General features: G+C 60.9%; 62 protein-coding genes and 2 pseudogenes (1 of these 64 running past the window's edge). 27 read left to right on the plus strand and 37 right to left on the minus strand.

Features of this window, described 5'->3' with window-relative positions:
- Nucleotides 1-461: pseudogene (locus tag AC6H34_RS33440) on the plus strand (Rossmann-fold NAD(P)-binding domain-containing protein); the annotation flags it as partial.
- A gap of 889 nt (nt 462-1,350) precedes the next feature.
- Here the strand turns inward: AC6H34_RS33440 and AC6H34_RS33445 are convergent.
- On the minus strand, nt 1,351-1,683 hold the full coding sequence (locus AC6H34_RS33445) for a type II toxin-antitoxin system PemK/MazF family toxin (protein WP_497541961.1): 333 nt from the start codon (nt 1,681-1,683) through the stop codon (nt 1,351-1,353).
- Entirely contained in the window at nt 1,683-1,940 is a 258-nt protein-coding gene (locus AC6H34_RS33450; protein WP_497541962.1) for an AbrB/MazE/SpoVT family DNA-binding domain-containing protein, read from the minus strand. Before AC6H34_RS33450 ends, AC6H34_RS33445 begins: the two co-directional genes overlap by 1 nt.
- A gap of 482 nt (nt 1,941-2,422) precedes the next feature.
- Here AC6H34_RS33450 and AC6H34_RS33455 point away from each other — a divergent pair, with 482 nt between their 5' ends.
- The 5 genes from AC6H34_RS33455 (at nt 2,423) to AC6H34_RS33475 (ending at nt 6,846) form a co-directional block, all read left to right on the plus strand.
- On the plus strand, nt 2,423-3,241 hold the full coding sequence (locus AC6H34_RS33455; RefSeq protein WP_497541963.1) for a chromate resistance protein ChrB domain-containing protein: 819 nt from the start codon (nt 2,423-2,425) through the stop codon (nt 3,239-3,241).
- An 11-nt stretch (nt 3,242-3,252) separates the two neighbouring features.
- Nucleotides 3,253-4,653 carry a chromate efflux transporter gene (gene chrA, locus AC6H34_RS33460; protein ID WP_497541964.1) on the plus strand — a complete coding sequence of 467 codons (1,401 nt, stop codon included), beginning with the start codon at nt 3,253-3,255 and terminating at the stop codon, nt 4,651-4,653.
- A gap of 41 nt (nt 4,654-4,694) precedes the next feature.
- The gene (locus AC6H34_RS33465) at nt 4,695-4,961 is read left to right on the plus strand and encodes a metal-sensing transcriptional repressor (protein ID WP_497541965.1); all 267 of its coding nucleotides are present in this window, start codon (nt 4,695-4,697) and stop codon (nt 4,959-4,961) included.
- 8 nt (nt 4,962-4,969) lie between these two features.
- Nucleotides 4,970-6,328 (plus strand): cation diffusion facilitator family transporter, encoded by a 1,359-nt coding sequence (locus AC6H34_RS33470; protein ID WP_497541966.1) that lies wholly within the window; start codon nt 4,970-4,972, stop codon nt 6,326-6,328.
- A 74-nt stretch (nt 6,329-6,402) separates the two neighbouring features.
- Nucleotides 6,403-6,846, plus strand: coding sequence for a hypothetical protein (locus tag AC6H34_RS33475; RefSeq protein WP_497541967.1), 444 nt, complete (start codon nt 6,403-6,405; stop codon nt 6,844-6,846).
- A 56-nt stretch (nt 6,847-6,902) separates the two neighbouring features.
- Here AC6H34_RS33475 and AC6H34_RS33480 read toward each other — a convergent pair whose 3' ends face one another.
- Nucleotides 6,903-7,478, minus strand: coding sequence for a peroxidase-related enzyme (locus AC6H34_RS33480; RefSeq protein WP_497541968.1), 576 nt, complete (start codon nt 7,476-7,478; stop codon nt 6,903-6,905).
- Nucleotides 7,475-7,957, minus strand: coding sequence for a CMD domain-containing protein (locus AC6H34_RS33485; protein ID WP_497541969.1), 483 nt, complete (start codon nt 7,955-7,957; stop codon nt 7,475-7,477). Before AC6H34_RS33485 ends, AC6H34_RS33480 begins: the two co-directional genes overlap by 4 nt.
- A gap of 161 nt (nt 7,958-8,118) precedes the next feature.
- Between AC6H34_RS33485 and AC6H34_RS33490 the strand changes: the two genes are divergently transcribed.
- The 6 genes from AC6H34_RS33490 (at nt 8,119) to AC6H34_RS33515 (ending at nt 13,694) form a co-directional block, all read left to right on the plus strand.
- Nucleotides 8,119-9,117, plus strand: coding sequence for a LysR family transcriptional regulator (locus AC6H34_RS33490; RefSeq protein WP_497541970.1), 999 nt, complete (start codon nt 8,119-8,121; stop codon nt 9,115-9,117).
- The gene (locus AC6H34_RS33495; protein WP_497541971.1) at nt 9,114-10,643 is read left to right on the plus strand and encodes an NAD(P)-binding domain-containing protein; all 1,530 of its coding nucleotides are present in this window, start codon (nt 9,114-9,116) and stop codon (nt 10,641-10,643) included. Before AC6H34_RS33490 ends, AC6H34_RS33495 begins: the two co-directional genes overlap by 4 nt.
- Nucleotides 10,622-11,362, plus strand: coding sequence for an amino acid ABC transporter ATP-binding protein (locus AC6H34_RS33500; RefSeq protein WP_497541972.1), 741 nt, complete (start codon nt 10,622-10,624; stop codon nt 11,360-11,362). Before AC6H34_RS33495 ends, AC6H34_RS33500 begins: the two co-directional genes overlap by 22 nt.
- Before the next feature lie 14 nt (nt 11,363-11,376).
- Nucleotides 11,377-12,207 carry a transporter substrate-binding domain-containing protein gene (locus AC6H34_RS33505; protein ID WP_497541973.1) on the plus strand — a complete coding sequence of 277 codons (831 nt, stop codon included), beginning with the start codon at nt 11,377-11,379 and terminating at the stop codon, nt 12,205-12,207.
- Nucleotides 12,208-12,272: 65 nt separating this feature from the next.
- The gene (locus AC6H34_RS33510) at nt 12,273-12,980 is read left to right on the plus strand and encodes an amino acid ABC transporter permease (protein WP_497541974.1); all 708 of its coding nucleotides are present in this window, start codon (nt 12,273-12,275) and stop codon (nt 12,978-12,980) included.
- 21 nt (nt 12,981-13,001) lie between these two features.
- Nucleotides 13,002-13,694 (plus strand): amino acid ABC transporter permease, encoded by a 693-nt coding sequence (locus AC6H34_RS33515; protein WP_497541975.1) that lies wholly within the window; start codon nt 13,002-13,004, stop codon nt 13,692-13,694.
- 165 nt (nt 13,695-13,859) lie between these two features.
- Here the strand turns inward: AC6H34_RS33515 and AC6H34_RS33520 are convergent, their stop codons facing one another.
- The 18 genes from AC6H34_RS33520 to AC6H34_RS33605 all read right to left on the minus strand — a co-directional run bounded on the left by AC6H34_RS33520 (nt 13,860) and on the right by AC6H34_RS33605 (nt 32,749).
- On the minus strand, nt 13,860-14,318 hold the full coding sequence (locus AC6H34_RS33520) for a thermonuclease family protein (protein WP_497541976.1): 459 nt from the start codon (nt 14,316-14,318) through the stop codon (nt 13,860-13,862).
- Between the two features lie 25 nt (nt 14,319-14,343).
- Nucleotides 14,344-15,051 carry a hypothetical protein gene (locus tag AC6H34_RS33525; protein ID WP_497541977.1) on the minus strand — a complete coding sequence of 236 codons (708 nt, stop codon included), beginning with the start codon at nt 15,049-15,051 and terminating at the stop codon, nt 14,344-14,346.
- A gap of 29 nt (nt 15,052-15,080) precedes the next feature.
- A complete protein-coding gene (locus AC6H34_RS33530; RefSeq protein ID WP_497541978.1) occupies nt 15,081-15,833 on the minus strand; it encodes an invasion associated locus B family protein in 753 nt (250 codons plus the stop codon).
- A gap of 91 nt (nt 15,834-15,924) precedes the next feature.
- The gene (locus tag AC6H34_RS33535) at nt 15,925-18,594 is read right to left on the minus strand and encodes a YadA family autotransporter adhesin (RefSeq protein ID WP_497541979.1); all 2,670 of its coding nucleotides are present in this window, start codon (nt 18,592-18,594) and stop codon (nt 15,925-15,927) included.
- Between the two features lie 203 nt (nt 18,595-18,797).
- The gene (locus tag AC6H34_RS33540; protein WP_497541980.1) at nt 18,798-19,094 is read right to left on the minus strand and encodes an AprI/Inh family metalloprotease inhibitor; all 297 of its coding nucleotides are present in this window, start codon (nt 19,092-19,094) and stop codon (nt 18,798-18,800) included.
- 224 nt (nt 19,095-19,318) lie between these two features.
- Nucleotides 19,319-19,567 carry a hypothetical protein gene (locus AC6H34_RS33545; protein WP_497541981.1) on the minus strand — a complete coding sequence of 83 codons (249 nt, stop codon included), beginning with the start codon at nt 19,565-19,567 and terminating at the stop codon, nt 19,319-19,321.
- Complete coding sequence (locus AC6H34_RS33550; RefSeq protein WP_497541982.1) at nt 19,564-22,200, minus strand: type IV secretory system conjugative DNA transfer family protein; 2,637 nt, start codon at nt 22,198-22,200, stop codon at nt 19,564-19,566. Before AC6H34_RS33550 ends, AC6H34_RS33545 begins: the two co-directional genes overlap by 4 nt.
- Nucleotides 22,200-23,255 (minus strand): P-type DNA transfer ATPase VirB11, encoded by a 1,056-nt coding sequence (virB11, locus tag AC6H34_RS33555; protein ID WP_497542195.1) that lies wholly within the window; start codon nt 23,253-23,255, stop codon nt 22,200-22,202. The genes AC6H34_RS33550 and virB11 overlap by 1 nt, the downstream gene beginning before the upstream one ends.
- Complete coding sequence (gene virB10 / locus AC6H34_RS33560) at nt 23,158-24,525, minus strand: type IV secretion system protein VirB10 (RefSeq protein ID WP_497541983.1); 1,368 nt, start codon at nt 24,523-24,525, stop codon at nt 23,158-23,160. The genes virB11 and virB10 overlap by 98 nt, the downstream gene beginning before the upstream one ends.
- A 13-nt stretch (nt 24,526-24,538) precedes the next feature.
- A complete protein-coding gene (gene virB9 / locus AC6H34_RS33565; RefSeq protein ID WP_497541984.1) occupies nt 24,539-25,306 on the minus strand; it encodes a P-type conjugative transfer protein VirB9 in 768 nt (255 codons plus the stop codon).
- Entirely contained in the window at nt 25,303-26,028 is a 726-nt protein-coding gene (locus tag AC6H34_RS33570) for a VirB8 family type IV secretion system protein (RefSeq protein WP_497541985.1), read from the minus strand. The genes virB9 and AC6H34_RS33570 overlap by 4 nt, the downstream gene beginning before the upstream one ends.
- A 24-nt stretch (nt 26,029-26,052) precedes the next feature.
- Entirely contained in the window at nt 26,053-27,057 is a 1,005-nt protein-coding gene (locus tag AC6H34_RS33575) for a TrbL/VirB6 family protein (RefSeq protein ID WP_497541986.1), read from the minus strand.
- A gap of 225 nt (nt 27,058-27,282) precedes the next feature.
- The gene (locus AC6H34_RS33580; protein WP_497541987.1) at nt 27,283-28,014 is read right to left on the minus strand and encodes a type IV secretion system protein; all 732 of its coding nucleotides are present in this window, start codon (nt 28,012-28,014) and stop codon (nt 27,283-27,285) included.
- A 10-nt stretch (nt 28,015-28,024) separates the two neighbouring features.
- A complete protein-coding gene (locus AC6H34_RS33585) occupies nt 28,025-28,813 on the minus strand; it encodes a hypothetical protein (RefSeq protein ID WP_497541988.1) in 789 nt (262 codons plus the stop codon).
- Nucleotides 28,810-31,227, minus strand: a complete 2,418-nt coding sequence (locus AC6H34_RS33590) for a VirB4 family type IV secretion/conjugal transfer ATPase (protein WP_497541989.1) — start codon at nt 31,225-31,227, stop codon at nt 28,810-28,812. The genes AC6H34_RS33585 and AC6H34_RS33590 overlap by 4 nt, the downstream gene beginning before the upstream one ends.
- An 8-nt stretch (nt 31,228-31,235) precedes the next feature.
- Nucleotides 31,236-31,541 (minus strand): VirB3 family type IV secretion system protein, encoded by a 306-nt coding sequence (locus AC6H34_RS33595; protein WP_497541990.1) that lies wholly within the window; start codon nt 31,539-31,541, stop codon nt 31,236-31,238.
- A gap of 57 nt (nt 31,542-31,598) precedes the next feature.
- On the minus strand, nt 31,599-31,934 hold the full coding sequence (locus AC6H34_RS33600; protein WP_497541991.1) for a TrbC/VirB2 family protein: 336 nt from the start codon (nt 31,932-31,934) through the stop codon (nt 31,599-31,601).
- Complete coding sequence (locus AC6H34_RS33605; protein ID WP_497541992.1) at nt 31,931-32,749, minus strand: lytic transglycosylase domain-containing protein; 819 nt, start codon at nt 32,747-32,749, stop codon at nt 31,931-31,933. Before AC6H34_RS33605 ends, AC6H34_RS33600 begins: the two co-directional genes overlap by 4 nt.
- Nucleotides 32,750-32,934: 185 nt before the next feature.
- Between AC6H34_RS33605 and AC6H34_RS33610 the strand changes: the two genes are divergently transcribed.
- The 6 genes from AC6H34_RS33610 (at nt 32,935) to AC6H34_RS33635 (ending at nt 36,395) form a co-directional block, all read left to right on the plus strand.
- On the plus strand, nt 32,935-33,429 hold the full coding sequence (locus tag AC6H34_RS33610; RefSeq protein ID WP_497541993.1) for a hypothetical protein: 495 nt from the start codon (nt 32,935-32,937) through the stop codon (nt 33,427-33,429).
- A 118-nt stretch (nt 33,430-33,547) separates the two neighbouring features.
- Nucleotides 33,548-33,829 carry a hypothetical protein gene (locus tag AC6H34_RS33615; RefSeq protein ID WP_497541994.1) on the plus strand — a complete coding sequence of 94 codons (282 nt, stop codon included), beginning with the start codon at nt 33,548-33,550 and terminating at the stop codon, nt 33,827-33,829.
- A 4-nt stretch (nt 33,830-33,833) separates the two neighbouring features.
- Nucleotides 33,834-34,283 (plus strand): hypothetical protein, encoded by a 450-nt coding sequence (locus AC6H34_RS33620; protein ID WP_497541995.1) that lies wholly within the window; start codon nt 33,834-33,836, stop codon nt 34,281-34,283.
- A complete protein-coding gene (locus AC6H34_RS33625; protein WP_497541996.1) occupies nt 34,283-34,954 on the plus strand; it encodes an acyltransferase in 672 nt (223 codons plus the stop codon). Before AC6H34_RS33620 ends, AC6H34_RS33625 begins: the two co-directional genes overlap by 1 nt.
- A 9-nt stretch (nt 34,955-34,963) precedes the next feature.
- A complete protein-coding gene (locus AC6H34_RS33630; RefSeq protein WP_497541997.1) occupies nt 34,964-35,218 on the plus strand; it encodes a hypothetical protein in 255 nt (84 codons plus the stop codon).
- 508 nt (nt 35,219-35,726) lie between these two features.
- Nucleotides 35,727-36,395 (plus strand): hypothetical protein, encoded by a 669-nt coding sequence (locus AC6H34_RS33635; protein ID WP_497541998.1) that lies wholly within the window; start codon nt 35,727-35,729, stop codon nt 36,393-36,395.
- Between the two features lie 71 nt (nt 36,396-36,466).
- On the opposite strand, the gene AC6H34_RS33640 is transcribed toward AC6H34_RS33635, so the two are convergent.
- Nucleotides 36,467-36,856, minus strand: a complete 390-nt coding sequence (locus AC6H34_RS33640; protein WP_497541999.1) for a DUF6678 family protein — start codon at nt 36,854-36,856, stop codon at nt 36,467-36,469.
- Between the two features lie 1,139 nt (nt 36,857-37,995).
- Here AC6H34_RS33640 and AC6H34_RS33645 point away from each other — a divergent pair.
- Both AC6H34_RS33645 and AC6H34_RS33650 read left to right on the plus strand, forming a co-directional pair.
- On the plus strand, nt 37,996-38,325 hold the full coding sequence (locus AC6H34_RS33645) for a single-stranded DNA-binding protein (protein WP_497542000.1): 330 nt from the start codon (nt 37,996-37,998) through the stop codon (nt 38,323-38,325).
- A 121-nt stretch (nt 38,326-38,446) separates the two neighbouring features.
- Nucleotides 38,447-38,659 (plus strand): hypothetical protein, encoded by a 213-nt coding sequence (locus AC6H34_RS33650; RefSeq protein ID WP_497542001.1) that lies wholly within the window; start codon nt 38,447-38,449, stop codon nt 38,657-38,659.
- An 11-nt stretch (nt 38,660-38,670) separates the two neighbouring features.
- Here AC6H34_RS33650 and AC6H34_RS33655 read toward each other — a convergent pair whose 3' ends face one another.
- Together AC6H34_RS33655 and AC6H34_RS33660 are read right to left on the minus strand one after the other, a co-directional pair.
- Nucleotides 38,671-39,063 carry a hypothetical protein gene (locus tag AC6H34_RS33655; protein WP_497542002.1) on the minus strand — a complete coding sequence of 131 codons (393 nt, stop codon included), beginning with the start codon at nt 39,061-39,063 and terminating at the stop codon, nt 38,671-38,673.
- 165 nt (nt 39,064-39,228) lie between these two features.
- On the minus strand, nt 39,229-39,756 hold the full coding sequence (locus tag AC6H34_RS33660) for a hypothetical protein (RefSeq protein WP_497542003.1): 528 nt from the start codon (nt 39,754-39,756) through the stop codon (nt 39,229-39,231).
- Between the two features lie 773 nt (nt 39,757-40,529).
- On the opposite strand from AC6H34_RS33660, the gene AC6H34_RS33665 reads away from it, so the two are divergent.
- Entirely contained in the window at nt 40,530-41,009 is a 480-nt protein-coding gene (locus AC6H34_RS33665; protein ID WP_497542004.1) for a DUF932 domain-containing protein, read from the plus strand.
- Between the two features lie 57 nt (nt 41,010-41,066).
- Entirely contained in the window at nt 41,067-41,264 is a 198-nt protein-coding gene (locus AC6H34_RS33670) for a hypothetical protein (protein WP_497542005.1), read from the plus strand.
- Nucleotides 41,265-41,569: 305 nt separating this feature from the next.
- Here the strand turns inward: AC6H34_RS33670 and AC6H34_RS33675 are convergent, their stop codons facing one another.
- The 6 genes and pseudogenes from AC6H34_RS33675 to AC6H34_RS33700 form a co-directional block, all read right to left on the minus strand.
- Nucleotides 41,570-41,827 carry a hypothetical protein gene (locus AC6H34_RS33675; protein WP_497542006.1) on the minus strand — a complete coding sequence of 86 codons (258 nt, stop codon included), beginning with the start codon at nt 41,825-41,827 and terminating at the stop codon, nt 41,570-41,572.
- Nucleotides 41,828-41,847: 20 nt separating this feature from the next.
- A complete protein-coding gene (locus AC6H34_RS33680; RefSeq protein ID WP_497542007.1) occupies nt 41,848-42,264 on the minus strand; it encodes a DUF2442 domain-containing protein in 417 nt (138 codons plus the stop codon).
- Nucleotides 42,251-42,631: a DUF4160 domain-containing protein gene (locus tag AC6H34_RS33685; protein WP_497542008.1), complete on the minus strand. Its 381-nt coding sequence runs from the start codon at nt 42,629-42,631 to the stop codon at nt 42,251-42,253. The genes AC6H34_RS33680 and AC6H34_RS33685 overlap by 14 nt, the downstream gene beginning before the upstream one ends.
- Nucleotides 42,632-43,144: 513 nt before the next feature.
- Entirely contained in the window at nt 43,145-44,434 is a 1,290-nt protein-coding gene (gene dnaG, locus AC6H34_RS33690; RefSeq protein ID WP_497542009.1) for a DNA primase, read from the minus strand.
- A pseudogene (locus AC6H34_RS33695) lies at nt 44,431-46,410 on the minus strand (type IA DNA topoisomerase). The gene dnaG and the pseudogene AC6H34_RS33695 overlap by 4 nt, the downstream one beginning before the upstream one ends.
- A complete protein-coding gene (locus AC6H34_RS33700; protein WP_497542010.1) occupies nt 46,407-46,781 on the minus strand; it encodes a hypothetical protein in 375 nt (124 codons plus the stop codon). Before AC6H34_RS33700 ends, AC6H34_RS33695 begins: the two are co-directional and overlap by 4 nt.
- Nucleotides 46,782-46,825: 44 nt before the next feature.
- Here AC6H34_RS33700 and AC6H34_RS33705 point away from each other — a divergent pair, with 44 nt between their 5' ends.
- The 3 genes from AC6H34_RS33705 to AC6H34_RS33715 all read left to right on the plus strand — a co-directional run bounded on the left by AC6H34_RS33705 (nt 46,826) and on the right by AC6H34_RS33715 (nt 49,766).
- Entirely contained in the window at nt 46,826-47,191 is a 366-nt protein-coding gene (locus AC6H34_RS33705) for a hypothetical protein (RefSeq protein ID WP_497542011.1), read from the plus strand.
- 388 nt (nt 47,192-47,579) lie between these two features.
- A complete protein-coding gene (repC, locus tag AC6H34_RS33710; RefSeq protein WP_497542012.1) occupies nt 47,580-48,845 on the plus strand; it encodes a plasmid replication protein RepC in 1,266 nt (421 codons plus the stop codon).
- Nucleotides 48,846-49,448: 603 nt separating this feature from the next.
- Nucleotides 49,449-49,766 (plus strand): single-stranded DNA-binding protein, encoded by a 318-nt coding sequence (locus AC6H34_RS33715; protein WP_497542013.1) that lies wholly within the window; start codon nt 49,449-49,451, stop codon nt 49,764-49,766.
- Nucleotides 49,767-49,826: 60 nt separating this feature from the next.
- Here AC6H34_RS33715 and AC6H34_RS33720 read toward each other — a convergent pair whose 3' ends face one another.
- Nucleotides 49,827-50,444: a hypothetical protein gene (locus AC6H34_RS33720; protein WP_497542014.1), complete on the minus strand. Its 618-nt coding sequence runs from the start codon at nt 50,442-50,444 to the stop codon at nt 49,827-49,829.
- Nucleotides 50,445-50,590: 146 nt separating this feature from the next.
- On the opposite strand from AC6H34_RS33720, the gene AC6H34_RS33725 reads away from it, so the two are divergent.
- A complete protein-coding gene (locus tag AC6H34_RS33725) occupies nt 50,591-50,902 on the plus strand; it encodes a hypothetical protein (protein WP_497542015.1) in 312 nt (103 codons plus the stop codon).
- Nucleotides 50,903-51,057: 155 nt separating this feature from the next.
- On the opposite strand, the gene AC6H34_RS33730 is transcribed toward AC6H34_RS33725, so the two are convergent.
- The 5 genes from AC6H34_RS33730 to AC6H34_RS33750 all read right to left on the minus strand — a co-directional run bounded on the left by AC6H34_RS33730 (nt 51,058) and on the right by AC6H34_RS33750 (nt 53,581).
- The gene (locus AC6H34_RS33730) at nt 51,058-51,498 is read right to left on the minus strand and encodes a hypothetical protein (protein ID WP_497542016.1); all 441 of its coding nucleotides are present in this window, start codon (nt 51,496-51,498) and stop codon (nt 51,058-51,060) included.
- Nucleotides 51,499-51,610: 112 nt separating this feature from the next.
- Complete coding sequence (locus tag AC6H34_RS33735) at nt 51,611-51,841, minus strand: hypothetical protein (protein WP_497542017.1); 231 nt, start codon at nt 51,839-51,841, stop codon at nt 51,611-51,613.
- A gap of 9 nt (nt 51,842-51,850) precedes the next feature.
- Nucleotides 51,851-52,459 (minus strand): DUF982 domain-containing protein, encoded by a 609-nt coding sequence (locus AC6H34_RS33740; protein WP_497542018.1) that lies wholly within the window; start codon nt 52,457-52,459, stop codon nt 51,851-51,853.
- Nucleotides 52,460-52,501: 42 nt separating this feature from the next.
- The gene (locus AC6H34_RS33745) at nt 52,502-53,011 is read right to left on the minus strand and encodes an Hsp20/alpha crystallin family protein (RefSeq protein ID WP_497542196.1); all 510 of its coding nucleotides are present in this window, start codon (nt 53,009-53,011) and stop codon (nt 52,502-52,504) included.
- Nucleotides 53,012-53,104: 93 nt separating this feature from the next.
- Nucleotides 53,105-53,581 carry an Hsp20 family protein gene (locus tag AC6H34_RS33750; protein ID WP_497542019.1) on the minus strand — a complete coding sequence of 159 codons (477 nt, stop codon included), beginning with the start codon at nt 53,579-53,581 and terminating at the stop codon, nt 53,105-53,107.
- 424 nt (nt 53,582-54,005) lie between these two features.
- Between AC6H34_RS33750 and groES the strand changes: the two genes are divergently transcribed.
- Nucleotides 54,006-54,089, plus strand: partial view of a co-chaperone GroES gene (gene groES / locus AC6H34_RS33755; RefSeq protein WP_497542020.1) — the start only. 231 nt of this gene lie beyond the right edge of the window; only the first 84 of its 315 coding nucleotides appear in the window; the start codon lies at nt 54,006-54,008; the stop codon falls past the right edge of the window.

Raw genomic sequence — 54,089 nt, forward strand, 5'->3', positions numbered from 1 at the left:
TTCCCCACACCTTGCTGCGCAACGGCTGGTGCACCGAGAACTATGCTGCCTCCATTCCCGCCGCCCTCCAACATGGCGCTTTCGTCGGCAGCGCTCGCGACGGTCGGATCGCCAGCGCCGCGCGCGCCGACTACGCCGAAGCCGCTGCTGTATCGCTGATCGGCGATACTGCCTCGCGCGTCGTCCATGAACTGGCCGGCGATGCCGCCTATACGCTTGGCGACTTCGCAGCCGAACTGTCGCGCCAGTCGGGCAAGACTATCCCCTATGTCGATCTGCCCGAGGCGGAGTATCGCGGCGCGCTGTTGGGTGCGGGCCTGCCCGAGCCACTGGCCGCTCTTTATGCCAACTCCGATGCGGCGGCGGCAGGTGGCGCCCTGTTCGATGACGGACGGGCGCTGTCCCGCCTCATCGGCAGGCCGACGACGGCATTCGCGTCGACGATCGCGATGGCACTCGCGTCGGCAAGGCCCGCTGCGCCCATCCAGGCGAGCCGCCCGGAAGACGTGCTCCCGGACGATGTGGACCGCACGACGTTCGCGGGCGTGACCATCCGCAAGGGAACAATTGCTGCCTTCCTGCAAAACGCCTCCGCACGGCGCACGGAGACCGCGCTATGGAGTTCCCTGAAAGAGGCCGCCGACGCTCAGCGGGCAAAGCCGGGCGGCGAGGCGGCGCCGGCCGAGCAGCAGAAGTCTCGGAGCCAGGCGCCGGTTTCCGCGCCGGTTCGCACGGAAGCCGAGCGCAACCGGGCCTATGCCAGCATCGCCGATCGCACCAAGGCCGAGGCGGCGCGCGAGGCCGTCCAGGCACGTGTCGCCTCCGCGCTGCACGAGACGCCGAGCGACCCTGGATTCCGCTCCCAAGTCGAGGCCACAGCTGCGAGGCAGGCTGAAGTCGCCGTCGAGAGCAATCCCAGGCAGCCGATGCAGACCAGCCTCGCCAGTTCGCCCGAAATCCAGCGGCTCGCTGACGAGCAGGCTGCGCTCAATCGTGAAACCGTCAAGGCTGAGCAGCAGAAGACAAAGCAGACGCAGACGCCGCCCAAGGATCGTCCCCGCGGGCAGAGAATGTGAGCGGGCCGGCGTCCATGATCAGCGCCGACGAAATTGCAGCCAGCTACCTCAACTCGGCTGGCGGGGATCCAGAACGGGCGCTGATAGCTCTCGCTCATCGCGCCCTTTGGTTCGCTGGACACGCGTCCGGCGGCCTCATCCGACGGCCGATCGCGGAAGTTTTCCAGGGCGACTGCGAGGAGCTGCAGCGAGAAACGGATTTCCTAGCAGCGCCATTGCCGCCACTAGAAGAGAGTTGAGGCGGATCGTCCGTATAGTGGATCCCCGCAAACCACTATTCGAGGATCGTTGAGAGCTTCGCCAACACTTCATCCATGATTGTGTCAGGCACACTTTCCAACTTGCGCCCACTCCGTGACCCAATATCCAGTGCGCGCGGCTGATCACAGCGAACCACGCCTGTCGTCCGGGTTCCCGCTCCCATGAGCGAGACAGTGAAGCCGGCTGTGCGGGCAAAATTGCCGCCGCTTGTGATAGGCAGAACCACGGGGGTTTTCGTAAGTCGATTGAACGCGCCCGGCGATATGATGAGCACCGGGCGGGTGCCTTGTTGCTCGTGGCCGGATGTCGGATCGAGCGAAACGAGATAGATGTCGCCACGCTCCATTACAGCAGTTCACTGCCGACCGGCTTCGCATCGAGCCATTCCCGGTCTTCGGCGGCCAGCTCGGCCGAAGAATCACATTGGGCCAGCAGCTCATCGAGCGTATAGCGCGGCCGTGCGTTCGGCTCGACCACAAGACGGCCGTTGTCGACAGCGATGCCCACTTTAGCCCCGGCCGAGAGATGCAAAATGTCGAGCAGTGCCGGTGGGACGGCCAGCATGACCGAGCCGCCGACCTTGCGGAGATTGGTTGTGTGCATACGTGCCTCCATGAGTTATATCTACATATAACTTTTTTGGTGATTGTTCAAGATGCTGAGTCCCCATTGTTCGTCGGGGAACTCGTGAATGCACGTCTGCCGTTGCCCTATACGGTCGCGGAGCGATCATACTTGCGCAGGTCACCTCGAGCGCTCTGGGCAGGTTGTGCTCGGCTTGGCCGAGGCAATAGCGCTCCAGAGTTGCCGGGCAATCGGCATCGATTGAAGGGCTCATTAGGCGTCAATATTATTAGCCGGCTAATAGAATATTCCATAAGATAGGTTCTGCGAATCGCATCTGTAACTTGCAATAACATCATCATCACGGCCAAGCACGGAGGGAGCCTGTTTGCGAGTGGTGCGCTTGGGCTTGAAAATGGCACAGCGCGCGCTAGAATTACCTCAAGGGGTTATCCGCGATTACCCCGTGAGGCGGCAGCCCAAAGATCGCGTCCATACACCCTTTCAAGGGATGGACGATCATGCCGTCAAACACCGAAATCACTGTTTCCCAGCTTTCCCGCCTCGTCTGTTTGCCCGGCGCACCTGTTATTGTCGATGTGCGTACCGATGAAGACGTCGCGGCGGACCCGCGCTTATTGCCCTGCGCCGTCAGAAGGCCCCACCGTGACGTCTCGGGCTGGGCCGGCGAGCTCACCGGGCGCGACACGGTCGTCGTCTGTCAACGAGGCCAAAAGCTAAGCCAAGGCGTTGCAGCGTGGCTTCGTCACATCGGCGTCCACGCTGAAACGCTGGAGGGCGGCTTCGAGGGCTGGCGCGATGCCGGCGCGCTCCTTGTCAATACTGACAGGCTCCCGCCGCGTGACCAGGCAGGCCGGACGATCTGGGTGACCCGCGCACGTCCCAAGGTCGATCGCATTGCTTGCCCCTGGCTTATTCGCCGTTTCGTCGATGCCACCGCAGTTTTTCTTTTTGTTGCTCCCGCAGAGGTCACGGCGGTAGCCGAGCGTTTCGGGGCCGCGCCCTTCGACATCGACGGCGTATTCTGGAGCCATCGCGGTGAGCGCTGCACCTTCGACACGATGATCGAGGAGTTCGATCTCTCCAGCGAACCCCTCTCGCGCCTGGCGGCGATCGTCCGGGGCGCGGACACGGCAAAACTGGACCTTGCCCCGCAAGCTGCGGGGTTCCTGGCCGCTTCGCTTGGCCTATCGCGCATGTACCGCGATGACCTCGAGCAGCTTGAAGCCGGCATGCTGCTTTATGACGCTTTTTATCGCTGGAGCCTCGATGCCAGCGAAGAGACCCACAACTGGCCTTCCACCGGCAAGCCGGTCTGAGGGAGGCGCACATGTCACTCAGTATCTCCGTGAAGGACGCGGAATCGCCACGCGTGCCTACTCTTGCCGAGGCCACTCTCGTCTGGGCTCGCATCGGGTTTCTTAGCTTCGGTGGACCGGCCGGACAGATCGCGCTGATGCACAAGGAACTGGTCGAGCAGCGCCGCTGGATAGGCGAGCAGCGTTTCCTGCATGCCCTCAACTATTGCATGCTGCTGCCCGGCCCGGAGGCGCAGCAGCTCGCCACCTATATCGGCTGGCTGATGCACCGGACCTTCGGCGGACTTATCGCCGGCCTGCTGTTCGTACTGCCCGGTGCCGGGGTGATGCTCGGCCTCAGCCTCCTCTATGTGCTCTATCATGACCTGCCGCTGATCGGTGCCGTGTTCTTTGGCGTCAAGGCGGCGGTGCTTGCTGTGGTCGTCGAGGCGGTCATGCGGATCGGGCGTCGCGCCTTGAAGAACCGTGCGATGGTGGGCATTGCCGTCGCCGCCTTCATCGGCATCTATCTCTTCCGGCTGCCGTTCCCCTTGATCATCCTGGCGGCGGCCGCGATCGGCTGGCTTGGCAGCCGTTGGGCAGCACCGTTCTTCTCCGGCAGCGGCCATAGCGGCAAGGCAGGCACTGCTGACTTCAAGGGCGTGATAGACTTGATGTTCGAGCGCGGTGAACTCGCCCATGCCGCCCCCTCGTCGCAACGGGCGGCAAGGGTGTTGGCCGTCTGGCTCCCAGTCTGGCTGGGCCCAGTACTTGTGCTCTGGCTGAGCACCGGCAGACATAGTGTCTGGACACAGCTTGGCACCTTCTTCAGTGGCATGGCCGTCGTCACTTTCGGCGGCGCCTACGCCGTGCTCGCCTATGTTGCGCAGGCCGCCGTCGGTACATTCGGTTGGCTGGCGCCCGGCGAGATGGTCGACGGACTCGGTCTCGCCGAAACGACGCCAGGTCCTCTGATCATGGTGCTGCAGTTCGTCGGCTTTCTCGCCGCTCATCGGGCCGGAAGTGGCCTCGATCCGCTGCTCGCCGGTTGTCTCGGCGCCTTGCTCGTCACCTGGGTCACGTTCGCACCCTGCTTCCTATGGATCTTCCTCGGCGCCCCCTATGTCGAGGCGTTGCGTGGCAACAAGTCGATCGCTGCCGCTCTCTCGGCCGTCACTGCGGCCGTCGTCGGTGTGGTGATGAACCTGGCGCTATGGTTCGCGCTGCATGTGGTGTTTCGGGAGGTTCACGAAACGCCCTTTCTTGGCCTGGCCCCGGACTTGCCCGTCCTCACATCGATCGATTTGCTCGCCGCATCGTTAGCGGCGGGAGCCATGCTGGCGATGGTGCGTTTTAAAGTCGGCATGATCCCCACTCTGGTCGTCAGCGCCTTGGCCGGGCTGGCCTTCCACCTGATCGGGATCAGAGCGTGAAAAGAGTTGCACCCCTCCCCCCTAGGGGGTAGGGGTATGCAATGAAGCACGCATCGCACCCTGAAATCATCGCCCGGCTGAAGCAGGCCCATGGCCATATTGGCTCCATCCTCACCATGTTCGCCGAAGGGCGCTCCTGTGTGGAACTCGCCCAGCAGTTGCAGTCTGTGGAAAGTGTCATCCACACCGTCAAGCGCACGCTGATCCAGGATCACATGGAACATTGCATCGGTGATGCAGTGAGTGAAGGCGGCATGCCGGCCGAGCAAGCGCTGCGCGAATTCAAGGCCCTGTCCAAATATCTGTGAGGCTTGCCATGTTTTCCAAGATACTCACCTGGCTTGGCTTCGGTAGCCAGGCAACGGCCCACGGCCATTCGCATGGGGGTCATGGCCATTCCCACGACGAAGCTGGCCACGGCCACACTCATGGCGTGATCGATCCCTCCATCGCCACCACAGATCGTGGCATCTGGGCGATCAAATGGTCCTTCGTCATTCTGGCGATCACCGCAGTCCTGCAGTTGATCGTGGTATTTGTATCGGGTTCTGTCGCGCTACTCGCCGATACGATTCACAATGTCGGCGACGCCACCACCGCCATCCCGCTATGGATCGCCTTCGTGTTGGTACGTCGGGCGCCCACCAAGGTGTTCAATTACGGTCTCGGTCGGGTCGAGGATCTCGCTGGCATGCTGATCGTGCTTATCATCCTGTTCAGCGCCATCGTTGCCGGCTATGAGGCAATCGACAGGCTGATCCATCCCCAGCCCGTTACGCTTCTCGGTTGGGTAGCAGTTGCCGGCATCATCGGCTTCCTTGGAAACGAGATCGTCGCCATCTTCCGTATACGTGTCGGCCGCCAGATCGACAGCGCGGCATTAATTGCAGACGGCTATCATGCCCGAACCGATGGTCTCACCAGCCTTGCTGTGGTCCTCGGTGCCCTCGGCGTTTGGGCCGGTTTCCCCCTGGCTGATCCTATCATCGGGTTGCTTATTACCATCGCCATCTTCGGAATCGTCTGGCAATCGGCACGGGCGGTGATCACTCGCGCGCTTGACGGTGTCGAGCCTGGTGTAACGGAAGAGATCCGTCATGCTGGCGAGCATGTGCTAGGCTTGAAGATCGTCGAAGCCCGTGCCCGTTGGCTTGGTCATCGCCTTCACGGCGACGTTGCGGTCGCGGTCGATGACAAACTGCCGGTCGCCGATGCCAAGGTCCTCATGGACAGGCTGCGCGGAGAGCTGATGGAGCATATGCCGTCGCTGAAGACCGCAACCATAACGCTCGCAACATCAAATCAGAGCGGTATATTCGACATCAAGGACGTGACGCATGGCCGAGGTGACCATCCCCACGCGCCGGACCCATTCGTCGTCAACAATGTGCTTGCGCAGGGTGTTCTTGCCATCGTCGATACGCTTGACGGCGAGCGTTTCCGCTTCACCGTTAAAAACCATGCCACGAACCTGCAAGTGACCGTCGTGATTGCTCGCCCTCACGGTCCGGAGATACTGCCGCTGATACCCAGCAAGGACGATCATCACAGATATGAGAGCGCGGTAGCTCCAGCAGAACCTCATGAGTTTTCCGCCGAACTGCGGCTCGAAGGCTGGGGTCGGGTGGAAACGCTGCCCTTCGAGATGAAAGAGCCTGAAGGCCATTTCCATTGAAGCCAGCGCGCGTTCTCGATCGTCTTCTTTTGCAATAAGATCAGTTCGCGAGGTAGGGATTCGGAGCGGCAACAATGAGACGAGCGGCATGCCTGCTGTTGGCGTTAGGGGCAATTGTGTTTGCCGCTCCGGCCTCGAGCACCACCGATCTGACAATGGTCACCACCCAGGGTAGTTGCGCCGAGTTGGTTTTCGCCGGGCAAAGCCTGAAATGCTCGTCGATCACATCGATCCACATCGACCATTCCGGACGTAGCAGCTTCACGCTGGAGGCCGGTTATCGTTCGATCCGCTTTGAAGGCGGAAAAGACATGTATCTGCCTCCCGATGGCTATCTGCTATTCGTCGACACGATCTATGACGGAACAAAACCGATGCCGGCGACCGGGCAATGCCGCGCCCGAACAGGGTCGTCGAGGGAAAGAGTGCTCGCGGTCACTTGCGAGGTGAGCTTTGAGGGAGGCAAGGCCAAGGCCGTCTTCAAATCCAAAGGTGCGATGAGCCGAGGTGAGTTGTAAGGGAAAAGTCCCCTCGCCTGCCGTGCAGGGCCATGGATCCTAATGCTTGCCCCATCCTAATCCTTTACCGGTTCGCCAAGCGTATGCATCAACCGGTTCGCCCACCCGAAAATTGCTGCAGAAAAGATGAGGTCGAGAGACTCCAAAGTGTCGAGCCCGACATCGGCCAGCGCCTGCGCGTCGGCGGTTGTCGCCGACGACGGCGTGGTCGATAATAGTGCGGAGAAGTCAAAGATCGCCTGGAGGTGCTCATCGAGCGTTGCCTCCAGACCGTCGGCGAACACGGCCTCAATGACGTCCGTGCGCTTCGTCAGGCCGTTGAAGCGCGAGGCATGGACGGCAGCGCAGTATATGCAGCGGTTCACGACCGATGCGGCGACAGCGCCCAACTCGCGCTCGCTCGATGCCAAACCGTCGCGTCCGTACATGATCAGATTGAACAGGGGAGAGCGGACCGCAAGTGACTCGGGATCATGCGCCAGAGTCAGCACATAGGGCGAGATGCCCTTGTTGGACGGCGTGATTTGCATCGCCTCGCGCTGCTCTTCGCTCGCAGTCGCCGGATCGACAGGAGTGACGTAGGGTTGCCAGCGCGGAATGGTGGTTGTGAAAGTGTCGACGACCTCGCTCATTTCACTCCTCCGAGCAATTTGATGCCCGCTATGACGCGCACCTGATAGTTGACGAAGGCCGCTAGCTCGGCGAGCCGAACGATGTCGGCATCGGCGACATCGGCCTGTTGCAACGCCTCCACGTCGGCCCGTGTAGCCTCCCGCGGTGCGAGCGTCAGTCGGTCGGCATGACGGACGATCGATGCGGTGCGCTCATCGGTTGCGTTCGTGCCAGGTTCGGCAAGCGGGGCGGTCGTCGGCTCCCCGGCGCGGGCGACGAGACTGTCGTAATGGCTGGCGAGAGCAAGATCGCCGTTAAGGCGCGCCATCCTGGCAGCAAGCGCGGCCCTGAGGCCGTGTGACAGGCCACCAGGCTCGCGGGGAACAAGCACCGCGTCGTGGGCCGCCTGACTTAGGCGCAGGATTTCGGCACGTTTGGCCAGGGCGTCGGCAAGCGCCGAACCCGGCCTGACAGCGGCAAGAGTCTCGATCAGGGTCAAGGCGGATTCCTCAATGCGGCGACGGACTGGCACTCACGCACGACGCTTCTCATCATGTCAATTTATAATTATGATCACTCCATTATGCAAAACAAAAAATATACTAACTTTATGGCTTTTATCGATATTTCATGCTTTACAAACATAAAGAAGGGTGTTTGATGTCATTCATGCATTCTAATTCGCTCGATATCAGACAGCTTGAGGCGTTTGCGGCCGTGATGTCCGCCGGCAGCATGACCGGCGCTGCACGGTTGCTCGGCCGTTCACAGCCGGCAGTCACCAGGCTCATCCAGGACTTGGAGGCTGACATCGGGTATGCGCTGCTGCATCGAGGCGGACCGCGCCTAACCCCGACCTCCCGAGGTGTCCTTTTCCATGCCGAGGTGGAGCGGCACCTCGCTAGCCTGCGGCACATCCGCAAGCGAGCGGATGCCATCGGGCTCGACGAGCCGCCGACCTTGACGGTCGCGGCGACGCCATCCCTCGCGGCCGGTGTGCTGCCGCAGGCGCTTGCGTCCATCGAGCCCGCCTTGCTTCCCCGCCATCTGCACGTGCAGGCGCTCGTACCCGAAGACGTCGTGCAGGCTGTCCTCGCCCGCTCGGCCGATTTCGGGCTGGTGAGCTTGCCCGTGGAACACCCGGGTCTTGATGTCCACTGGGTCGCTGAGGCGCCATGCGTCGTGGCCCTCAGCGAGAGCGACCCGCTTGCTAGCCGCGAGATGGTGCATCTGGCCGATCTTGCCGATCGCCGCATCGCCACGATGGCGAACCCCTATCGGTTGCGACATCGCGTGAACGAAGCCTTGTCAAAGGCGGGAGTCGCGCCGCAGCGGATCATCGAGACCAATGCTTCTATGACAGCGCTGACATTGGTCCGGGCCGGTCTCGGGGTCGCAATCGTCGAGCCGGCGACCATGTACGGCGTTCCTCTTGACGGTGTTGTAGCGCGCCAGCTCGATCACACCATTCTCTTCTTATTCGGGGCCGTCTCGGCCGCTGCCAAGCCACTCACTCCCACCGTCGCCGCCGCGATCGAAGCTTCGCGGCAGGTGGGACTGGCAATGCCTGGTGGTCGCTTGCTTGACTCGAGCCGAACAATTGCGCTGGCCGACACCGTCTACGGTCCGGCGGCGCGACCCAAGGGAGCGCGGCCATGAACCCCTTGTCCTCTTTCCCCAACGGACTTGACGCGCTTGAAGCACGACTGGCGCAGGATCTGGCCTGGCTGGAACTGCCGGCCAAGCCCTGGGTCGTGCCACATGAGGTCCAGGGCCAACGAGTGCGCGATGTCGTGATCGTTGGCGCCGGTATGGCCGGCCTTGTCGCCTCCGCAATGCTCAAGCGGCTCGGCGTCAGCAATCAGATCCTGTTCGATCGCGCGCCGGCCGGGTCGGAAGGTCCTTGGGTCACTTATGCGCGGATGCAGACTTTGCGCTCGCCCAAGCAGCTCACGGGACCGGCGATGGGCCTGCCGTCGTTGACTTTCCGCGCATATTACGAGGCACGTTTCGGCCGCGAGGCCTGGGAAGCGCTCGACCGAGCCCCGCGCACACTATGGATGGACTATCTCATCTGGTACCGGAAGGTGCTGGCACTACCCGTTGAGAACGGCGTCGAGGTTGAGGCGATCGAGCCGCGCCAGGACGGCCTGCTGGCACTTCGGATCACGCAGGCAGGGAGGCAGGGCACCGTCCTTGCGCGCCATGTCGTGTTGGCGACCGGGCGCGACGGCCTCGGTGGACCCTATGTGCCGCCGATCGCGCAAACGATCAATCGCCGGTTCTGGGCGCATACTGCCGACGCCATTGATTTCGAGGCCTTGCGCGGCAAGCGTGTCGCAGTGATCGGAGCAGGTGCTTCCTCGATGGACAATGCCGCGGTAGCGCTGGAGACAGGCTGCTCGCGGCTCGATCTTTTCATCCGTCGGGCAGACATACCCCGTATCAACAAGTTCACCGGCATTGGCAGCCAGGGCGTCGTGCATGGCTTCGCGGGCCTGCCCGACGAGTGGAAGTGGCGGTTTCTCGATTACGCCATGCGCGCGCAGACGCCGCCGCCGCGGCCGAGTACGTTGCGTGTCTCACAGCACGCCAACGCCCATTTTCATCTGAGCAGCCCCCTGCTCGACCTGACGCAGGATGGCGATCACGTCGTCATCACCACCCCCAAGGGGCGTTACCCGGCTGACTTCATCATCTTCGGGACCGGTTTCCAGGTCGATCTCGCGTCGCGACCGGAGCTCGCTGCCTTTGCGCCGCATATCAGGCTTTGGCGCGACCGGTTTCCCGTGCCCACGGATCGGCGCAATCTCGAGCTCGAGTACTCGCCCGACCTTGGCGAGAGCTTCGAGTTCCTGGAGAAGACGCCCGGCTCCTGTCCAGCACTCCATCAGCTTCATTGCTTCAACTTTCCGGCGACGCTCAGCCACGGCAAGCTCTCCGGCGACATCCCGGCGATCAGCGAAGGCGCCGACCGGCTGGCGCGTGGCATCGTGAGGGCCCTGTTTGTCGCCGACCGTGAGCAACATTTCGCCGAACTTGAAGCATTCGCCACGCCCGAGCTTCTCGGGGATGAATGGGCGGACGACGACCCCGCGACGGCCGAAGTGAGCGAAAGCCTGGCGCTTTCCGTGCCGTCTTCCGAAGAGGACACTGACCAGAAATGCTCGAACTCAAAGATTTGAAGCTATCCTACGGGAAGGCGCAGATCCTGAACGGCGTCGATCTCGCGGTGAAACGCGGCGATGTCGTCTCGATCATCGGCCCCAGTGGTACCGGCAAGACCACTCTCCTCAAATGCATCAACTACCTGGTCAAGCCGACCTCCGGAACCATCGCATTCGACCAGATTCGGATGGACTATCGGCATGTGGACAAGGCCACTGTGCAGGCCATTCGTCTTCGCACGGCCATGGTTTTCCAGCAGTTCAACGTCTTCAAGAACATGACGGTCATCCAGAACGTCATGGATCCGCTCGTGGTGGTGCAACGCAAAACCAAGGACGAGGCGCGCGAAATTGCCATTCAGGAGCTCGAGCGCGTCGGGCTTTCCGACAAGCGGGACAGCTATCCCTCCCAGCTTTCCGGGGGGCAGCTCCAGCGGACCGGTATCGCACGGGCCCTGGCGGTTCGGCCGGATGTGATGCTCTTCGACGAGCCCACCTCCTCGCTCGATCCAGAACTCGTCAATGAAGTCTTGAAGGTGATCAAGGACGTCACATCATCAGGCATCACTTCGCTCCTGGTGACGCACGAGATGCAGTTCGCAAAGAACATCTCGAACCGGATCGTCTTCATGGACCAGGGTGTGGTGGCGGCAGAAGGCAGTCCCTCTGAGATCTTCGATTCACCCGCCAACCCACGCCTTGCCCAATTCCTCAATTCCGAGCGCGTCTTCCAATAAGAAGGGATTCCGAAATGTCTGCAGTGAAAGCAATGTCTCGCCGTCGGTTCAGCCTGGCTTTAGTTGGTGGCATGGCGATCGCCTTTGCGGCCGCCGGCGCTGGCCACAGTGAGAACTCCGTTCGTACGATCAAGATTGCGACGTCGGCAGAATCCAAGCCACTCGCCTGGGGCGCGATCGGCGTCGAGCCGCAAGGATATGAGCCGGAACTGCTTAAGGCGATCAATGCCAAGCTGCCGCAGTACAAGTTCGAGATGGAAGGCGTCTCGGATATTGCGCAGGAGACCGGGCTCGCCACCGGCAAGTACGACATTGCGGTCGGCGGGTACTTCAAGTCGCCAAACCGCAGCAAGCAGTTTCTCATCCCGGAAAACCCCGAAGGCGCTAGTCTGATCAAGATCTACACCCGCAAGGACAGCACCATCGCAGGCATGAAGGATCTGGTCGGCAAGCAGATCGTGCCGGTCACGGCCGGTGGCGGCATTTACAAGTTCGTCACCCAGTGGCAGCAGGAAAACCCTGGCTACAAGATCGACATCACGGCATCGAGTGCCGGCGTGCCCTACCCGGATCGCCTGAAGGAGGTCCAGAGCGGCAAGTACGATGCTCTGATCCTGCCGTCCAATCTCGGCGAGCAGACCGTCATTGACGAGCAAAAGCTCGAGATCAAGGCAAGCGAGCCCGTTTCGATCAACAACACTTATGTCTTGATCCACAAGTCGGCTGAAAACCAGCAGCTCGCCGATGACGTGAACAAGGTGCTCAAGGAGCTGAGGGACGACGGTACGATCAGCAAGCTATCGCAGAAGTGGTTCGGTGAGGACGTCGCCACCTACATCAAGTAGCGAAAGCTCGGGCCTCGCGACACGTCGCAGACGGACAAGGCCTAGCTTGAAAGGAGCGTTTCAAAGTGAACCTCTCTACCATGATCCCCGAGCTCCTTTCGGCTTTGCCGTTGACGCTCGCGATCACGTTCACGGCCCTCATCGTTGGCTTCTGCCTGGCCCTGCTCGCAACGACATTCCGGGTTCGAAGGATACCGGTGATCAGCCAGCTGGCGGATCTCTACGTGTCCTATGCCCGGAGTGTCCCGGTCGTCCTCCAGTTGTTCGTCGCCTTCTACGGCCTTCCCCTGGTCGTGGACCTGCTCGGAATCGAAGATTTCTTCTCACCCACGGTGGCGGCGATGATCGGACTTAGCCTCTACCATGGTGGATATTTGTCGGAAGTCATGCGGCCAGCCTACCTTGCCGTTGCCCCCGGGCAGCACGATGCCGCTGACAGTCTGGGTTACACCTTTAGGCAGAAGGTTACTCGGATCGTCGGTCCCCAGGCCGTGCACATCGCCCTGCCCGGCTACGGGAATTCGATTATCTACCTGATCCACAATGTAGCACTGGTCATGTACATCGGGGCGGCTGACGTGATGGCGACCGCGCATCTGATCATGGAGCGGGACTATAACCAGTACCAGTTCGAAACCTACCTCGTACTGGCGGTGATTTATGCTCTGATGTGCCTCCTCGCCTGGCTCATCGTGCGCTTCTTTGAGCTCCGCTCGTCGAAGTTTGCACCGAAGGCGGCGCCGGCCAAGAGCACGATCATGGCCAGTGTCTGATCGGAGAGAAGGTCACATTGCATGTTGGATATGGATGTACTGACCGAGGACGTGTCGAGCATCTTGGGTGCCGTACCCGTCACACTCGGCATGGCGCTCGCGATCTTCGTCTTCTCCACGATCATCGGTAGCCTGTTTGCATTGGTCGAATACAGGCGGATTGCCGTGCTGCGGGAATTCGTCGTGGCCTACAAGGTCGCCTTCAAGGGCGTGCCGATGGTGATCGTTATCTTCCTCGCCTATTACGGTCTTCCTCCGGCGCTCCAATTCCTGGCGTCGCTGCTTGGAGTGGAGCTCAACGCCCATTCGATGCCGAACTGGGTCATCATCATCTTCGCCTTGACCGCCTGCGTGGCAGCGTTCCAGGCGGAGGTCGTAAAGGGCGCCCTCAATTCCTTCGACACGGGTCAGGCTGACGCAGCCTACTCGCTGGGTTACAAGGGCAGCCAACTGTTCCGGCGCATCCTATTTCCCCAGGTGGTTGTCGCCGCGATTCCGGATCTCGCCAACTCCTTCATGGTTATAATGAAGGCTCTATCTCTGGCATTTGCGATTGAGGTGGTCGACATCTTTGCCCAGGCGCAATTGACCGCTGCGCTCAATTACTTCTACCTCGAAGCCTTTGTGATCGCTGTTATCGTCTACATGGTGATTGCCTATATCGTCACGCAGATTGCTGACCGGACCGAGCGAGCGTTAAGGGTTCGAACGTAAGGGGGCGCTTTAAGGCGACTCAAGCCGTGCTGATGCGTTGTCATTCAATCCTGTGACGAAGGCGAGGACAATATTCAGGGACTCAGCTGCGACGGCGACAACGCCACTATCGCTGCAACAGACGGCGGCAGCATTTGTACGATTCCAACTGTTAGTTCGCTGGTGTCATGGGTTAGGGCCGCACCAATAGAGTCGCCGCTCTTTTCGCGCCTCGGCTCCTGATTTCCACGGTCGTGCGAGATCCTCGCGCATGAGCTGCTGACCCGCGTTCATGCCTGATGGGCTTCCGATCCTGAGAGTGCCTAATGTGCGGCCATAGAGGTCGTGTCGACCGTCTCGTTCGACGTAGATGACTTTCCCCCGGATCAGTTGAGCCAATCGCGCCTTCGCCTGGAGAGCGTACCGCAGGCCCTCGTCACAGTCAGGATGGAACAGCTCGGGTGCATCGATGTCGATGAAACGAAGATGCTCGGCGCATCCCCGGCCTGGGGTCTTGCAGGGGAGTGCCACCGTGTCGCCATCCATGATGACAATCTTGTCCCCATCGACGCGTTCATAGGTGGCTGCCGACGTCGCGGCCGGAATGAGGATTGCTGCGAACGCGCAGTACAAAGCCGTCCTCATGCTGTTTTCATCCTGATCCTGGCGGTCAGATATGCGGCTCAACCGCAGGCGGCCTTCGATAGGCCATGATTCCGACATCCGCTGGGGCGGTATCGCGCCGTGGCATCGGGAACCGCGTGTTCATGACGGGCTCAAACCGGAGGCCCCAGATCATCGCGCCCCCGCGCGTCCGCGCGGCTTGCGCCAGGACTCCCAACTGCACGAGCCGGCGTATTCGCGCCCGGACCTCGTTTGCCGGTTCGCTCAAGAGGCCAGCGACCATGGGCACGGTGACTTCGTCCCTTGCCTGCGCGTACAACCGGACGACGGCATCATAGGCCGCAACATGCCGGAGCCTTTGCCAATAGGTCATTTTCGCCGGCAGGTAGGCCAGGATGGCGGCGCGGGCGGCCGACTGGATCTGCGCTATCTCTCCGGGCAGTTGAGATTTCTTCATGGCAGCAGCCTTGCCATCCTTATGTTGCGCCTGCAAGCGGGGCTCGATCAAGGGGACGGACTCGATGTCGATCCGGATCAGGTACCCTTGGACCCCCACGGCGAAACAGGCTCGCATCAGGCGACCGAGTTCGAGGCTGCTTCGACGGCCGACACGCACGATAGTGGGTTGCTGCGGCAGGAGGCAAATACCGCGCGCTTCGCACCAGACCGAGAGGTGCGCCCTCGCCTCCTGCTGACGCGGGCTCGGGTCGCCGCTCGACGCCAGACCGTCGAGCATCACGCGATAGGATTCCAACGCCCTGCCCCTCGACCAAGCCCGAGAGGTCATTGGCCGTCAACCTCTGCCGGCGCCGCGCGAACCGGCTTCCTGGGTTTTGCCTTGGCCTTGGCCTTGGTTTTGGCCTGCGCCTGCGCCGAGGCCACGCCGGAAAACCCTGCGGCCGGAGTAGCGGTCGCGGGCTGCTGCAGGCTCGCCAGATATTTGCCTGTCTCACTCAGGGCGAGCGACAGGCCCTCGAGCGTGCCGGTGGCAACGACCGGCTGGCCCTGGGACGTCCATTCGAAACGTGCGACCTTGCCGGTCTTGATCCAGCCGCCCACGACATTGTCGAACGGCAGAATGGAGGCGCAGGTCACCTTGCAGGCGACGGCCTGGGGCGCGAGCTTGATGCCGTCCAGCTGGAGGTGCAGGCCGGCCGCCGTATCCACGGGCTTGCTCATCTCCATGACGATGTAGGAGTGGCCCTTGACGTCCTGCCGGATGCCCCATCTCAACAAGGGCGCACGGGCCTCGTTGACCACGGTCTGGATGAACAGGCAGACGGCACGCTTGGAGGTTCGCGAGCAGACCGAAGTCCAGGGCCCGAATTCCCGGATGGTCTTCACGAGTTCGCCGGGCGCCGGCGTCTCGCCCTGCCCCACGGCATCGTCAAATCTGATCGTCGTATCCAGCTGCGGCGCCGGCGCTGAGGCGGCGGGAACATCGGCCGTCGTCGCCTGCTGTGCAGAGGCCGTGTGCGGGAGGATGGCGATCGCGGCTGCCAGGACAATGGCGGAGCCTGTCTTCGAAACGGACATGGGAACCTCAATGATGGGATGTCGCCCTGCTTGGGGGCCGATGCGAAAACGGCGGGGAATTGATCCCCGCCGCCTCAGTGGCAATCGGATATCAGGGGAAGGAATACCGGACGCCGATGCCGCCGCCGCCCGTCCTCGAGGAGGGCGAATACCAGCCGCGGCCGTTGACCTGCAGCCTGTCGTTGAAGGTGTAGGCAACGCCGCCCGCGAAGGCATGCTGGGACTCATAGAAGCCCCAGCCGCCCGCGACGGAGAACTTGCCGGGCGTCGGGTCGAACTCGAGCGTGGCCAGGGCCGTCATGCCGGCAATGGCGCCGTCGAGACGCTTGAAGTTCGAATTGGCATATTTCATCAGCCAGTTGAGCTGCGCGCCCTGGTGGCTGAGAGCACCGTCGATCGCCGAGAAGGCATCGCCGGCATTGTTGTAGGTGTTGCCCTGCACCGTGTAGCTCGGAGCACTGATCAGGCCGGTGGTCGGATCGTACTGCGAGCCGCCGCCGAGAGCCGAGGCCGTGGAGGTGCCGACATTGTTGACGCCGCCAATCACCGAGTTCAGCTGCGAGCCGTTGACGGCATCCGTCGAGGTGGAAGACACCACGCCGGCTGCCACGTTCTGGATCTGCCGCTCCTTGCCGGATGACCCGACGGAGACGGAAGCAGTTGCCGAGGATCCCGCGACGGTCGCCGAGCCGAAGCCCTTCTGCCCGTCATGCACGGCATCGGTCGTGGATCCCGCACCGAGGGCGACGCTGCCGGCATTGCTCGCCACGGCGCCGTTGCCGATCGCGATCGAGTCCGTCGCCGTCGCCACGGCCAGGGGGCCGATCGCCGTCGAGTTGTCGCCCGTGGCGCTCGAATCCGCCTCGGTCGAGTTGGTGTGGAAGTACTTGATGCCGGCGCCGCCATTGATCGAGTTGTCGATGTTGCTCAGGGCGCCCTGCACCGAATCGTAGGTGTTGCCACCATAGTTCAGCGAGGTCGTGACCGTGCCCGTCGAGGAATTGTAGGTGCTGTTGCCGCCCATGCCGTCCGCCAGGGACTGGCCGAGGTCATGCAGCTGCCCGCCGTTCACGGCATCGGTCGAGCCCGCCGCAACCGAGCCGGCCGCGACATTGGTGATCGACACGGCGGCGCCCGAGCCGTCGCCCATCAACGCGACCTGGTTGGTCGGGTTGCCGTTGGCATCGGCCACATAGTGCACGGCAAGATCGTCCGTGCCGCTCGAGGCGGCCGCCTGCAGGGCGTCGCCCACGTTGTTGTAGGTGTTGCCGTTGATCACATAGGAGGGGTTGGTCACCTCGCCCGTGGTCGAGTTGTAGGTGGCGCCGCCGCCGAGGATCGTGGCCACGGTGCTGCCGGTCGCATAGAGCTGCGAGCCGTTCACGGCGTCGGTGGAGGTGGAGGACAGCGTGCCCGCTGCAACGCCGGTCACGGTCCGATCGCCGTCCGTGCCCGACACGTTGACGACGGTGCCGCCTGTTTCCGCTCCGACCGTGATCTCGCCGCTACCCGGGGCGCCGCCGACCTGGCGGACGATGCCGGCCGTGCCGTTGTTGAGGTTGGTGACGTCCTGGCTGATGTTGTTGACGGTCGTGCCGAGATTGGTCACGTCCTGGCTCAGGTTCGTGATCTGGTTGCCGAGGTTCGTCACGTTCTGGTTGGTGGCGTAGAGCTGCGACCCGTTCACCGCGTCGGTCGAGGTCGAGGAAAGCGCGCCCTGGCTGACATTGGTGATGGTCGTACCACCCGTCACGCCGCCATCGGTCGATGTTGGGCCGCCCATGGTGACGCTCGACTTGGTGGGATCGTCATACTTGACCGAGTTAGGGTCGCCCGTCGCGATCGAGGTCGCCAGCGCGTCGACCGCCTGGTTGGTCGCGTAGAGCTGGGAGCCGTTGACGGCATCCGTCGAGGTGGCCGAGACGCTGCCAGCCGCCACATTGGTGATCGTGCGCTCGCTGCCGGCACTGCCGACGCTGACCGTCCCGACCGGCGAGATGCCGGCGAAGTTGTAGGTTTGCCCATTGATGACTGTGCTGCTCGTTCCCGTCGCGCCATTGGCGACCGAGCCCGAGCCAAAGGCGACGTCGCCCTGCCCCTGCGCAGAAGCGCCATTGCCGAGCGCAACGGCATTGGCCGCGGTCGCCTGCGCTCCGGTGCCCATTGCAACCGTGTCGTCTGCGCCGGTGGTCGCCCCTTTTCCGATCGCGATCGTGTTGTTGCCGGTGGCAGTACCGCCGACGACGAAGTTGTTGTCACCGGTCACCGTGCCGCCAATGAAGGCGGTGTTGTTGTCGCCGACAGCAGCTGACCCGTTGGCGAGGAAATTGTTGTCCCCACTGATGGTGGCGTTCGGTGCGTTGAAGATGAACGAGTTGGTCACCGGATCGGTGGCGGTCCCGATGATTCCGTTGTTGGCGTCAACAACGAAGCTCCGGTCCACGTAGATCTCGCCATTGTCCGAGTTCACGATCACCGACTGGGTCGCGCCGACAAAGCCGTTGCCGCCATTGATGATGGTGGTCGCAGTGCCCTGATAAATCCCGTTTCCGAGGTTGATGCCAACGTCGTGGTTGGCGTCCTCGCTGACAGGCCCCCACGGCATGGCGCCGAAATTGGGCAGCGACTGGGCCTGGGCGCCCGACGCGCCCATCGCCAGCACGAAGCCGGCCGCGCCCAGCATCAGCAGGCGCTTTTTATGATGCAATGGACCGTCGCCGCGCACACGCGCGCCGACCGCCATCGAGGCAGAAATCGTCATGATCTAACCCTGAGTGTTATGGTTAACGGTTTTGCGCTACGCTCAGGGTCTGGCGGTCAGTCAGGCCCTGCGTAACGCGTGGGGCGCGGAGGCGGTTCTTGCAGGAACCGTCTCCGCACGTTCTTGAAAGATGACCCGCCCTTGCAGAGGCGGCTCGTCCTGGATCATTCGCCGTCTCGCGGATTTGGTGCTCCCGCCCCTCCCTACTTTGCCGTGCGAATCTTGGACCCGCTCGCAGTCAATCCCGCAAAGCTGCCGTCGGCTTCTTCCATTAGCCGGCCGGCGAGCTCGCCACCCGGCACGAACAGGTCAATCTGCTTTCCGCTCCTGCGCCAGGCATTCACCCTGCCGAGCCCGCTTCGGCCGCAGCCCCGCGGTACCGCACGGTTCACATCGAGCAACGAACGGCTGGTCAGCATCACCGAACACTGCGCGTTCGCCACTTCCACAATTCGAATGACGCCGGCCGGGCTCGAGTCCTCGTGGGCGGTTCCAGCCACGATAATCGGATGAGCAACTGCTCCCCTCGCCTGATGCCTAGCCACTGAGCGTCTTGGTCTCGCTCCCCCGCCCTCATTCCGAGAGACCGGCTCTCTGGCGATCGAATAAGGAACAGGCTCAAGCGGCGCGGTGTAGATCGGTTTGATCGGCCCACTATGCCAAACGGGGCCGCCGCAGGAGGCCAGGCCCATGGCCGCGCCGATAATGGCCGCACTCGTAAATTTCACAGTTCAAGCTCCCCTTGTTCTAAGTCTTCGGCATCCACGGCCATCCACTCGAGCCGTGGAACACTGTGCTTGTCGATGAGCGTTGTTGCCTTCCGGACAAGCCCGGCACTCGCAAGGCGCCGAAGCGCAAGTACCTCAGCGCCCGCCAGCTCGAGCGCCCTCGGCAGGTCGTGATCGGCCGCATCCAGGAACTGCATCACCGATACCGAGAGCGCGAACGGGTCGATCGCCATGCCGTTTTTCATGCCGCTGCCATCCCGCCATCCAGAAGCAGAATAGTGTCGTCGGACGCAGCGTTCTTCACTGCCGCCTGCATCCTCGCCACTGCGTCCGCCAGCGCGCCCGTGTCCCGCGCCCTGCCCTTCGCCATTTCTTCATCGGCAATCGCTGCCAGCTTGCCGACCGCCTCGTCGATTTCGTGGAAGTTGAGCTGGTCGCTGTCGTCATCTTCCTCGATCAGGAGGGTCGGGGCTTCGCCTTCGGACAGCGCAGCCTCTGGTTCAAGCAGGGGGCGGTCACCAAAGATGTCATCACCATCTGGCTCCTCCCAAGTGTTCGCGGCTTCCGCCTGACGCACGGCATCGAGGGCGGCAAGCCGCCCTACTCGGACGGTTGAAGGCAGTTCGACCAGGCTAGGCTCCGGGTTCTTGTTTGCACTCCCCGCGACGATCTCTGCCGGCGCTGCCGCTGCTGGGACCATCGATGATTCCGTCGGAATCGACGCCTTGAGCGAAGCAATCTGCTTCTCGGCTTCCGCATAGCGTCGAGCGCGTTGCTCAATGATTTGCCGCCTCTGCCGGATGATCGCCTCGCGCAAGGGCCAGATTGCCGCCGAGGCACGTTTGCGAGCTGCCCTCTCCTTCAGACCCAGCCCGCGATCGGCGCCGAGCAGGACACCATATATCTGCGGCTGCTCTCGCAGATTGAACAGGACTTCGGCCGCCTCTGCGTTTTCCAGGGCCGCGATTGCCTGCCGATAAATTTGAAGGAATTGAGCCGGCGCCCTGAAGACGTCTCGCGCGAGCACCTCCACTTCGTAGGCTGCATCGTCGCCCAATGTTTCTTGGATCGCATGAACCTTGCTGTTGGGTAGAATAACCGACGTGCCTGACCTCGTCGTTGACGGCGGTTTCGCCATCCCGGCCGGCCGGTCTTCGAACAGCGGCCATTCCTGCGCCTCGACCAGCAGGGGTTGCGGCATAGCCGACGCTTTTGCCGAGGCTTCCTGCCGGCGTTCCACAAACGCTTTGTCGGTGTAGAAATTCAGCTTGAAGAGCACGGCGCCGTAGGTGCCGCGGATCTGCAACAACGTGTTTGCGTCGTCGAGCCGGCGAACGCTGTCGGGTGGCATCAGCGGCACCGGTTCGAACCGCCCCTGCGATGCCTGCTTTCCGAGGAGAAAGCCGCCGCCCTTCCCCCAACCCTCACGCTCGACGTAATATTTTCCGAGATTGTCCGAGACGATCTTTGCCGTCGTGTCATCGCCGACCGCGATGTAGAGTTGAATGTCCATATTACCCAACAGGGCATCGCGGACCTTCACCCCATAGCGTTCATCGATCTGGGGTATGTTCTGCGCGATGAGCGCAATGGTCATCCCATACCCCGCAACCAGGGGTGCGCGCTTGATGATCTCCGGAAGACGCTCAAACTGATAGAATTCATCGAGCATCATCAGGATCTTGTAGGGCTCGTCCTTCCCGGGCATCGCCCGCAGCATCACATCATGAATCTGCTGGATGAGCAGGCGGATGATCGGCTCAACTGTTCCGAAATCCGACACCGGGCTGCCGATGAAGATCGAGAATGGATTGCGCCGCAGCTCGCGAATGTCGAAGTCGCTCGCACTCGTCGCTGCCGCGATCAGCAGGTTGTTGAACGGCGACAGCGACGTCGTGATATGTCCCTCGAAGGACGGGCGCTGTTCCTCGTCACGGCTCAGATGCTGTTTGAAGGTGCCGATGATGAATTGATTGAGGTCCGGCTCCTCGTCCAGAATCTTGCGGATCACTGTGGAGAAGGGCTTGCCCGTCGAGAACATGCGCAGCGCAGAGCGCAGATCCCGCCGGCCTTCCATGGCGGGAGATTCCAGCACATAGCCCAGCACGCCGGCAAAAAGGCCGCGCGCCGTCTGCTTCCAGTAGGGCTCTTCCTTCTCGCCGAGCGGTATCAAGCTCGCGGCCAGGTTGATGAGGTCCGTCGAGCGCTCTGGCCACCCCCGCACAAAGTCCAGCGGATTCCAGCGATGTGACATCGCCGATCCCGGCGCGAAGACGAAGCATTGCTGGCCCATGGCCAGCCTCGCCGGGCCGGTCTTTTCCCAATTCTCCAGTTTGACGTCGAGAACGAGGACACTGCCGCGATACTCGAGGAGGTTCGTCATCACGAAGCCACGTCCCTTGCCGGAGCGCGAGGGGCCGTTCACAAAGAAGTGGCTGTCCCCGCTGTAGCGCACTTCCTTTGCCTGCCTACCCTTCCCCACCGTGCCGAGGAGCACCGAGAAGCCCGGTTTGCCATTGAGTAGGCCCGCCTTATCGAGATCCTTCAGGGTTGCCAGACGGGACCCATCCTTTGGCGGCTTCACAGCCCAGGGTTTCATGATCAATGCCGCGGCGACGCCTGCGAGAATGACGACTTCGACCAGGCTGCCGGTTGTGGCGATGGCGATGACCTTCTTTAGTCGAGCATCCCCGAAATAGGCGATGGCCTGCTTTGCCGGCAGGAACACGTCTCCCGCAAAGAAGGCCTTCCACAGAGCGGAGGAATGCAGAACGCCGTAATAGGCGGCCGAATAGTTGGCCGACCAAAGCAGAAAGAGCCCCGCCGGCAGCGTGACCAGACCCACGATGATCAGCGCTATTCTTTCGCCCTCCTTCATCACGCGGCCTTCCACTTATTGAAGTAGATTTCGCTGACACTGCGTCGGCCAGTCTTGGGATCACGCGTGATCTGAATCACCACGGGCACGACGAAACGTACGAATTCGAGGAGTTCCGCCTTGGTCAGGCCCAGGCCCGCATGCATCGTCGCCATGGCGAGGCGCTCGAATGCCCCCCGAGGATTATCCGCGTGAAGGGTCGACATTGAGCCTGGATGGCCGGTGTTGATTGCCTGCAGGAATGAATAGGCCTCGGCGCCACGTATCTCTCCCATGAAGATCCGGTCCGGTCGCAGGCGGAGCGCGGCCTCCAGGCACTCCTGGATCGTCGTTTTTGCCTTGCCCTGCCCGCCCTTCGATGCAACCAGCGCCAGGTAGTTCGCCTGGGGCGGCTTGAGCTCGCGGGTGTCCTCGATGGAAATCAGACGTTCCCAAGGGGGGACGTCTTTGAGGAGGCCGTTGAAGAAGGTCGTTTTGCCTGTCGATGTGCCCCCGGAGATCAGCATCGTAATTCGGTTTTCTGCCGCAAAGCGAAACCAATCTCGCCGGGCGGCCCGGCTCGGGTCACGCAAACGGTCGAGCAGTTCGCCTTCGATGTCCGAGAGCTCTCCGTCTTCGACCATGCGGGGACCTGTCACCTTGATCGTATCGAGGCCGCCCATCTCGGCATATTGGTCCATGGTCAGGTCCGCGATCACCTGCTTACGGATGGCGAAGGCCCCGCCATCGGCGGCAACCGGTGCGAGGACGCCCTGAAAACGCTCGCCGTGCGGCATAGCTGCGCTGATCAACGGCGTCTCTTCGTTCACATGCTGCGCCGTATTGCCGGCAACCAGGCGCGCCAATGTCACCAGGGCCGCACTGGTCAGCTCAGGCACCTGATGCCTGACCATACGGGGCACGCCAACCTCTTCGACCCAGATCTCGCCCGGCCTGTTGCACATGATCTCGATCACGTTAGGGTTTTGTAACCATGCCTTGAGGGGCGTAGCCGCCTGACGGAGGAAGGTAGGAAGCCCTACCCACATCGCTTCGCTCTTTGGATTTTGCAGCATTGGCTTTGGGATGACGTAATTCATAGGGCGCCTCTTTCGCTGGGTCGGGATAGAGTGAGGAGAAATCCAGATCGCGACGAACGAACACGATGATCTGCGTTCCCTGGTCGACGTGAATCGTCGGCGGAATATTGATGCTCTCCTTGAGAGCCTGGTTCGCCATGTCGGACATTGTCTGCGAAATGGACGTTTGGGCCTGCGACATCGCCGACTGGCTGTTCTGATTGCTGCTATTGCTGCTGGAGGTCGAGGATTCGCCGCTCTTGAAGTCGAAGCCCGCTATGAAGGAGCTGACGCCTCCCACGAGGCTCAGCACCGCGGCCGATCCGAACCGCTCCAGGTAATGTCTATCGATATCACCCGTTACACCGGATCGTCCGAGATCATCGGTGCCATAGGAGCCAAGGGCGATCGACGTTCCATCCGCCCTGAGGGCGCGTGTCCAAACGATCATGACCCGCGTCTGGCCTCGGGATAGGCCGCTTCTGTACTCACCGGTGATCATCGTGCCCTTCGGCAGAAGGATCCGTCGGCCGTCGAATGAATAGACGTCCGTTGAAATCGTCGCCCTGACCATGCCAGGAAGGTCCGACTGAATGGCCGTCTCGAGCACACCCCGGATCATCGTGCCCTGCGGGATCAGGGCATCGATCCGGGTATTCTGGGTCGCCGCGACGAGCTGCACTTCCTGTCCGGCCATGTTGTTCAAAAAGCGTCTGTTCGGGTCTTCCTCACGTTCCGCCGAGGCTGTGCTCGTGCCTTCCGAGCCGGCGCTCCCGCCGCCGGCGCCGAGGCCCGCCGAGCCATTTGCTGAGTCCACGACCAGCATGTTGGACTGCAGCCGAGCCAACCGCTTTTTCTCTTCCTCCAGTCTGCGTCGCTCCGCCTCCTGCCGGCGACGCTCGTCCTCGTCATCCAGGGCCGGCGGCGCCGCCGCCTGTGGCACCTGGATTGCAGGGGGTGCGACAACCGCCTCGACGGCGGGCGGCGTCACCGCCGGCGGAGGTGGTTCGAATACCTGCTTGTTCTCGGTCGCCGGGGCCGGCGCATCGAATGAGAGGTTCGGAGCAGAGCGCGCCGTATTGAATTCTTCGTCGCTCTGCACCGCCGATTTGGGGGCGCTCTTGATGTAGCTGACATAGTAGGCATAGCCCATGGCGCCCAAGCCCACCAACACGAGCACCAGCGTCACGAAGGGGTTGGCGCGGCCCGTGCCCTTGGTGGCCACGCTCTCGCCGATGCTGCCTTCGCTCTCGAAATCGACCGCCATCAAATCCTCCCGATCACTTTGCCGACGACTTGATCAGCTTGTTGTTGAACACGCAGGTCGTCTCCGCCCCATTGCGCAGCGTCCACTGCGCGGTGACCTTGTCGACGACGATGTAATCGCCCTCTCGCCGGTAGTTGATCAGCGTCTCGCTGCCGTCCGATTTCACAGCGAAGATCGCCGGAATCTCGCCCGAGAATTTGAAGAAGGTCTTTGTGCCGTCGTCGAGAGCGGCGGAGGGCTTGTTCTGGTCCGATCCTTTGTAGCCGTAGTCGTAGTTGAGGCTTTCCGGGTGAGCCAAGGCCGCCCGGAGATTGGGCATGCTCGCGTTTTCCTTCGCAGCCGCCATGAGGCCCGCATTGGACTCATCCTCGGGATAGGCAAAACGCAACTTGAACACCGCCTGCCGCGAATTCCCCGGTACGGCGCCGGAGAGCATGAAGTTGTAGACCCTCTTGCTCGTCACCACGTTCATGTTGGTGACGGCCTTGGGCTCCAGGGGTTTGATGAAGAGAAAGCGCTTGCTCTGATCGGGCACCGCCTGCCAGGCCAGGGTGTCGCCCATCGCGACGGTTGCAATGCGCTCGTCGTCGTTGAATTCGATCATGGTCGATACGCCCATCATCGCCTGGAGGTTGATGACGTTGTCCTTTTGGAACGGCACGGTTCGGATCCGCTCGTCGGCTTTCACAGACCTGGGATTGCTTTCCGCGAACGCTGCCGTGTCAGCGAAAGCCAACAGGAGAGTCGCGATCATCACGGCGGCGCTGAGCGACGATCTCACGGCTTCGCTCCCTGCACTTCCGGCGTCACCGTCTCCTGGTCGCGGCGATACTCGGTGGCCTGGAATCCCAAGGGGTTGTCAAAGCGCCAGTCGTTGCGCATCGGTTCGGAGGTGTAGCGGAAGCGGACATTGGCCACCCAATGCTCGATCACCGTGCCTTGCGCGTTTGATCTCGTTGTCGAGAACCGGACCGCGGCTGTCCTCTCATTGAGGAAGATCACGCTTTTGACCTGGACCGAGATGGTCGTTTCCGCGCCCCAGAGCTTCATCGGGTTCTGCGGATTGGATCCCGCGAAGGCGTCCGCGAGGTCCCGGGATGCCTTCCCCGTTGAATACAAGGACGCGAGGTCGAAATTGTCCCTGAGACCCTTGGGGTCGTAGGTCTCGCGCGCCCTGATGAAGCGTACGATATTCGCGCGTGTGACGGCCTCGTTCTGCGTGAGGTCGCCACTTTGCTCAAGCGGCCGGCTCGCCTCGACATATCCTGTGGTCTTGTCCACCTCGAGCACGACGACATCGAACTGCTTGAGCGGTAGCATCGCCCACAACAGGCCGATTGCCGCGCACAGCGCAATTCCCATGAGTACAGCCACCATTCGCCAGGCGCTGCGCGACAGCGCCGTCGCCCGGTAAACCGAGGTCTCCCACTTCTGGCCATCGCTGTAATAGCGTGAGTCGACCAGCGGCGGCGTTTGCGCGCCGCTCGTAGCGCCATCTGGCATTATAGTTCTCCGGTAAAGAGGTTCTTAGGTGCGGGCCTGGCGGGCGGCGGCTTCGATCTGCGCGAGGACGGGATCGGGGCCGACATGACGCAGCTTCTGCTGCGCCCCCCGGACCTGGCTTTCGCCGAAGCGGCCCGTTGCCCCAATCATGCGACGAGCGCCTCTCACGAGTGCACCGCCTCCGCTGGACGCATCGAGCCGGGCGCCGCCCACCAGGCCGTGTACGATGTTGAGCGATTGGGTCAGCAGGAAAGCGGTGACCGCGCACATCAGCAGGAAGGGCGCGACCACAGTCATGGCCGTGTCGCTGCTCACCGATGTCTGGATATCCTGGACACTCGTCTTCAAGAGGATGAGCATGACGCCCAGGATAGCGTAGACGATGATCGGCAGCAGCGCGTACTGCGCCAGGGACCGCATCCAGCCATCCGTAATGGGCGAGGTGAAATTGAACATCGCGCAGCACAGGAAAATCGGCGCCGTCGCCAGCAACACGAACATCGCCATTTTGCCGAACATCATGAGGAATACCGCAATGCAAAGCATGACGCCGGCGATGAGCATGACGATGTAGGACAGGATCATCAGGCCTACGCCCGTCCAGCCGCCCGCCGCAGAGACGTTGGTCGCCGCCGCCATGGTGGCGTTCCATAAATCAGTCAGGCCCTGAGACATGGATGAGGCCTGTGTCCCGCAGGTCGTGCCCCCTGTTGCCTCGCACACTGCCGTCGCGACCCCCTCGGGTGCTTTCGTCAGCGTGTCGACGATGAGCGGCTGGAAGGTGCTCCAGGTGAAAGCGAGGGTATAGATGAACAGCAGTTTTCCGAGCCGCCAGACGAAGGCGCCGGCCGTCATGGACGCCCGCCCGAACAGCATTTCGTAGCCCCACCAGGCGATGAAGCAGGTCACGCCCGCCATGAAGACGGGCTGCAGGGCCGTTGCCAGGGTCGAATAGAGCGTCTGGACCATGCTGACGCCCATGCTGTCGACCTTGCCCAACAACGTCCCGAAAATATCGCTGCTATCCACGCCAAGCCCTGCCCTGTTGCCCGCACTATTGTTGATTGATCGACCGCATGGGTCCGCACCGATCGGAACCGATACTGGCGAAGATCGGCCCGTTCGCAGCGAGGTCCCTGGCGGAGGCCGAGCATGGCGCCTTGAGCTCCGAGTGACCCGCGCATGACGACAACGCCGTCACAATCGCGCAGGCCAGCAGCAACCCCAGGCGGCGAAGTGGATTCTGCTGCCGCCTCATTGTCCGACGAACCGGGCTTTGGTCTTGTCGTAGCTCATGACATTCGCCGCTTTGGCCTGCGCTGCCAGCTCCTGCATCTGCTGGGCGTTCAGGGCCGCGTTACCAGCGTTCATCACGCCGATCAGCTCGTTGATCGTCAGAGCCGTCTGCGTCTGGATCTGCGAGTTCTGATCGATCGATCCCTTGATGTCCGAGGCGGTGCCCACGAGCTGGCTGGCCGCTGTGAAGGCCGCCGATCGCTCTGTCGAGCTCGCCTGCGTCCCCGCTATCATGCCGGTCAATGCGGCGGCCGTATTCACGGCGCCTTGGTAGGCTTTGTCGGTTCCCGACAGGCTGGAGCTGTCGGTTCGACCCGTCAGCGATTTCACAAGATTGAGGGCGTTCAGAACCGTCGTCGCACTCTTGGCGAAATCGCCGAGCGAGCCCCACGACATCTGCGCCCCGCCCAGAAGCGAGCTGAGATCCGGTGCGCCCCCCATGGAGAACCCGCCCCCGAGCGCCGCATTGGCGATGTTCGAGGTCGATCGATTGCCGGTCACCGCTTCCAGAGTCTTGTTGACCGTCTGCAGAATGCTGTTGTTCGAGTTCATGATCTGGTTCGTGTTCGAGGCCGTTTGCGTGGCCTGCGTCAACACCGCCGAATCGATCACCGGAACGCCCTGGGCGCTTGCGCTCGCGACGAACCCTATGGAGGCGACGCCTGCGAGGACGAGGTGTTTCAAGGACATGGTACTCTCCTCAATTGCCCGTGGAATCCACGGAATTGGTATCTGGGATGGATCCTGTTGCGGTGACGGTATTCCTTGCCGCCGCCTGCGCTGCGTCGAGTTCGGCCTGGATCTGCCCAAGCGACGTCGATTGCGTCGAAACCGTTTCGGTGTTGTCCGACTGGACCGTCCCGCTGTCGATGAAGCGCGCCTTCGACTTGTCGTACTGCATCGCCATGCTTGCGGCGCTCGCCGCCGTGACCTGATCAGTCAGCTGCGTGTTTCGAAGCTCCAGCGTCGTGCTGCCTGCCTGTATTGCCTGTCCCCATACGCCGGCCGTCGCGAGCCGAGCCGCGGAGTTCTGGTCAAATCCGCCCTGGATGGAATTCACGGACCCGACCTGAGTGCCCTGCCCGGCCAGAGCATCCTTGTTGCTGTTCAAGGCCTGCGTCACCGCAGCCATGGCATTGATGACCTGGCCCGCCTTTTGGCTCTTGAGTGCAGCGGCGCTGCCGGCAACCTGCAGCAAGGCGCCCACATCGATGCCGCCAACGCTCGTTCCGGACAGCGCGCCACCGACAAGATTGGCGGTACCGACATTCTGGATAGCGCCCGCCTCTCCGGACGTCGCCACACTCCCCTTGATGCCGTTTTGGGGCGTAACCTGGCTTTGCTTGAAAGCCCGGGCACGCTCCATGCACTTGGCGGTGTTGGTTTCCTTGTCCGTCACCGCCGAGTCGGTCACCGGCACGCCGCCGTCGGCCAGCGCCGCCGTGGATCCTGCCAACACCAGCACGGTCGCTGCGATCAATCGCTTCACGATTCACTCCTCCAGCCACAGAAATAAGGGAGCCACTTTTCCGGCTCGTCGCCGTAGCGGGCGCGAAGCGCCTCGCACTCGGCAACGCTTTCCGCGTTGCCCGAGAGCACCTTTACGAAGTCGAGCATGTGGGACAGATCGAGCGTGGCAATGACGCTGTCGTGGTCATGCTTGACCAGGAACTGCCGCGACTCCGGCGGTGTTGTTCGAACCCAGTCGAACTCCACGCGCGACAGCTTGAATCCATCAATGTAGCTGGCTTCGTCGGCCTTGGGGTTTGGCCAGAAGAGGTTCGTAGGCGTTTGCTCGAGCAGCGTGTGCGCCATCTTCGATGACACAATATCCTTGGCCGACTGCGTGCCGAAGCCAATGATGCCGTTGAGCTTGCGGATCGTCTTGAGCTTGTCGCTCAAAAACGCGCCGAATTTGTCGTCATTGAGGACCTTCCAGCCCTCATCGATGGTCATGATGAGAGGCCGGGTTCCATCGAGCATGCCCTCGATGCGATGAAAGATATAGGCCAGCGCTGCCGACCGAACATCCGGATCGTCCAGCACCTTTGTCAGGTCGAAGCCGAAGATGCCCTTGCTGTCATCCCAGACGTCGACGTCATTGTTGAAGAGCCATCCTCGCTGGTCGAGCCACACGAGGAAGCGCGAGGCCAGGTCGTCATGGCCGCCGACCTCGGCGCCTCTCAGGACATGGACGACCTCTGCGAACTTTCGTTCTGCGACGGGCAGCGAGAAGATCTGCTCCACGGCCGACTCGAGTATTTTCTCCTGTACCGCCGTGAGATCGGTGCGCCCGTCACGAGGACGAACCAGAAAGCGCAGGAGCTGCAGCACGAATTCACGATCCGCCGGCGAGCCCTCGAGCTGAAGGGGATTGAAGCCAGTGGGCACGCCTGGCTGCAGCACCTCATACTGTCCGCCCATCGCGCGGATGAAGACCTCCGCGCCGCGGTCCTTGTCGAAGAACGCCAGCCGCGGTTGAGGCTGGATCCTCATCGCTTGCGCCATGAGGAAGCTCATGCCCACCGTCTTGCCCGACCCCGTCGGACCCGTCACGGTGAAGTTGCCCACCTGGAGTCGATGGAAATTGAAATAGTAAGGCGTCTTCGATGTCGTCTGGAGCAGGGAGACGGCTGGTCCCCAGCGATTGCCGCTGGCCCGTCCGACCGCAAAATTGTGAAACGACGCCAGACCCGCAAAATTGCGGGAAGAGATCAACGCTCGACGGGCGATATGATTGAAGTTGCCTGGAAGCTGCGCCCAAAAGGTGGGTTCGGCATTGAGGTCCTCGCGGACCGTCACCATGCCGGTATTCTGAACTTCCTTGGTCACCGCCTGGACGCAGCTCTCCATCTCCTTGACGCTGTCGCCCAGCGCCATCACCGAAAGGTGGTGCTTGCCCATCACGGCGCTGCCGCTGACGATCTCTTCCCGCGCGGTGTTTATCGCTGTCTCAAGGGAAGTTCCGCCTTCGTCCGAGGCGGCGATCTGCCGGCCCACCTTGGCGATTTCAGCCATGACCGGTGCGCGATCCTGCAGGGCGAAGCTCTGGGTTACGATGAACTCGCCTGGAATCCGCAGCAGGCCGTCCATCATCCCCGAGACCGTGTAGGGCGTGTATTCACGTATCGAGATCATCGCCCCGAAGCGCACCTGGTCGGACGTCGCCCCACGCAGCTCGAGACTCTTCTTGCCGAACGTGATACGCCGTGTCGGCAGATACTCGTCCAAGCCCATGCGCGGCAGCAGCATCTGAATATGCTGGCCGCCGTTCAGCAGCTGCGCCAGGAACTCCAACGGCTCCGAATAGACCGAGCCCTTCCGCAGCACCACCTTCAGCGCCCGGGCGCCGTAGGCGGCCATGTCGCGCTCGATGTTGGCGGCGTGTTGGCGCAGTTCCTCACGGGCCTCGCGATCGAGAAGGTCGCTCCCAGCTCCGGCCGCCTGCCGGAACCGGGAAGCAATCGCGTCGGCAAAGCCGATTTTGCCCTGGAAGCCCTTGCGAATGATCGTCAGATAGAGATCATTCACATACATCCGCTTTTCGCTGAGCCCTGCCATATAGCGGGCGTCCAGGTCGCGGCAGAATTCGTTTGTGAAGCTTCCGGCCGCTTCCGGCACGATGCGCCGGCGCACGATATGGCTGTACACCGCGAAGCGGCTGTCGTTCATCGCCTTCAGAAAGGTATTTCGGACGTTGGACTTGTTGTCGATCTCGGTTTGATCAGCGGTCTGATGGCAGAAGCCGTCAATCTTCAGGAACCGGACGAGCATGCCGTCCTTGGTCCGCAAGGTCTCCTCATCAACATGCCGGACATAGGGTATGTGCGCCGCTATCTTCTTCTCTCGCGCCGCGACGCTGCCATACTCGAGTGAGCTTCGAACCGCTCTTTGGACTGCCATCGGAGGTCTCACGGGCTATAGGAGTTGCCGCCCCAAAAGCCCCGGTTTCGGGTGCCAGGGCACTTGGAAAGGCGCACCTTCACGATGTCGACCAGCCGGGCGTCACGGATCGTCAATACGTAGGAGATCGCGTGGATCGGAAAGATCAGCAGAAACATCAGAAGATTCTTGGTGTTCAGAAAGATCAGCAGCGTGAGCACGAACTCGCCCACGAACAGTTCCATCGGAATTCCCAGCATCATTCGTGGTCGCGTCAGGCCAAGTACGAGCGGCGCGCTCTGTGGCCTCTGATCGTTGTCGACTTGTTCGCTCATGCCTCGCCCTTTCGACGAGGGGGCCGGCCCGCTTTAACGAGCAAGCCCCCTCCCACCTCAGTTGCCCATGCCGGACGACAGCGTGTTCACCAGCTGCGCCCCGCCGAAGATGAAGGCGACGCCGACGATGATCGAAAAACACCACGACCACGGCACGCGGCTCGTCAGGGCCAGGTAGCCGACCGCGCAAACCGCGATCGTCGCGGCCGTCGTGGCAAACGTCCCGGTCATGAACTGGAGGACACTGGTGAAGACGTTGTTGATCGGCTGGAACATGTCGCCACCACCGGCAGCCCAGGACATGTCGGCATGACTTGCCGTTGCGATAGCCGCCATGGCCGCGATAGCCAGGGCATCTGCGAGGTGCCTACGCGCTTTGATTTGCACTCTCATTCTCCTTCTTCGACATAGAGCACCGAGCCACCTATCCAGCGGTCCCCGTCGGCTTTCGGTTTGTTGATTGGTTTGAGTGGCTCTGCGTTACCAACCGACCCCGTGGCGTCGACCGCCGCAGGCGTTGATTCCAGGGGCGCGGGTGCCGCCACAGCGGCGCTTTTCTTCGCGCGCTTGCCGCCCTTCAGTACGTTGTCGAAGCCGTAATAGACGTTCGTCACGCGGGCGGTGTAATCGACGGTTTCTCGGATCGCGGGCACGCCGCCCGACTTCAGGACGCGGTTTTCGCCCGCGTTATAGGCGGCAACCATCAGCATGACGTTGCCGCCGAATGTGGCGTTCAGATCCTTGAGGAAAGCGATGCCGCCCCTGATGTTCTCGGCGGGATCACAGATATCACTGACGGCGTAGCGCCGCGCCGTCTCAGGCATCAGCTGCATTGGCCCCCGGGCGCCGGCATCGGAGTTCTGCCGCGCGCCAAACCCGGATTCCTGATCGGCGATTGCCAGCGCCAGCTTGAGATCGCCGCCCTGCCGCGCCGCCTCCTTTTCTATGAGTGCCCGGATCAGTTCCGGCGGCGTCGACCCGTCCTTGCACCGGATGGCGGCACCGGCTGGGACATCGGCCGCCGGAGCCGCCTGTGGCTGCATCGGTGCGTTTCCCTCATCCGCGGGCATCGTCGCGGGCGGGTTACCGGCAAGGGCCGTGACTTTGACCGGCTGGCCGTTCGACTGGACGATGACCTGGTCCGCTGTCGCGGATCCGCTCATCAGGGTCACCCCGACCAAGGCTGCCGCAGGCAGAAAGCCTTTCATATCGCCTCCAATTCGCTTGCATACCGTATATATATGATTATGATCCTAGCAAGGGGAAATGACTGGAGACCCTGGAAAAATTAACCAGTGTGACTTTCAGGCCTCGTAAGGGCATCTGACAGAAGTTCTAGAAACTACTAAGGAGATGCGACCGGAACGTTAGGTCGCTTTAAAGGTACTGAACGATGAAGCTGAACCTAACATCGCGCCCATTGGCCATTCTCGTATGCCTCGGCGCTCTGGCCGCGACGGGCGAACGCGCGCAGGCCCAGGATGCTTCCTTTGGATGCAAGGTCCTGTTGTGCTCCGCCTCGCCGACCGGGTGGGCCAGCATCCCCTATTGCGTCCCCGTCATGGAGGAACTCTTCCGTATCCTCGACAAGGGCGGTTCCTGGCCTTCCTGCCCGGAAGGTGGGCAAACGAGCGGCGTTCGATATCAGCCCTATCTTCCATGCCCGGATGGCACGACGGCGGGCAGCATGTCGGACGGGGAGTGGACTCCGAACGCGAACGACAACATGTGCGGCAAAACAAAGACGCAATGGGCTTCCCAGAAAGACGGTGGCCCGACGAGCGAAGTCATCACAACTGCCCGTCCCATGCGCGACAAGCCTTACAACGTGGTGATCACGCCGACCGGAGGTCAGCCGGTCACGATCTGGTTCTCGGTTTCCAACTGAGGATCTGGCCCGGCCGTCTGGCCGATTCACCTTCCCCCCAACTCCCAAGAACCGCGCAACCGATCAGCCAACCGTCTGTGAGCCGATCCGTTGCGCGGCCCTTGCTCAGGAGCTTCAGATGAATTCCGACCAACAGCCTTATTACTACGTCGATCCTCCCAACCAGTCCCGTGGCGACGGCGGCCTTATCTTCGGGCTGTGCCTCGGGCTCGTCGCCGGAGCGCTCGCTTTCCTCATCTTCGCCGTTGAGATCGACGCATTTCTGCAAACGCAAGCCTGGCGCATTTGCCGCCCGATCCTGATCGGAACTGCGGGTCTTGCGGTCGTTTATCTCGTCGGCCGTGTGGCGCTTGGCGCCGTGCTTCTCATCCGCGACCGGTTCGCCTCTCGCCAGGGATAAACCCATGACAATTCGACTTCTCACCCTCGCCGCAGCAATGACCCTCGGCGCATCGACCTTGCCGGTGTCGGCCCAGGTACCGCAGGGCTACCAATTCCAGCTTGCTCTTTCCCATAAGAATGTCAGCCATGACCCGGACGGGATCTGGGCGGACGCGGACCTGGTGCCCTTCGGCAATCCGCCTCATCTGCCCAGCATCTATACGGCAACCTTGAGCACGCCCGCCGGCACATGGACGCTCTCGCAGGTTGACAACCAGTGCACCATGCAGAGCGATTGCGCCTTCATCCTCGTGCTGAGGAGCCCAGATGGCAACGTCCGCAAGATGGCGAGCGGCAGCACGCTTCTCGGTGGCGAGGCCACGCTCAGCCTGAACTACAAGAAGATCACCACCAAGGAGATCGATGACGAGGCCAAGCCATTCGACGGCACCTATGACGTGGGAGCCCATTGATGCGGATCCCACTCGTACCCTCCGATTTCGGTCTCGTTCTTGCCCTTGCAAGTTCCCTCGCCTATGCCGGCGAAACGGCTGTCAGCCTCATGGGTGCTGGCATGCCGGCGAGCTGCGCCGAGTATGCCGCGAATGTCACCAAGAGCGAGGGAAGCTTCAGTTCTGTTTCTCCTCTCGTCAACGGGGTTCGATGCTATGGCGCGTTTCAGTTCTGCAGTGGCAAGGGCCAGACTGGCGGCGGCACCTTCGGCGCCTACTACAACGCTAGCCCCTCCGAATTCCTGAACGATCCGTCTGCTCAGGTTACCGCCTGGGTGAAATACCAGAACGATGAATGGTCCAAGGCGCAGAGCAACGGCCTCACCTCGGCGATCGGTCAACAGGTCTGCTACGCGGGTCAGTGCGCGGTCGTCACCCAATCCTCTATCCTCAAGGCCTGTCAGTTCGGTTGTGGCAAGGGTGGGAAGCTCGACAACCTCGTGAAGTCCAGATTGGACTGCAATGCCGCGGGCACCAAGGACGGCAATGGTACGAGCGTGTGCAAATATCTGATCTCGGGCGCCGGCTACGACGTCAGCTGCATCACCAACAGCAATGATGGCCTCCAGTGCAACACGGCCACGACGCCACCCTCCAGCACGCCGCAAGCCTCGCCGACGGCAACGCCCTGATCTCGGACCGTGCCCCTCGATCGCCTCCACGACCTGCTCATCATTCTTCTCGTACTCAACCTCGTCACCCAGGCCGTCGCCTTTTACGGCGTCGGCCTGGCTCGCGTTGCCACGCGCCCGATCGCGAGCCTCAGTTCGCTCGCCGCCATCGCCCTGATTCTTTTGGTTAGGCTCCCCTATCCATTTGGCTGGCTCGTCGCCGGCGCCGCCAGTCTGGCGGCCCTTCTCCCCGTATTAATTTTCTTCAAGGAGCGCCGCTCGTGAAACCCACTTTGACCGCCCTCTCTCTCTTTCTTTGCGGGGTCCATAACCCTGTATATGGACAAACAAAAGCGGCACCTGCTGGCGCCCCCGCTTCGGTTTTTGCGATTCCTCAAAGTGGCCTAAGTTTCCTGACAGGAGATTCCTGGCAACAGGGCGCCCAAATTATGCGCCTTTATGGAATCCAGTCTTGCCTGCGCGGAACGTATTACACGGATATGGCTGGGCATAAGCGGGATTGTGGGACAGTATCGTTGGCGATGCTTGCGGCTCTTGTTCGCGATACAAAGCCTACATGCTCCCCCATCGCGCAGCTTCCTCTTGCGAAGGACTCAACGGTACCGGAGATTCTGGTCATATGTTCGGCGCATATTGGCAATAATTCGCTGGACCTTGGGACCATATTAGTCTCCAGAGGCTTTGCATTTGCAGCTTTTACAAATGAGGCAAAACCTGTCTACATGCCCTACCTTGTCGCAGAGGCCACGGCGAAACAGGTCAGAGCCGGGCTGTGGGCCTTCAGCGATATGCCTCACCCGAACCTGATTCTGTTCAATGCCATGAAAGACCGCATACCGAGAAAATGAAATCCAAGTCCAAATACGCAAAGTGGCGGGAAACGTGGAAGGCAAAGTCCCTGGAAGAGGGACATGTCGAGACGAAGCTCTTCCTGCCCAAGGAAGACCACGCCGAGATTACCGAAATTGCCCAGGAGCTCGGCGAGCGAATTCCGGTCGTCCTCGGGCAGTGTGTCTCGTCCTACCTGGCCACGCTCCACGGCAAGAAGCCGAAACCGCTGGACCTCAAGCCGGCCGAAATAGTCCCTACCAGGGCTGACCTTCTCGTATTGTCTCGCATGATTCACAAATCCCGGTTCGAGGGCGACACAGGCGCGGCCCGATACCGGCAAATCGCCTTCGTCAATATGATCTCGGCCGAGGTCACCATGGGCAACCGGCCGACCGCGACGAACCTGGCGCGTAGCGTCGGATCCAACGGATCCCAAACCGAATTGCTGGCAAAGGTGTTGGAAGCCCGGGGCATCGTCGAACGCCGGCATATGCCCGGTCTCGCCGGTGCACCTTCAGGCAAGGTGCTAACCATCAGAGATGATGCGGTTGACGCTTTCAACCAGGCGCATATTGAGGCGGTTGGATCCTCTCTCTTTCCCCTGGATTAGCTCGCCAAGTCGTTAATGCGGAATGACGAGGGCGGCATGGGAGACGCCCTTCGCGCTCGAAGGCAGCCCACTCACGCTTCAGCTAAATCTAACCCGCGTGGTCGGGCATTTCCAAACACTACGATGAACTCGTCCTGTTCGGTGTACGGAATCTGTAGCCGCTTGAGTAACGCGAGCAATTCGTTTGAGCAATCTTGTATCGCTGGCTCTATCAATTTGCCTTTGAACCGACTGTAACGGGGTGCGATCTTCACCCACTCAATGTGGGTGCCAAGGCTCGCCTCCGGGGTCTTTGCCCAGTCACCAAAGTATGGAGGTGCGTACTGAAGTTCGGGCGGCTCAGGGGCATCGGAATCGAGGCGTTTGATCTGATAGGCGGGCGGAAATGGAAGTCCCTCGATAGCTCGACATAGTTTCCGCCAATTCAGATCGTTCGCGTACGGGACCAAGCCACCCTCCATCGTTCCTGCTGATAATTGAGCGGTTCAGCTGCGTTGACGCAAGTCATGATGAGCCGCCAGGCGACAATGTCGGCACCACGCGCAGCAGTTTACGGCGCCCCGCTGCGCGGCCGGGCTCTCTTCGCTATGCCCGGGGGCTCCTCCGGATCACCGTCCCTGCGGGTTACGAGCCCTGGCGGAGCCATTGCCGTGGATTCAGTAAGGTCGATCCCCGCAGCGGCGGCCATCGCATTGCGCGGCAATTCGCGGGTCTTGGCATTCTCCGCCTGGCCCAAGAGGAAATTATCCGCCAAGCACCGCGAGCAATGAGCTCGAGTAAATGGGGCTCGAGTTGGAATTCACAATCGAGCAGACGGTCGGAGATGTCCTGCCCCCGGATCGGGGCCGCATAACTCTGCCATGGTCATGCCCTCGTTTTGCGAGCTGAGCCGTTAGCATGGGTACCACGGGTGGTTCTGTCTCCGATCGTATCCACGATTGAGCAGACCCGCGCCCGAATAGGGAAGGGGGCGGCGAGCCCGCCCCAGCAAGCAGTATGTCAGCCGCCGCAAGCGGGAGAGGCTGGCGCCCTTCGGACGTAATGCAGCGAAGCAAGGGGTTGCGAGGCGATCGGTGGTATAGGCGCTGGCGCCATTCCATCTCTGAATGCCCTTCCGATGCACTTCAACCACGGCCTGGTCACAACGGTTGCTGGTAACTCCTTCTGGACCCACGCGGCCTGCTTGCTTGAGGACGGACGAGTGCCCGTACATTCCAAGGACCTGCCCGTCGCCGGCCGCGTCGTTCTCACTGTCTGAGCTGGGAGCCCAGACCCTCCGATATTGCCGGAATCATGGCTGAGCAAGCGGCCGATCACGCGGAAGCGGGCTTCTTCATGGGGGTGGCGTTCCCTTCCTTGTGAAGGCGATGTCCCGTTGCCCTCCTGAAACTTTTCCTTACAGCCGCCGGTCCGGGTGTCGTCCCTGGCCGCGCAGAATTTTCCCCTGCCCTGCGGGCATTCCTCGCGCGGCAAAATTCCTTCGTCTGACGGGAGCGGCGCTTCGCTGGCCTGGGCTTGCGCCCAGCTCTACCCGGCCCTGGTGGCGGCCAATGCCGGGTTTCATCGCAACGGGGCATCGCCCCACAAAGGAGAGACGACAATGTACAACGAAGCCAGCTTCCGCCTGATCGGCCGCATCGCCAAGATCGAACGCGCCGGCAAGACCGTGAGGGTCAGCATCGCCTCGAACTACAGCGTGAAGGACGAGGCCGGCGACTACCAGGATCGCACCCGCTGGAACACAGTCACGGTCTTCGGCAAGCAGGCCGAGTGGGTCGAAAAGAAGCGCTCCAAGGGTGACCTGGTCCTGGTCGAGGGCAACCTCGAGGATCGCTCCTACGAGAAGGACGGCAAGACCGTCTACACCACCGACCGCCTCGCCAACACCTTCGAGCTTCTGGCCGGTGCCCCCGCGAGGGATGCGGGCTGACCCGAGCGGGACGGCGAGCAAATCTGCAAGGGGGCGGTTCGCCGCCCCCTTTTCCTTTTGGGTCGCGGGTAAGGGCGGCAACATCCTTTGCTGCGTGATGCCGGTGCCGATTGGCGCCGGCATGGCGGGGAGAAGAAGCGTTGCCTTTGCCTTGCGTCCCGCCACGATTGCGAAAGTGGAGGCCATCGACGAGACGATACGCCTGTTGTCCGAAACGCTGCGCTGGGCGCGCTTGGCCGACGAGCGCCCGGCGCTTGTCGCCGTGTTCTCCGCCCTGCGCGTCGCCAAGGGCGCGCGCCAGCATCTCAATCGACGAATGAGGCGCGTCGCATAGGTGCTTGGTGATCAGAAGGCCGGCTTTTGATCGCCGATCTTGTTACAAGCTGCTCTTAAGATCTTCGTGACAGGACCATTGTCGATCTCGGTCGTCTTTTCATAAAATTCCTTCGATCGCCGGTCCACGTAGAAGATGTTGTTCGGCGCATCGCTGAGTATGATTCGATTATCGTCAAATCTGGCGAAGGAGCCATCGTATCGAAGGCGATACCCCTCTCCTTCGTCCATGTAAATCGTGACGTGCTTTGTTTCAAAGAGAATTGCAAGCTTGGATTTGAAAGACTTCTCCAGGCCGCTTGTACTTGTTTGTTTTCCTACGCATTCCAGATCGAGGTCGGCAGCAAATGAACTGGATGCAACGAGCATCCCCGCCAGGCTGATCACTGCGACAACGGATCTCATATTCGCTCCTCAACTGGACGGCCCGAAGTGAGCTTCCAGTGAAGCTCTGATATAACCCAACCTTGGGCGTTTGGATTCCAATGCGACGATAGCGAAACGGCGTCGGAATTACGAGGCCTCCAAAGAAGGCCCCTCGGATTCAGCTTTGAATTTCCACCAGCATTGTCACCATTGGGGTCTACCTCGAATCTTGCCTGCGAGCTTTCCGAGTTTCCTTGCGTGGCGCTCCAACAACAACATGCTGGGCCGAAGCCCGTTGGAGATTTGACCGCGATGAATCTCTCTCCTGAGACCTGCGAGGGTATTGCTCCAGACCGAGAAGCGACGCAGCCACTCACCCGCAAGCGTACGCCAGCCCGGCGGCTTTCCTGAATCGAGTATGGCCTGGAAAGCGGATTCGATTGCCTCTGCTTCAGTCGCCATCGATGCAAACCGATCTCTGTGTGCATCCAACCCCGGCGATCGGGCGATCGGTATCGACGCTTCGCCGTGAACCTCGCCTCTACCGACGCTCTCCACGAACGAGGCATAACGGGCAAAACCCGGGTAGGTCTGGTAGAGCAATTCCAGTTGCGCGGCAGTGCAGCTTTCCCAAATCCCTTGCAGGTCCTGCAGATATCGAGCCAGTCGAGTAACCAGCTGAGAACCCGCGGTCCCACTCGCCTCGCTCGCGCGCACCTCCTTGTCGATCATCGAAGCGATCCGACGCAGATTGCTCAGGGTCATATGGTGGGCCTATGTCGGCTTGTTCGGCAGCCGGCTGGATGGACGTCACAACTTGCCGTGGCGTGGATTCAATGTCACAGTCAACAGAGGGTGGGACCAGTGAGCCGTTTGATCAGTCCGAACACGTAGGCTCGCGCAGAAATGGTGAGTGTGCGATGAACGCACTGCCACTGCCGTCAAGACCACTCGGAGTCCTGGAGCTTGCGGATCTGCTAAAGTCCCATCTCAGGTCAGCCAGGCTAGCGGATGCCCACGCCGAGGAAGGGCGCTTTGTCCTAAGGTTGTATGGCTCCAGCCGTCCCCGCGATAGGGAAGCGGCGCTCGATGAAATACACGAGCTGCTGAACTCCCGTCAGGTGTCCACACGCGACGGTGTGGGTATCGAAGTCCGGTTCGAGCCGGACACCGCTGGCGTCGGGCGAAAGACCGTTTGTTGAGGCGCCAGAGCGCCGACATTGGCGGCAACGCTCTTTGCTAGCGGGTGCGTACGCCGATCGGCGCTCGCACAGCGGAGAGAACAGGCGCTGCCTCTCTCTCCCCAGCAAGGCCGTCTAGCGGGTGTCCCCATCCTTCGTCGCTTCGCTCCTGCAGGACCGCGAGGATCCTCGCGGCCGGCTGCGCCGGTGGGAGATACCCCTCCCGCAACACCGCCTTGCCCCCCTCTCTCAACCGCATCTCCGCGCGTGCTCGGGAAGCAGGACGGGGCCTTTCGCCGTTCGATTGAAAGAGGAGACGAGATCATGACCGTTTACACCAAGACCGCCCGTTTCGACAGCGTGAAGGTGCGCCATAGCGGCGACGTCGCCGGCAAGGTGATTGAAGGCACCTATCGGGTGCTGGGGGAGGCCCGCAATGCGCTCGCAGCCCCTGCCGACTGGTCCAAGGTGCATCTGAATGCCGAGGAGCGCGCGGCCTTTGCCGAGGCAGCTCATGTCGTCCGCTTCGCAGACAGCGACGGCGAGACGCAAACGCCGATCAAGCCAGCGCAACTGCTGGTGCCTCGCCGCAGGGACGATGTCGGCCGGGACCTGTGGACCACCTTCAACGTAGCGCAGGAGAACGTCATCCGGGGCGGCATGAGCGCCTGGGCAGAGGCCGAGCATGGGCGCCGGCGCCGTGTCACCGCCCGGGCCATCAACGGCATCGATCAGGATGTGAAGCTGAACAAGGCCCTTTGGCTGCTGAGCCAGAAAATGGCCGAGCTCAAATCCGCAGCGTGACCCCAGCGCGGGCCGGCCGCGAGGCTGGCCCGATTCCTCGAAAAAGGAGGATCGATCATGAAGCGGTCTGCTTTGCGTCCCGCCACGGTTGCGAATGTGGAGGCCATCGACGAGACGATACGCCTGTTGTCCGAAACCCTGCGCTGGGCGCGGCTGGCGGACGAGCGCCCGGCGCTTGCCGCCGTGTTCTCCGCCCTGCGCGTCGCCAGGGGCGCGCGCCAACATCTCGCCCGCCGGATGCGGTCTGCCCGATGACACATTGCCAAATTTGCGGTCGCACCGTCGCAACCCGCCGCGCCGGCACGATCTCCCATCACCATGTCCGCGGAGAAGCATGCTTTGTCGGACGTTGAAAGACATCTACGAGACGAAGCTGAAGCGGGATTTTCCCGGCCTCCAGTTCGAAGTGTCGTTCAATGACGAAGACGGCCTCGATCTAATCGACTATCAGCTGACCTTTTTGCAGAGCGTTGATTAAATTCAGGAACCGGCTTCGTCGCCGAAATCCTGACTTTCTCACGTCGAAACTGCCGATCGCTGCCATCATCGTCCGGCGCGGGCTAACGTTCACCCTTGATCGGAAACATGTCCTCGCCGTAGTGATGCAGCCTCGTGTGATGCCGGCGGCATAACCAACGGACCCTTAATGGCTCGTCGTATTGATCGTGATGGGCATCGACGGCTTCGCTCCCGCAGACCTCACACGTTTGCTTTTCCAACTCACCCACCTTCACGGCGCGTTGCACTGCAAGGTGCGCATCGTATTTGCCTGGATTGGCACGACGCCAATTTGCTTGGCGGGTATCGGTTTTCAGCATTCTTCCACCCTGCCTCATGGCTACAGGCCGCCAGCTACCTTGCGCGGCCTCCCGCCTTTGCGGCCGTTCTCACGCGCTGCTGCGACTTTCGCCCGCGATCGAGCCTGACCGCCGGCCGCGCCGAGCTGCGCAGCTATCCAGCGCTTGGAACCGAACACACCTTGCAGGAGCGCCGGCACATATACATCGGCATCGATCTTAGGCCAGTGCAGACCGAGGCCGGCCGGGCTGACCTCGATGTCCGCAAGATCGGCCGGGCTCGCGTCGGCAAGACCTTCGGCCAGGCGCGGCGGGAACGCAACCTGTACGCCCGTATTCAGGTTGACGACGATGCGGGCCGTGCGGCGATCGTAGCGCGCGGACACGGCAAAGCCGTTCTCACGCAGCGCTGCCATCCGTTTTTCGGCCTGTTGAACATCCTGCTCAGTAACGGCCATGAATCGTTCTCCATTCCGCGCACATGGTTGCCAGCACGCTGGCCAGTTCGGCCCCGATCCTATTCAGCTCGGGGGTGTTGAAGCCGAAGCTTTCCCGCAGCGCCGGCGGACCATCGGGGCAATGCAGAATAAAAACCGCCTCGCCGACCCCTCCTTTGACGTGAACATGCGCGGGTCGATGATCGTTGGGATAAATGATGACGCGCAAGCCATCGAAGCGGAAGACTGTTGGCATTGCCGGTTTATACCACAACCCAAGCGCTTCGGAAAGTGGGTTCCAACCCGGCCAGGGCGACCCCTTCCGGCCCGTCCAGGCCATGCCCTTGCATAGCTGCCACATCCAAGTCTGAACTTCTGTTCGATGCATGGCGGTATCCGGCAGCGACTGGTGATCAGTCCTGTTCGACACAAGATGCCTTTCAGCATCTGCCGATTTTCGTTCAAGCAGTGTTGGCGACGACTCTCGTAGGTGATAATCGGCAATTACGTCGGGTAAGAGGAGTCCGCACGAGGCGGCAAATATGGACAGTTATTGTCATGAACAGCGACGTGTCGGCGGGCCATCGCATTGTTGCTCTTCTCCCGAAGGAGATATCCGGAGCCCAGCGGACGCAGCGACTAGGCGTCTACTATGCCCTGCTGACGCTCCATGCCGCACATGGTCCTGTCAGTTCTGGCATGATCGGTGAGTTTTTGAACCCGGCCAAATCGTACGTAAATGCCGCGCTTAAAGAACTATACGATTTGAGGATACTCGATCGTGATCGAGTGCCAGCGCCTCACGGCAAGTCCTTCATGTATTTGTATAGCCCGATCAGAGCTTACCCCATTTGCCGAATGGACAGGCAAGGCGGTCATCCGAGGACACGGCGTAAGCCTACTATTCGTCGCATCGCAGGTACGGTGCCAGCGAAAGAGGTGGTCCGAATTCCTTCAGGATCTTGTCAGCCATAGCGGTTTCCAGGAACCCTCGCGTTTCCGAATGTTCCACGAGCTCCACGCCATTCCGAAGTTCCCTTGCAAGCGCCGCCTGCCTCTCTGCGCAATCCGGCTTGCCCAACTTCGAGACTGCAGACCTCCAGAGCAGTTCCTGCAGAGAAACGGCGTTGTCGATCACCGCCCGCATCGCCGCGTGGCCATTAGCCCGAATGAAACTGTCCGGATCTTCTCCCTCCGGCAAGAACGCGAAGCGGGCAATTGAGCTGGGGCTGGCGATTGGCAGGCAACGCCGCATCGCCCGCTGGGCCGCCAACCATCCCGCCTGATCGCCGTCGAACAGGAAAATCCGCTCGGCTGTCACCGTCGCCATTTCTTGCATTTGTTCGACGCTTACGGCTGTGCCGGCACTTCCCACCGTCTCGGCAAATCCCCCATTCGCCATCGAGACCACGTCAAAAAAACCTTCGACGCAGACGAAACGCCCCGCCTTGACGGCCGCGGATCGCGCTGATCCAAAATTGAACAGGCACCGGGATTTGCGAAAAATCGCGGTTTGTGGCGAGTTCAGATATTTGGGGCCGGATCCTCCTTCCAGCCGCCGACCTCCAAATCCCACGATCACACCGGTTCGATCACAAATCGGGAACATTATGCGGTCGCGGAAGAGAGGCGTACCCCTGTCTTTGCCCAGGATGAGTCCAGCATTCCGAAGCGCTCGACGATCTACTGACCCGTCTGTAAGCTTGTCTAGATCCGGCTGCGCTGGAGCCCAGCCCACCCGAAATTGCCGAAGTATCTTCGGTGTCGCGCCACGACGAGAGAGATATCGGCGGGCCCCCTCCCCTTCCGAACTGTGAAGGGAACTTTCAAAGTACTCCGCCGCCCTGCGGCAGGCGGTAAGCATCGCGCTCACCCCGAGTTCGGTGCCGGCGTCAGGGTTCCAGGCAACGCCAGCCTCGCGCGCCGCCTCACTGACCGCCTCTATGAAACTCATCCCTTCCAGGTCCCTTAGGAACTGGATCGCGTCCCCGTGGTTGCCGCTAGCGAAGCAGTGATAGAAACCCTTGGTTTCGTTGACGGTAAACGAAGGGGTTCTCTCATCCTTGAAGGGCGAATGCCCCACAAACTCGCGGCCATTGAAGACAAGCTTGACTCGTTTCCCGATGAACGCCGCGAGTGGCAGGCGCGCTCTTATCTCCTCGAGGATCGCCTTGGGGACGCGCTCTGTCATTTCCCGGGCTTCTTCCTTTTGACGGACGCTTTGAGCCCCTTTTCGATGCATTCCGATGCCGAGCGCGCCGTCATACCGTTGGGAAAACCGGGAGGCGCTTTGACCGCGCCGGTCTCGACAAGTCTTCTTACGAGTGCAATTTGTTTCTCCGAAGCCTGCGCAGCGGCTCCAACTGCTTGCTCTCGGGGACCAAGAAACTCCCGGCACGCCGCAGCGGATTCCAGAGTAGCGGGCGGAACAGCGATGCCGTCCCTTTTCGATTTGGCCCGAACGGCAGCGATCATTCCCTCGCTGGGCGTGACGGGTATCACTTGCGCCAAGACGCTGAGCTCTTGCTCTAATTGGGCGTGTAAACCGGCAATCGCGGGTCGGTAATTCTGGCGCCCATTCGCAATGTCGTCGAGCTCCGTTTCAAGGGAGCGGGTGAAAGACAGGTCCATAAAACGGAACCGCCCGACGAGCATATCTACGACCGCAACACCCGCCTCCGTCGGAACGAACATCTTGGTCCGATCGACCTTGGCGTACTGCCGACCGACCAGGTTCCCGAGGATTGCCGCATAGGTTGATGGCCGCCCAATACCTTCCGCTTCCATCGTCTTGATCAAGGACGCCTGGGTATAACGCTTAGGTGGCTTCGTCTCCGATTGGGTGCGTCTCCCGGATGTCGCGACCACTATCTGCCCGGGCAGAAGCTCCGGAACTGGATTGGTTGGCGCTTCGCTGCCGCTCTCCTCGTCATCTTCATCGCCCGACGCCTGGTCCGCCAGCGCCATCCAACCGGGAGCAAGCAAAGTGCGGCCGCGAGCCTCGAAGGTGAGGCGCCGGCCATTCGGCGCCTCACCTTCGAGGCTCGCTGTGCGGACGGCAAAACGGGCATCAGCCATTTGAGATGCTAATGCCCGTTTCCAGATCACCCTATAAAGCGCCCTCTGAGGCTCCGTCTCGCCCGCCTCTTCGGCATCCCAGTGTGTCGGTGTGATCGCAGGGTGACCGGTTTGCGCTCCGTCCTTGGCCTTGAAGGTGCGAAGTGCGGAGGCACTCTCCAGGCCATGGCGCGATAATTCCGCCATCACCTGATTCCAGTCCTCAGCCGCGAGGTTTGGATTGTCGGTACGGTGATAGGAGATGTACCCTTGCTCGTAGAGCGCCTGCGCCGCCGTCATGACGGCTTCCGGATCCATACCCAGAAGCACATTTGCCGCCTACTGCATGGTCGACGTTATGAATGGAGCTTGCGGGCTCCGGCGCGCCTCACCACTGACGCAGGAGATTACTCGCACGCGCCGGACAGCGCCCACGACGTCCGCAAATTCCCGGTCCATGAAATAGGGCGCGTCATCGGTGACAAAATCCGGCTTTAGGCGCCAGGAAGCGCTCCATTCGTCACCAGCGTCACCGAACATCAGCTCCGCGCCAAAATGGGTTGTCTTCCTGAATGCCCCTATGGCTCGTTCACGATCGACAAGAATTCTCAAGGCAACGCTCTGCACGCGCCCTGCAGCTTGCTTTCCGCCTATTCGCCGACTCAGCTCAGGGCTGACCATGTAGCCCACGAGGCGATCGAGAACACGCCTCGCCTCTTGCGCAAGGACAGTCCGCATATTGATCGCGCCCGGCGCCGCTAGGCCGGCACGCACTGCCTCGGGCGTAATCTTGTTGAAGGTCACGCGCTTGGGAGCGTTCAAGGCAAGTACCTGCTTCAGATGCCAGCTGATGCTCTCCCCTTCCCTGTCGGGGTCTGTCGCGAGGTACACTTCGCATGCCTGCTGAATAAGCGGCCGGAGCCTTGCAACGACGTCCTTGCCTCGCGACGTCAGCTCATACTGCGGCACAAAGTCCGGCGCTTCGACCGAGATGCCGGTCGTCGGCAGATCGCGGACGTGTCCAATGCTTGCGACAACGATGTACTCGTCACCAAGGATGCTCTCCAGCTTTCTGATCTTGCCGGGCGACTCAATGATAAGGAGCTTCATACGCGGACGGGCTCTCCGTTCGCCCGCGCTTCGACGTATGCTCGAAAACGCCGCTTAATATCCTCAAAATCGTCGGAGACCAGTTGCTCCCAGATCTCCAGGTTGTCCAGCATCAGCCTTCGTTGCTGCTTCCTGGTCGCTCCCATGTGGTAGATCACGTCGGAGAAGGCCCGTTGGGTCTGCGCGTGCGCCTTTGAAAGCGTCAGCGCCGCGAAGATAATCTTGTCGTCGTTGACAGTGGTCGTCATGCGACCGCCAGAGTTCTGCACAGCAGCTCGCCTGAGCCGATGCTGTTCGAGGCCATGTTGATCTGGATTCCCGAGGATTGAGGTAAAGTTGAAAAGGCTGCATCCAAAGCGGCCGATCAGCATTCTCACGCATTTCACGTGTGTACCAAATAGGCCACCTGGATCCAATGTCGACCGACTATGCGCTCCTACGTTCCGGACTGGCAGCGACACTGGTTGCAGCCACCCAGCAGATTATTAAAGCACTCCCGGAGGAGATGTCCGGCAACCTCAAGGCGCAACATCTCGGCGTTTACCTGACAATTGTTGCCATGACCGAGAGGCATGAGGACGCGACGACGCGCTCTATAAGTGGATTTATTAACCTAGCTCGTCCTCATGTCAATAGCATCGTCAACAGGTTATGCGCCGCCCAGGTGGTCGCGCGCAAACAGGTGCTCTCTTCGCATGGGTCGGGTCGGCAGTTCGTTTACTATCCGATTGCCGATTTTCAAGCCGTGCGAGCCGCGCGGGGCAAGATAGAGGAGCGCTAGAAAACTTGGCGTGACGCCATCGTGACGTAGCGTCACCATTAGGCCGGCTAGCCGGGCATATTTCCTTACGGAAGATACCTTTACGCCCGGATCGATATCGACCATACAGTATAGTCGCGGTTGATGTGCGTCGCGATTCCTCGTCGAATCGGCAAGGCACCCGTCGTCGATCTCGACGTTTTCAGGAGGTATGAAACGGGCAAAAACAAAAACCCTCAAGGCCGGCCAGCCAAGAGGGTTTTGTAGAGAGCACATAAACAGCGCAGATGCTGTCGAAGCTCCGAAAGTAACGCTTCGGAACATTAGCTTTCCCCGCATTTCGCTGTCAATCGAAAACGCGTCACTTTCGCGAACGCTCTTGCTTTGCCTCAGACTTGAGGAAGAGAGAATGAAACGAAATGGTTTGCGGCGGGTCTCCGCTGCATCGATCGCCGCGCAAAGGGCTAGTCGAGCGTATCCCGAGGTCGACCGCATCAGCCGTGCCGAGGCACTGCAAACGGCCAAACGAGCGGCCGTTGTTCTCGGGCTCAAGGCTGCCAAGATCGCATTGATCGACCAGCTCTTCGGCTTTTCGCAATCGCAGGACTGGAAGGGTCAATCCAGGCCCATTGTCTGGCCCTCCAACAAGCTGCTCGCGCGTCGGCTTGGCGTGACGATTTCCACCTTGAAACACCATCTGCACGGCTTGGTGCAGGCCGGGCTCATCGCCTATGCAGACGGTCCCACGTTTCAACGGCGAGGACGGCGGGATGCCTCCGGCGACATCGTGGAGGGGCACGGTATTGACCTCTCTCCGATCGTCGTGAGGCACAGCGAGTTTGCCGAGCTCGCCGCCGCGGCAGAGCGAGACGCCCAGGATCGCCAGAAGCTCTCCTATGCACGGACGGTTCTTCGACGCGAGGTGCAAGCGATAGTCACTGACGCACTGGAGCGCGGCCTGGAAGGCCCCTGGGCTCAAATGCGCGCTCAGCTGGATCGGATTAGGGAAACAAGAGCCTCGTCCCGCGAGATTCTTGAGGATCAGGTCGACCGCTACCGCACGCTCCGAGATGCCGCAGAAGACGTCTACGACGATGCGATTCAGGGAATAGAATTACAGACCGCCATATCGAAATTTCGGCCCATACCAACTACAGCCGATGACCAAAATTCTGTAGGGAGTATAACTCGGCGCGCGCCCGAGGGGTCGCAAAACGCCTCTGCGGTCACCTGCGGTGACATTCCATCTATCGATGACAAGAATGGCCGGGGCCGTCCCGATCTGCAAGGCAGGCAGCAGACGCGGCACCGGGACGTGTCCGACGATATCGTGAATATCTCGCTGCCATTGGTTCGAGAGGCTTGTCCGCAGGCAGTCGATTTCGTGCCAGCCGCGTTCGCGTCCTGGACAGCTTTCCGCGCCAACGCCGAAACGATGTGTCGGATCACCAATATCAACCCACAGGTGTTAGAGGAGGCGCGCGTTCATCTCGGCCCGGACCTGGCCGCGGTTGCCGTTGCTCTCACGCTCCAACGGAGCGCAATGGGGACGATAGCCAAACCAGGCGCCTACCTTCGTGCCCTGGTTCAACGCGGACGGGCCGGCGAGCTTCACCTTTCTCGGTCTCTCTTTGCCCTACATGGTCTGCGAAGACCATCCGAAGCGAAGGTATAATCTTCAAAGACGCTGGTCATTCAACGCCAAGATCCCTTGCCAGTCGGCTTCAAAAGTAGGATCATAAAACCCTATATACAAACAAACGTGATCGACATCGTGAAGGCAGTTCTCGATAGCAGCATAGGTTTGAACGACCTAACTTTGTGGCAAGCCGAAGGCGCTGCTCGTGGGTCGTTTTCAGCTTTGGGTCGCGTTAGCAGGCATCGACGCTCCAATTGGGCACTTTTATCGGCTAGATCCCAGCCGTTCGCACCTTCCGTTGCGCTGCGTGAGGGGTCGTGGGCCGTTTGGAAGCCGGAAGTTCGAGCCTGGAGAGGCGACCGAACGTTGGTGGCGCATTGATGCTCAGGCCCGGACCTTCAGGGGAGCGCCCCGTTGCCTGTTTGATACCGGTCGTTACAGCCGCCGGTCCGGGTGTCGTCCCTGGCCGCGCAGAATTTTCCCTGCCCTGCGGGCATTCCTCGCGCGGCAAAATTCCTTCGGCTGACGGGAGCGGCGCTTCGCTGGCCTGGGCTTGCGCCCAGCTCTACCCGGCCCTGGTGGCGGCCAATGCCGGGTTTCATCGCAACGGGGCATCGCCCCACAGAAGGAGAGACGACCATGTACAACGAAGCCAGCTTCCGCCTGATCGGCCGCATCGCCAAGATCGAACGCGCCGGCAAGATAGTCCGGGTCAACATCGCTTCGAACTACGCCGTGAAGGTCGAGGACGACACGTGGGAGGACCGCACGCGCTGGAACACGGTTACTGTCTTTGGCAAGCAGGCCGAGTGGGTCGAGAACAAGCGCTCCAAGGGCGATCTCGTCCTGATTGAGGGCCACCTCGAGGATCGCTCCTACGAGAAGGACGGCAAGACATTCTACACCACCGATCGCCTCGCCAACACCTTCGAACTCTTGGCCAAGGCACCGGACTGAAGCGACCAGAGGGGGCGGTCTACGCCCCTTCTGCCTCCATCGGTATAACGAATGCCTGCATTAAGAGCGATTGAGCCGTCTGGGGTCAGCGAGACTTGTCCGCCAAACTTTCCGCCCTCCCGGTTCTCCGGCCGGGTCCTTAACATTGGACTCATCCAGGAGCTCGCTAAGAAGCCGCGCGAGTGCCTGCTGACGCGCCTTCTTCCGTGTGGCGCCGATCACGGCGGCTGATTTGATGCTGCGGCCGGCAATTGTCACAGTTGCTGATATCGAAAAGCGTGGATCGGAAGGATTGCCGACTATTGTCTCGTCATAGTCCGGCCCTTGCCAATCGGCCACCTGACGACAGTAGTTGGCAACCTCGACCGCCGTTGACGGCCTCGCGGTCATGTAAGTCAGAACCTTCGACGCGAGTTCCCCGTCGCCCGAGAAAAGCAGACGCGCGATCTCCTTTTGTGTCAGGCGATTGTCATGCAGACGCCGGAGCGCTTCAGAGCGAAACTCGTCAGTGAACGCACCGTCGAGGCAGGTCAGTTTAACGATCCGCTTGAATTGCTCAGCCGTGGCCTCCTCGATGCGATCACTCTCAATAAGTGCTCGAGCGAGATATTCCGCTTTCCATTTCAGTCGATTACGGTTCGACATCAGTCCTGGCGCAAGTTCTTCAGAATGCGCCATTCAGCTTCGCTAAGATCGCCCCTGCTCAAACCCGTCTCCAAAAGGCAGCCTTGAATCAATCTGTTGGTGCTTCGTCAATGAGGCTTGGCGTTTCGGACGTTGCCCAAGTTCTCTTCTCACGGCACGATGGCATCGGAGGAAATCCCATGCCCGATATGCGCCACGCGCGCCGAGACCTGATCGCAGACGTTTGGCTCTATCCAACCGATCAAGGCGGTAAATCGCAGCCTGTCTTCTCGAGGTGGGGCGGCCCTTGTAAGACAACCGTCAAGCCGGAAGGACCCGCTTGGGATGGCTGGCCGATCTTGATCGAGGTCGAACTGCGACCCGGTGAAACTGGCCGCTTCGGCTGGAGGTTTCTATCCGGCGATCATGCTGCATCCACATTCAAGCAAGCCGGGAAATTCTACCTGTGGGAAGGGCGGATCATCGGAGAAGCGGTCGTTGTGACCGAGTAAAGCCCAATCCGAATTTGTCCACGCCGACTAGACGCTTCCGGCGTCCGCATCAGGCCCAACTAGGCACCTGACGGGCAAGGAGATGGTATGAAGACCGGCTAATTCAAGGGCTCGTGTTAAAAATTTGCAATGCCATCGACGCCGTTTGGTGCATCCTATGTTCTCTCGCTTTCCCGTTGGAGCGCCTGTAGGATGGCCGCTAACCTGGCACGAATTTCTGTCCTGGCGACGGCCTGAACATTGGCGCCGGGCTCACAAGTCGCCCGCACAATGTACTCACCATTTTTTGCCTGTAAGCCGTCAATTTTCCAGGTCGGAACGCCCCACATTCTCAGCTTTTCGACCGCATCAAGCGACGATGTCAGCATTGGAATAAAAACAGGCGTGCCCTCCTTTCCAGGAACGTCATACAGCATGGTTATAGTTGATTTTGGATGAGGCCGGACATTGCTATACTTAACTAGCGCATCCGGGATGTACTGCAGGACGACGGCGATTTGGCACTCCAGTACCGGGTCACGTTTCTCGCCTTCTCTGACCCTCTGAATTAGTTCCGCGAGTTTCATTCGATCAATTCGTGAATTTACGTCGATCATCTTGCTCTTGACCGCTACATGGAAAGCGACAGGGGATGAAGGATGTTTTTCAAGATTGTAAGGCGTCGAGATGGGAAAAATCGCATCCCGACGCCGAACCGCGTTATCAGCGCTAAGAGTTCCGCGGGCCTCTGTGACCAGGTAGCACCGTTTTGAGTCTGGAGGCCGGAAAACGCGGTTCGATCTTGCCGTCTGCCCGCTCCAGATCGGCGGTTCCCTCCGGATCCTGGCCAGGACCGAAATGCAAAGCGATTACTTTGAACGTTGCATCGGCGGAGAACATCATTGACGGTGATGTCATCGCGTCAGGCTTAATGCAGACCAAATCACCAACATTGACCATGTCAGCCTCCTAGTGCAGGAATTCCGCTCCGGTCGCCATCAGCTTATTTGCCGCAAGGTAGGGCAACTCACGAGCAATACTGGCGTGTTTCATGCCGACGCTATTTCTGCCGTGAGCCTCAAGCCTGCGGCTGTGACGCTCCGGCCCCATGCTCGCCCTCGTGTTGGGAGGGAACCGCGTGCCTTCACTGCCTAGCTTGGTTCGTTCCCTCTCCAGACAGTTCGCGATTTTTCCGGGCGAATCGTCGGCACGAGGCGAGGCAGAAATTACGCGCCTCGCCTTCGTTTCTTCGGTTGAGGCGTCATCGATCTCACTGAGGTCGTCGAGATTTGGCATTTTCGCTTCGGCTATGGCTCCAACGAAGGCACAGCGGCAGTCATTGGGGTCTACCTGCCCATTGGCGGCTAGGTAACATGCTTGCCGGGCGGCGGCGTATGCCGTCCCTCGTTCTCGCGGCCAGCGATGCAAGAGAAAGTAGGAAGCCTCAGCGATAGTAGAAATCCGCTGAAGCAAATTCGGGCGAAGCATGAAGACGAACGGTTTTTCAAAAGCTATTTTGCTCATTGCCAGATTTGGATCACGTTTTCTCAAGCGCGAATACGCTCTTGCCTGCTTCATTTACCGGGGGCGGTAGCCCCTTGCCGCCGCCCCCAGCGTCGCTCAGCTCTTTACTTCAATACGCTTGACCTGAGCCTGCGCCTTCGCGGTCTTGGGTAGCGTGACCGTCAACACACCATTTTTGAACAGGGCGTTGACCTTATCTTCCTCGACCTCGAAGCCAACCGGAATGCGTCGCTCGAAGCGACCATAGAAACGTTCGGAAAACTGCTTTTCCTTGTCCCCGGTTTCTGAACGCTTCTCACCCTTCAATGTCAGCACACCCTCGCTGAGGAATACCTCGACATCTTTTTCCGCCAGACCCGGCACCTCGGCGGTTACCTTGATCTCCTTCTCGTTGTCCGAGATCTCAACGCTGGGCCATCCTGCCCGGACAGAGCCCATCCGGCCGAAAGCCGGAACCCTGGTGTCGAATGCCCGGAAGGCATCGTCGAAGAGGCGATTCATTTCGCGATGTAGCGACAGGAAGGGGTCGCGGTCGCCCTCGCGAAAGAAACTTGGAAGCTGGTCGCCGTTGTTGCGACCCCACGGAATCAGATCACGCACACTCATCATCTGTCTCCTTCGAGTTCAATGAAATGACAAAGGCTCACACCTGCGCCGGACGTGTTTGTCCGGCGCGTCGCTTGCCTTGGCTTTGACGTGTCAAGCTGCGTGCTTCTCGCCTTTGATCGTCCGCACGCCGGCCTTTGCCTGCGCATCGTTGCCGATGATCTCGATCCGGCGCGGCTTCATTTCTTCGGGAAGCTCACGCTTGAGATCAATGGTCAGCAGGCCTTTGTCGAGGTTCGCGCCGACGACCTTGATATGGTCGGCGAGTTCGAAGCGCTGCGCAAAAGCCCGCTCGGCTATGCCTCGATGCATATACTGGCCGGTATCCTCGTCGGCCTTCTCGCCCGACACGACCAGGACGTTGCGCTCCTGGGTAATGCCCAGTTCGTCCTGCGAGAAGCCGGCCACCGCCATCGTGATGCGATAGTCGTCTTCGCCAGTTTTGATGATGTCGTAGGGAGGCCAATTGTCCGCCGTCTCGATACGGCTCGTTGCCTCCAGTGCGTTGAGCATCCGGTCGAAACCAATGCTTGAGCGGAACAGTGGTGTAAAATCGAGAGTGGATCTCATAGCCACATCCTCCTGTTGAAGCAACATGGATACAAGTTTGATTTTCTCGCCATGGGCACTGCCACAGCGGGAGTTGTCGGTCCCTAATGGCGACCGGCAACTACGAGGTAGTCGACATCAAGGCCATTTCAAGAGGGCGCTTCGCAGCAATTTTCAGCGTTGTGTCTGAGCGCGTTTGTGTCCCGTTGGAGGTCTCCGTACCTTAGAAGGAAATGAACGAAGGACGCGAAAATATTTACGTATTCAAAGCATTAGCACTCTCGGATGGAGACTGCCAAAAATTTTGAGCGGGGTTCTTGAAAACCAAAAAGCCACAAACCAACTGATTTTGCGCGCGATGCCGACCTGGGTCGCGCGCCCCGCTCTGGTCGCCGGATCGGAGCGGTGGAACTTTCAAAATTGTTTGTCCTTGAAGGAGAACGATATGACGTTCCGTCCATTGCATGACCGTGTCCTGGTCCGCCGTATTGAAGCCGACGAGAGGACCGCGGGCGGCATCATCATTCCT

It is taken from the genome of Labrys sp. ALF-8, from assembly GCF_059699065.1.

Bases quoted from the DNA above. Each gene is read 5' to 3' on its own strand.
- AC6H34_RS33445 (WP_497541961.1), bottom strand. From the start codon at position 1,683: ATGGAGCGTGGCGACATCTATCTCGTTTCGCTCGATCCGACATCCGGC.
- AC6H34_RS33450 (WP_497541962.1), bottom strand. From the start codon at position 1,940: ATGCACACAACCAATCTCCGCAAGGTCGGCGGCTCGGTCATGCTGGCC.
- AC6H34_RS33455 (WP_497541963.1), top strand. From the start codon at position 2,423: ATGCCGTCAAACACCGAAATCACTGTTTCCCAGCTTTCCCGCCTCGTC.
- chrA (WP_497541964.1), top strand. From the start codon at position 3,253: ATGTCACTCAGTATCTCCGTGAAGGACGCGGAATCGCCACGCGTGCCT.
- AC6H34_RS33465 (WP_497541965.1), top strand. From the start codon at position 4,695: ATGAAGCACGCATCGCACCCTGAAATCATCGCCCGGCTGAAGCAGGCC.
- AC6H34_RS33470 (WP_497541966.1), top strand. From the start codon at position 4,970: ATGTTTTCCAAGATACTCACCTGGCTTGGCTTCGGTAGCCAGGCAACG.
- AC6H34_RS33475 (WP_497541967.1), top strand. From the start codon at position 6,403: ATGAGACGAGCGGCATGCCTGCTGTTGGCGTTAGGGGCAATTGTGTTT.
- AC6H34_RS33480 (WP_497541968.1), bottom strand. From the start codon at position 7,478: ATGAGCGAGGTCGTCGACACTTTCACAACCACCATTCCGCGCTGGCAA.
- AC6H34_RS33490 (WP_497541970.1), top strand. From the start codon at position 8,119: ATGTCATTCATGCATTCTAATTCGCTCGATATCAGACAGCTTGAGGCG.
- AC6H34_RS33495 (WP_497541971.1), top strand. From the start codon at position 9,114: ATGAACCCCTTGTCCTCTTTCCCCAACGGACTTGACGCGCTTGAAGCA.
- AC6H34_RS33500 (WP_497541972.1), top strand. From the start codon at position 10,622: ATGCTCGAACTCAAAGATTTGAAGCTATCCTACGGGAAGGCGCAGATC.
- AC6H34_RS33505 (WP_497541973.1), top strand. From the start codon at position 11,377: ATGTCTGCAGTGAAAGCAATGTCTCGCCGTCGGTTCAGCCTGGCTTTA.
- AC6H34_RS33515 (WP_497541975.1), top strand. From the start codon at position 13,002: ATGTTGGATATGGATGTACTGACCGAGGACGTGTCGAGCATCTTGGGT.
- AC6H34_RS33520 (WP_497541976.1), bottom strand. From the start codon at position 14,318: ATGAGGACGGCTTTGTACTGCGCGTTCGCAGCAATCCTCATTCCGGCC.
- AC6H34_RS33530 (WP_497541978.1), bottom strand. From the start codon at position 15,833: ATGTCCGTTTCGAAGACAGGCTCCGCCATTGTCCTGGCAGCCGCGATC.
- AC6H34_RS33535 (WP_497541979.1), bottom strand. From the start codon at position 18,594: ATGACGATTTCTGCCTCGATGGCGGTCGGCGCGCGTGTGCGCGGCGAC.
- AC6H34_RS33545 (WP_497541981.1), bottom strand. From the start codon at position 19,567: ATGAAAAACGGCATGGCGATCGACCCGTTCGCGCTCTCGGTATCGGTG.
- AC6H34_RS33550 (WP_497541982.1), bottom strand. From the start codon at position 22,200: ATGAAGGAGGGCGAAAGAATAGCGCTGATCATCGTGGGTCTGGTCACG.
- virB11 (WP_497542195.1), bottom strand. From the start codon at position 23,255: ATGCTGCAAAATCCAAAGAGCGAAGCGATGTGGGTAGGGCTTCCTACC.
- virB10 (WP_497541983.1), bottom strand. From the start codon at position 24,525: ATGGCGGTCGATTTCGAGAGCGAAGGCAGCATCGGCGAGAGCGTGGCC.
- AC6H34_RS33570 (WP_497541985.1), bottom strand. From the start codon at position 26,028: ATGCCAGATGGCGCTACGAGCGGCGCGCAAACGCCGCCGCTGGTCGAC.
- AC6H34_RS33580 (WP_497541987.1), bottom strand. From the start codon at position 28,014: ATGTCCTTGAAACACCTCGTCCTCGCAGGCGTCGCCTCCATAGGGTTC.
- AC6H34_RS33590 (WP_497541989.1), bottom strand. From the start codon at position 31,227: ATGGCAGTCCAAAGAGCGGTTCGAAGCTCACTCGAGTATGGCAGCGTC.
- AC6H34_RS33595 (WP_497541990.1), bottom strand. From the start codon at position 31,541: ATGAGCGAACAAGTCGACAACGATCAGAGGCCACAGAGCGCGCCGCTC.
- AC6H34_RS33600 (WP_497541991.1), bottom strand. From the start codon at position 31,934: ATGAGAGTGCAAATCAAAGCGCGTAGGCACCTCGCAGATGCCCTGGCT.
- AC6H34_RS33605 (WP_497541992.1), bottom strand. From the start codon at position 32,749: ATGAAAGGCTTTCTGCCTGCGGCAGCCTTGGTCGGGGTGACCCTGATG.
- AC6H34_RS33610 (WP_497541993.1), top strand. From the start codon at position 32,935: ATGAAGCTGAACCTAACATCGCGCCCATTGGCCATTCTCGTATGCCTC.
- AC6H34_RS33615 (WP_497541994.1), top strand. From the start codon at position 33,548: ATGAATTCCGACCAACAGCCTTATTACTACGTCGATCCTCCCAACCAG.
- AC6H34_RS33620 (WP_497541995.1), top strand. From the start codon at position 33,834: ATGACAATTCGACTTCTCACCCTCGCCGCAGCAATGACCCTCGGCGCA.
- AC6H34_RS33625 (WP_497541996.1), top strand. From the start codon at position 34,283: ATGCGGATCCCACTCGTACCCTCCGATTTCGGTCTCGTTCTTGCCCTT.
- AC6H34_RS33640 (WP_497541999.1), bottom strand. From the start codon at position 36,856: ATGGAGGGTGGCTTGGTCCCGTACGCGAACGATCTGAATTGGCGGAAA.
- AC6H34_RS33645 (WP_497542000.1), top strand. From the start codon at position 37,996: ATGTACAACGAAGCCAGCTTCCGCCTGATCGGCCGCATCGCCAAGATC.
- AC6H34_RS33650 (WP_497542001.1), top strand. From the start codon at position 38,447: ATGGCGGGGAGAAGAAGCGTTGCCTTTGCCTTGCGTCCCGCCACGATT.
- AC6H34_RS33655 (WP_497542002.1), bottom strand. From the start codon at position 39,063: ATGAGATCCGTTGTCGCAGTGATCAGCCTGGCGGGGATGCTCGTTGCA.
- AC6H34_RS33660 (WP_497542003.1), bottom strand. From the start codon at position 39,756: ATGATCGACAAGGAGGTGCGCGCGAGCGAGGCGAGTGGGACCGCGGGT.
- AC6H34_RS33665 (WP_497542004.1), top strand. From the start codon at position 40,530: ATGACCGTTTACACCAAGACCGCCCGTTTCGACAGCGTGAAGGTGCGC.
- AC6H34_RS33670 (WP_497542005.1), top strand. From the start codon at position 41,067: ATGAAGCGGTCTGCTTTGCGTCCCGCCACGGTTGCGAATGTGGAGGCC.
- AC6H34_RS33675 (WP_497542006.1), bottom strand. From the start codon at position 41,827: ATGCTGAAAACCGATACCCGCCAAGCAAATTGGCGTCGTGCCAATCCA.
- AC6H34_RS33680 (WP_497542007.1), bottom strand. From the start codon at position 42,264: ATGGCCGTTACTGAGCAGGATGTTCAACAGGCCGAAAAACGGATGGCA.
- AC6H34_RS33685 (WP_497542008.1), bottom strand. From the start codon at position 42,631: ATGCATCGAACAGAAGTTCAGACTTGGATGTGGCAGCTATGCAAGGGC.
- dnaG (WP_497542009.1), bottom strand. From the start codon at position 44,434: ATGACAGAGCGCGTCCCCAAGGCGATCCTCGAGGAGATAAGAGCGCGC.
- AC6H34_RS33700 (WP_497542010.1), bottom strand. From the start codon at position 46,781: ATGCTGATCGGCCGCTTTGGATGCAGCCTTTTCAACTTTACCTCAATC.
- AC6H34_RS33705 (WP_497542011.1), top strand. From the start codon at position 46,826: ATGTCGACCGACTATGCGCTCCTACGTTCCGGACTGGCAGCGACACTG.
- repC (WP_497542012.1), top strand. From the start codon at position 47,580: ATGAAACGAAATGGTTTGCGGCGGGTCTCCGCTGCATCGATCGCCGCG.
- AC6H34_RS33715 (WP_497542013.1), top strand. From the start codon at position 49,449: ATGTACAACGAAGCCAGCTTCCGCCTGATCGGCCGCATCGCCAAGATC.
- AC6H34_RS33720 (WP_497542014.1), bottom strand. From the start codon at position 50,444: ATGGCGCATTCTGAAGAACTTGCGCCAGGACTGATGTCGAACCGTAAT.
- AC6H34_RS33725 (WP_497542015.1), top strand. From the start codon at position 50,591: ATGCCCGATATGCGCCACGCGCGCCGAGACCTGATCGCAGACGTTTGG.
- AC6H34_RS33730 (WP_497542016.1), bottom strand. From the start codon at position 51,498: ATGATCGACGTAAATTCACGAATTGATCGAATGAAACTCGCGGAACTA.
- AC6H34_RS33735 (WP_497542017.1), bottom strand. From the start codon at position 51,841: ATGGTCAATGTTGGTGATTTGGTCTGCATTAAGCCTGACGCGATGACA.
- AC6H34_RS33740 (WP_497542018.1), bottom strand. From the start codon at position 52,459: ATGAAGCAGGCAAGAGCGTATTCGCGCTTGAGAAAACGTGATCCAAAT.
- AC6H34_RS33745 (WP_497542196.1), bottom strand. From the start codon at position 53,011: ATGAGTGTGCGTGATCTGATTCCGTGGGGTCGCAACAACGGCGACCAG.
- AC6H34_RS33750 (WP_497542019.1), bottom strand. From the start codon at position 53,581: ATGAGATCCACTCTCGATTTTACACCACTGTTCCGCTCAAGCATTGGT.